General features: G+C 63.9%; 58 protein-coding genes, 1 tRNA gene and 1 pseudogene (1 of these 60 cut by a window edge). 30 read left to right on the plus strand and 30 right to left on the minus strand.

The annotated features are described in order from the left end of the window. A protein-coding gene (locus tag ACK2SD_RS08165) for an SDR family oxidoreductase (protein WP_412461852.1) crosses the window boundary here: on the plus strand, positions 1-247 show its 3' portion. 515 nt of this gene lie to the left of the window's left edge; the window shows 247 of its 762 coding nt (coding positions 516-762); the start codon falls outside the window, past its left edge; its stop codon occupies positions 245-247. On the opposite strand, the gene ACK2SD_RS08170 is transcribed toward ACK2SD_RS08165, so the two are convergent. Then, positions 234-1,370 (minus strand): MFS transporter, encoded by a 1,137-nt coding sequence (locus tag ACK2SD_RS08170; RefSeq protein ID WP_412461853.1) that lies wholly within the window; start codon positions 1,368-1,370, stop codon positions 234-236. The genes ACK2SD_RS08165 and ACK2SD_RS08170 overlap by 14 nt on opposite strands. A gap of 147 nt (positions 1,371-1,517) precedes the next feature. Between ACK2SD_RS08170 and ACK2SD_RS08175 the strand changes: the two genes are divergently transcribed. The 3 genes and pseudogenes from ACK2SD_RS08175 to ACK2SD_RS08185 all read left to right on the plus strand — a co-directional run bounded on the left by ACK2SD_RS08175 (position 1,518) and on the right by ACK2SD_RS08185 (position 4,974). Beyond that, positions 1,518-2,915: a PLP-dependent aminotransferase family protein gene (locus tag ACK2SD_RS08175; RefSeq protein ID WP_412461854.1), complete on the plus strand. Its 1,398-nt coding sequence runs from the start codon at positions 1,518-1,520 to the stop codon at positions 2,913-2,915. 970 nt (positions 2,916-3,885) lie between these two features. Further along, positions 3,886-4,062, plus strand: a pseudogene (locus ACK2SD_RS08180) (HAMP domain-containing protein); the annotation flags it as partial. A 204-nt stretch (positions 4,063-4,266) separates the two neighbouring features. After that, positions 4,267-4,974, plus strand: coding sequence for a methyl-accepting chemotaxis protein (locus ACK2SD_RS08185; RefSeq protein WP_412462287.1), 708 nt, complete (start codon positions 4,267-4,269; stop codon positions 4,972-4,974). 67 nt (positions 4,975-5,041) lie between these two features. Here the strand turns inward: ACK2SD_RS08185 and ACK2SD_RS08190 are convergent, their stop codons facing one another. Then, positions 5,042-6,235 (minus strand): benzoate/H(+) symporter BenE family transporter, encoded by a 1,194-nt coding sequence (locus ACK2SD_RS08190; RefSeq protein ID WP_412461855.1) that lies wholly within the window; start codon positions 6,233-6,235, stop codon positions 5,042-5,044. Between the two features lie 142 nt (positions 6,236-6,377). Here ACK2SD_RS08190 and ACK2SD_RS08195 point away from each other — a divergent pair, with 142 nt between their 5' ends. Then, positions 6,378-6,980 carry a glutathione S-transferase family protein gene (locus ACK2SD_RS08195; RefSeq protein ID WP_039579205.1) on the plus strand — a complete coding sequence of 201 codons (603 nt, stop codon included), beginning with the start codon at positions 6,378-6,380 and terminating at the stop codon, positions 6,978-6,980. Between the two features lies 1 nt (position 6,981). Here ACK2SD_RS08195 and ACK2SD_RS08200 read toward each other — a convergent pair whose 3' ends face one another. The 5 genes from ACK2SD_RS08200 to ACK2SD_RS08220 all read right to left on the minus strand — a co-directional run bounded on the left by ACK2SD_RS08200 (position 6,982) and on the right by ACK2SD_RS08220 (position 9,685). Beyond that, complete coding sequence (locus tag ACK2SD_RS08200; RefSeq protein WP_039579203.1) at positions 6,982-7,353, minus strand: glutaredoxin family protein; 372 nt, start codon at positions 7,351-7,353, stop codon at positions 6,982-6,984. A gap of 79 nt (positions 7,354-7,432) precedes the next feature. Continuing rightward, entirely contained in the window at positions 7,433-7,978 is a 546-nt protein-coding gene (gene folE, locus ACK2SD_RS08205) for a GTP cyclohydrolase I FolE (protein WP_039579200.1), read from the minus strand. Between the two features lie 67 nt (positions 7,979-8,045). Continuing rightward, positions 8,046-8,606 (minus strand): Smr/MutS family protein, encoded by a 561-nt coding sequence (locus ACK2SD_RS08210; RefSeq protein WP_039579196.1) that lies wholly within the window; start codon positions 8,604-8,606, stop codon positions 8,046-8,048. A gap of 88 nt (positions 8,607-8,694) precedes the next feature. Continuing rightward, positions 8,695-9,015 carry a hypothetical protein gene (locus ACK2SD_RS08215; protein ID WP_412461856.1) on the minus strand — a complete coding sequence of 107 codons (321 nt, stop codon included), beginning with the start codon at positions 9,013-9,015 and terminating at the stop codon, positions 8,695-8,697. A gap of 79 nt (positions 9,016-9,094) precedes the next feature. Beyond that, positions 9,095-9,685, minus strand: a complete 591-nt coding sequence (locus tag ACK2SD_RS08220; RefSeq protein ID WP_295482611.1) for a cysteine hydrolase family protein — start codon at positions 9,683-9,685, stop codon at positions 9,095-9,097. 177 nt (positions 9,686-9,862) lie between these two features. Between ACK2SD_RS08220 and prmB the strand changes: the two genes are divergently transcribed. Continuing rightward, positions 9,863-10,771: a 50S ribosomal protein L3 N(5)-glutamine methyltransferase gene (prmB, locus tag ACK2SD_RS08225; protein ID WP_317872280.1), complete on the plus strand. Its 909-nt coding sequence runs from the start codon at positions 9,863-9,865 to the stop codon at positions 10,769-10,771. Between the two features lie 37 nt (positions 10,772-10,808). Here prmB and ACK2SD_RS08230 read toward each other — a convergent pair whose 3' ends face one another. Then, a complete protein-coding gene (locus tag ACK2SD_RS08230) occupies positions 10,809-11,591 on the minus strand; it encodes a hypothetical protein (protein WP_039579187.1) in 783 nt (260 codons plus the stop codon). Between the two features lie 111 nt (positions 11,592-11,702). After that, positions 11,703-12,659, minus strand: coding sequence for an alpha/beta hydrolase (locus tag ACK2SD_RS08235; RefSeq protein WP_412461857.1), 957 nt, complete (start codon positions 12,657-12,659; stop codon positions 11,703-11,705). A 135-nt stretch (positions 12,660-12,794) separates the two neighbouring features. Between ACK2SD_RS08235 and aroC the strand changes: the two genes are divergently transcribed. From aroC to ACK2SD_RS08250, 3 genes are all read left to right on the plus strand, one after another. After that, positions 12,795-13,886: a chorismate synthase gene (gene aroC, locus ACK2SD_RS08240; RefSeq protein ID WP_029613746.1), complete on the plus strand. Its 1,092-nt coding sequence runs from the start codon at positions 12,795-12,797 to the stop codon at positions 13,884-13,886. 68 nt (positions 13,887-13,954) lie between these two features. Continuing rightward, positions 13,955-15,109 carry an MFS transporter gene (locus tag ACK2SD_RS08245; protein WP_412461858.1) on the plus strand — a complete coding sequence of 385 codons (1,155 nt, stop codon included), beginning with the start codon at positions 13,955-13,957 and terminating at the stop codon, positions 15,107-15,109. Continuing rightward, on the plus strand, positions 15,109-15,639 hold the full coding sequence (locus ACK2SD_RS08250; protein ID WP_412461859.1) for an oxidase: 531 nt from the start codon (positions 15,109-15,111) through the stop codon (positions 15,637-15,639). Before ACK2SD_RS08245 ends, ACK2SD_RS08250 begins: the two co-directional genes overlap by 1 nt. An 87-nt stretch (positions 15,640-15,726) precedes the next feature. Here the strand turns inward: ACK2SD_RS08250 and ACK2SD_RS08255 are convergent, their stop codons facing one another. Continuing rightward, entirely contained in the window at positions 15,727-15,999 is a 273-nt protein-coding gene (locus tag ACK2SD_RS08255) for a DUF3509 domain-containing protein (protein WP_029613749.1), read from the minus strand. 272 nt (positions 16,000-16,271) lie between these two features. On the opposite strand from ACK2SD_RS08255, the gene ACK2SD_RS08260 reads away from it, so the two are divergent. Together ACK2SD_RS08260 and ACK2SD_RS08265 are read left to right on the plus strand one after the other, a co-directional pair. Further along, positions 16,272-16,793 carry an ankyrin repeat domain-containing protein gene (locus ACK2SD_RS08260; RefSeq protein WP_412461860.1) on the plus strand — a complete coding sequence of 174 codons (522 nt, stop codon included), beginning with the start codon at positions 16,272-16,274 and terminating at the stop codon, positions 16,791-16,793. Between the two features lie 53 nt (positions 16,794-16,846). Beyond that, entirely contained in the window at positions 16,847-17,377 is a 531-nt protein-coding gene (locus tag ACK2SD_RS08265; protein ID WP_412461861.1) for a hypothetical protein, read from the plus strand. Positions 17,378-17,422: 45 nt separating this feature from the next. On the opposite strand, the gene ACK2SD_RS08270 is transcribed toward ACK2SD_RS08265, so the two are convergent. Next, on the minus strand, positions 17,423-18,361 hold the full coding sequence (locus ACK2SD_RS08270) for a ZIP family metal transporter (RefSeq protein WP_039579168.1): 939 nt from the start codon (positions 18,359-18,361) through the stop codon (positions 17,423-17,425). Positions 18,362-18,489: 128 nt separating this feature from the next. Between ACK2SD_RS08270 and ACK2SD_RS08275 the strand changes: the two genes are divergently transcribed. From ACK2SD_RS08275 to ACK2SD_RS08290, 4 genes are all read left to right on the plus strand, one after another. Continuing rightward, entirely contained in the window at positions 18,490-18,681 is a 192-nt protein-coding gene (locus ACK2SD_RS08275; RefSeq protein ID WP_039579165.1) for a PLDc N-terminal domain-containing protein, read from the plus strand. A 154-nt stretch (positions 18,682-18,835) separates the two neighbouring features. After that, the gene (locus tag ACK2SD_RS08280; protein WP_412461862.1) at positions 18,836-20,914 is read left to right on the plus strand and encodes an LTA synthase family protein; all 2,079 of its coding nucleotides are present in this window, start codon (positions 18,836-18,838) and stop codon (positions 20,912-20,914) included. 190 nt (positions 20,915-21,104) lie between these two features. Further along, positions 21,105-21,341 (plus strand): hypothetical protein, encoded by a 237-nt coding sequence (locus ACK2SD_RS08285; RefSeq protein WP_029613755.1) that lies wholly within the window; start codon positions 21,105-21,107, stop codon positions 21,339-21,341. A 186-nt stretch (positions 21,342-21,527) separates the two neighbouring features. After that, positions 21,528-21,860, plus strand: a complete 333-nt coding sequence (locus ACK2SD_RS08290; RefSeq protein WP_029613756.1) for a ribonuclease E inhibitor RraB — start codon at positions 21,528-21,530, stop codon at positions 21,858-21,860. A gap of 33 nt (positions 21,861-21,893) precedes the next feature. Here ACK2SD_RS08290 and ACK2SD_RS08295 read toward each other — a convergent pair whose 3' ends face one another. Then, positions 21,894-22,694: a c-type cytochrome gene (locus ACK2SD_RS08295; protein WP_412461863.1), complete on the minus strand. Its 801-nt coding sequence runs from the start codon at positions 22,692-22,694 to the stop codon at positions 21,894-21,896. Positions 22,695-23,228: 534 nt separating this feature from the next. Here ACK2SD_RS08295 and ACK2SD_RS08300 point away from each other — a divergent pair. Continuing rightward, on the plus strand, positions 23,229-23,957 hold the full coding sequence (locus tag ACK2SD_RS08300; RefSeq protein ID WP_412461864.1) for an amidotransferase: 729 nt from the start codon (positions 23,229-23,231) through the stop codon (positions 23,955-23,957). A 61-nt stretch (positions 23,958-24,018) separates the two neighbouring features. Here the strand turns inward: ACK2SD_RS08300 and ACK2SD_RS08305 are convergent, their stop codons facing one another. The 3 genes from ACK2SD_RS08305 to ACK2SD_RS08315 form a co-directional block, all read right to left on the minus strand. After that, entirely contained in the window at positions 24,019-24,990 is a 972-nt protein-coding gene (locus ACK2SD_RS08305; RefSeq protein ID WP_039579153.1) for a magnesium and cobalt transport protein CorA, read from the minus strand. A 70-nt stretch (positions 24,991-25,060) separates the two neighbouring features. Further along, positions 25,061-25,780 (minus strand): lysophospholipid acyltransferase family protein, encoded by a 720-nt coding sequence (locus ACK2SD_RS08310; protein ID WP_412461865.1) that lies wholly within the window; start codon positions 25,778-25,780, stop codon positions 25,061-25,063. A 102-nt stretch (positions 25,781-25,882) separates the two neighbouring features. Then, positions 25,883-26,572 carry a crotonase/enoyl-CoA hydratase family protein gene (locus ACK2SD_RS08315; protein ID WP_304483305.1) on the minus strand — a complete coding sequence of 230 codons (690 nt, stop codon included), beginning with the start codon at positions 26,570-26,572 and terminating at the stop codon, positions 25,883-25,885. A gap of 289 nt (positions 26,573-26,861) precedes the next feature. Here ACK2SD_RS08315 and ACK2SD_RS08320 point away from each other — a divergent pair. Next, a tRNA-Ser gene (locus ACK2SD_RS08320) sits at positions 26,862-26,951 on the plus strand. Between the two features lie 56 nt (positions 26,952-27,007). Here ACK2SD_RS08320 and ACK2SD_RS08325 read toward each other — a convergent pair. The 5 genes from ACK2SD_RS08325 to ACK2SD_RS08345 all read right to left on the minus strand — a co-directional run bounded on the left by ACK2SD_RS08325 (position 27,008) and on the right by ACK2SD_RS08345 (position 32,163). Continuing rightward, positions 27,008-27,973 carry a 2-hydroxyacid dehydrogenase gene (locus tag ACK2SD_RS08325; protein ID WP_412461866.1) on the minus strand — a complete coding sequence of 322 codons (966 nt, stop codon included), beginning with the start codon at positions 27,971-27,973 and terminating at the stop codon, positions 27,008-27,010. Positions 27,974-27,981: 8 nt separating this feature from the next. Further along, on the minus strand, positions 27,982-29,274 hold the full coding sequence (locus tag ACK2SD_RS08330) for an MFS transporter (RefSeq protein ID WP_412461867.1): 1,293 nt from the start codon (positions 29,272-29,274) through the stop codon (positions 27,982-27,984). A gap of 60 nt (positions 29,275-29,334) precedes the next feature. Then, positions 29,335-30,285, minus strand: coding sequence for a sugar kinase (locus tag ACK2SD_RS08335; protein WP_412461868.1), 951 nt, complete (start codon positions 30,283-30,285; stop codon positions 29,335-29,337). Further along, positions 30,278-31,057: a sugar phosphate isomerase/epimerase family protein gene (locus ACK2SD_RS08340; RefSeq protein WP_412461869.1), complete on the minus strand. Its 780-nt coding sequence runs from the start codon at positions 31,055-31,057 to the stop codon at positions 30,278-30,280. Before ACK2SD_RS08340 ends, ACK2SD_RS08335 begins: the two co-directional genes overlap by 8 nt. Positions 31,058-31,140: 83 nt before the next feature. Then, entirely contained in the window at positions 31,141-32,163 is a 1,023-nt protein-coding gene (locus ACK2SD_RS08345; RefSeq protein WP_412461870.1) for a LacI family DNA-binding transcriptional regulator, read from the minus strand. Between the two features lie 232 nt (positions 32,164-32,395). On the opposite strand from ACK2SD_RS08345, the gene ACK2SD_RS08350 reads away from it, so the two are divergent. Next, positions 32,396-33,835, plus strand: a complete 1,440-nt coding sequence (locus ACK2SD_RS08350; RefSeq protein ID WP_412461871.1) for a diguanylate cyclase domain-containing protein — start codon at positions 32,396-32,398, stop codon at positions 33,833-33,835. Here ACK2SD_RS08350 and ACK2SD_RS08355 read toward each other — a convergent pair. Continuing rightward, a complete protein-coding gene (locus ACK2SD_RS08355) occupies positions 33,832-35,964 on the minus strand; it encodes a TonB-dependent siderophore receptor (RefSeq protein WP_412461872.1) in 2,133 nt (710 codons plus the stop codon). The genes ACK2SD_RS08350 and ACK2SD_RS08355 overlap by 4 nt on opposite strands. 471 nt (positions 35,965-36,435) lie before the next feature. Here ACK2SD_RS08355 and ACK2SD_RS08360 point away from each other — a divergent pair, with 471 nt between their 5' ends. From ACK2SD_RS08360 to ACK2SD_RS08380, 5 genes are read left to right on the plus strand one after another with little or no spacing between them, the layout of a single operon-like run. Then, complete coding sequence (locus ACK2SD_RS08360) at positions 36,436-37,893, plus strand: serralysin family metalloprotease (protein ID WP_412461873.1); 1,458 nt, start codon at positions 36,436-36,438, stop codon at positions 37,891-37,893. A gap of 55 nt (positions 37,894-37,948) precedes the next feature. Continuing rightward, the gene (locus ACK2SD_RS08365; protein ID WP_052192099.1) at positions 37,949-38,329 is read left to right on the plus strand and encodes an AprI/Inh family metalloprotease inhibitor; all 381 of its coding nucleotides are present in this window, start codon (positions 37,949-37,951) and stop codon (positions 38,327-38,329) included. 34 nt (positions 38,330-38,363) lie between these two features. Beyond that, positions 38,364-40,085, plus strand: a complete 1,722-nt coding sequence (locus tag ACK2SD_RS08370) for a type I secretion system permease/ATPase (protein WP_412461874.1) — start codon at positions 38,364-38,366, stop codon at positions 40,083-40,085. Continuing rightward, positions 40,082-41,374: an HlyD family type I secretion periplasmic adaptor subunit gene (locus tag ACK2SD_RS08375; RefSeq protein WP_412461875.1), complete on the plus strand. Its 1,293-nt coding sequence runs from the start codon at positions 40,082-40,084 to the stop codon at positions 41,372-41,374. Before ACK2SD_RS08370 ends, ACK2SD_RS08375 begins: the two co-directional genes overlap by 4 nt. A 10-nt stretch (positions 41,375-41,384) precedes the next feature. After that, positions 41,385-42,731, plus strand: coding sequence for a TolC family outer membrane protein (locus ACK2SD_RS08380; RefSeq protein WP_317872295.1), 1,347 nt, complete (start codon positions 41,385-41,387; stop codon positions 42,729-42,731). Between the two features lie 6 nt (positions 42,732-42,737). Here ACK2SD_RS08380 and ACK2SD_RS08385 read toward each other — a convergent pair whose 3' ends face one another. Together ACK2SD_RS08385 and ACK2SD_RS08390 are read right to left on the minus strand one after the other, a co-directional pair. Beyond that, positions 42,738-43,220: a transcription elongation factor GreAB gene (locus ACK2SD_RS08385; RefSeq protein WP_412461876.1), complete on the minus strand. Its 483-nt coding sequence runs from the start codon at positions 43,218-43,220 to the stop codon at positions 42,738-42,740. 2 nt (positions 43,221-43,222) lie between these two features. Then, positions 43,223-43,612, minus strand: coding sequence for a hypothetical protein (locus tag ACK2SD_RS08390; RefSeq protein WP_412461877.1), 390 nt, complete (start codon positions 43,610-43,612; stop codon positions 43,223-43,225). A gap of 187 nt (positions 43,613-43,799) precedes the next feature. Here ACK2SD_RS08390 and earP point away from each other — a divergent pair, with 187 nt between their 5' ends. Then, on the plus strand, positions 43,800-44,930 hold the full coding sequence (gene earP, locus ACK2SD_RS08395; protein ID WP_412462288.1) for an elongation factor P maturation arginine rhamnosyltransferase EarP: 1,131 nt from the start codon (positions 43,800-43,802) through the stop codon (positions 44,928-44,930). A 48-nt stretch (positions 44,931-44,978) separates the two neighbouring features. Next, complete coding sequence (gene efp, locus ACK2SD_RS08400; protein ID WP_029613941.1) at positions 44,979-45,548, plus strand: elongation factor P; 570 nt, start codon at positions 44,979-44,981, stop codon at positions 45,546-45,548. Between the two features lie 70 nt (positions 45,549-45,618). Here efp and ACK2SD_RS08405 read toward each other — a convergent pair whose 3' ends face one another. From ACK2SD_RS08405 to ACK2SD_RS08415, 3 genes are all read right to left on the minus strand, one after another. Continuing rightward, positions 45,619-46,047 (minus strand): organic hydroperoxide resistance protein, encoded by a 429-nt coding sequence (locus ACK2SD_RS08405; RefSeq protein ID WP_295482534.1) that lies wholly within the window; start codon positions 46,045-46,047, stop codon positions 45,619-45,621. A 114-nt stretch (positions 46,048-46,161) separates the two neighbouring features. Then, a complete protein-coding gene (locus ACK2SD_RS08410) occupies positions 46,162-46,617 on the minus strand; it encodes a MarR family winged helix-turn-helix transcriptional regulator (RefSeq protein ID WP_029613943.1) in 456 nt (151 codons plus the stop codon). Between the two features lie 57 nt (positions 46,618-46,674). After that, entirely contained in the window at positions 46,675-47,628 is a 954-nt protein-coding gene (locus ACK2SD_RS08415; RefSeq protein WP_304483287.1) for a LysR family transcriptional regulator, read from the minus strand. Positions 47,629-47,742: 114 nt separating this feature from the next. Here ACK2SD_RS08415 and ACK2SD_RS08420 point away from each other — a divergent pair, with 114 nt between their 5' ends. Then, positions 47,743-48,492, plus strand: a complete 750-nt coding sequence (locus ACK2SD_RS08420) for a sulfite exporter TauE/SafE family protein (protein ID WP_317872298.1) — start codon at positions 47,743-47,745, stop codon at positions 48,490-48,492. Here ACK2SD_RS08420 and ACK2SD_RS08425 read toward each other — a convergent pair. From ACK2SD_RS08425 to ACK2SD_RS08440, 4 genes are all read right to left on the minus strand, one after another. After that, a complete protein-coding gene (locus ACK2SD_RS08425; protein ID WP_039579112.1) occupies positions 48,489-49,166 on the minus strand; it encodes a response regulator transcription factor in 678 nt (225 codons plus the stop codon). The genes ACK2SD_RS08420 and ACK2SD_RS08425 overlap by 4 nt on opposite strands. A 7-nt stretch (positions 49,167-49,173) precedes the next feature. Beyond that, positions 49,174-49,551, minus strand: a complete 378-nt coding sequence (locus ACK2SD_RS08430) for a translation initiation factor 2 (protein ID WP_304483284.1) — start codon at positions 49,549-49,551, stop codon at positions 49,174-49,176. 115 nt (positions 49,552-49,666) lie between these two features. Then, positions 49,667-49,966, minus strand: a complete 300-nt coding sequence (locus ACK2SD_RS08435) for a YciI family protein (RefSeq protein WP_116888692.1) — start codon at positions 49,964-49,966, stop codon at positions 49,667-49,669. A 1-nt stretch (position 49,967) separates the two neighbouring features. Then, positions 49,968-50,564, minus strand: a complete 597-nt coding sequence (locus ACK2SD_RS08440; protein ID WP_039579108.1) for a septation protein A — start codon at positions 50,562-50,564, stop codon at positions 49,968-49,970. Positions 50,565-50,631: 67 nt separating this feature from the next. On the opposite strand from ACK2SD_RS08440, the gene ACK2SD_RS08445 reads away from it, so the two are divergent. From ACK2SD_RS08445 to scpB, 4 genes are all read left to right on the plus strand, one after another. Continuing rightward, on the plus strand, positions 50,632-51,492 hold the full coding sequence (locus ACK2SD_RS08445; RefSeq protein WP_295482511.1) for a PHP domain-containing protein: 861 nt from the start codon (positions 50,632-50,634) through the stop codon (positions 51,490-51,492). A gap of 13 nt (positions 51,493-51,505) precedes the next feature. After that, on the plus strand, positions 51,506-52,135 hold the full coding sequence (locus ACK2SD_RS08450) for an L-threonylcarbamoyladenylate synthase (RefSeq protein WP_037028294.1): 630 nt from the start codon (positions 51,506-51,508) through the stop codon (positions 52,133-52,135). Between the two features lie 125 nt (positions 52,136-52,260). Then, positions 52,261-52,959, plus strand: a complete 699-nt coding sequence (locus tag ACK2SD_RS08455) for a segregation and condensation protein A (protein WP_162889593.1) — start codon at positions 52,261-52,263, stop codon at positions 52,957-52,959. A gap of 16 nt (positions 52,960-52,975) precedes the next feature. After that, positions 52,976-53,740, plus strand: coding sequence for an SMC-Scp complex subunit ScpB (scpB, locus tag ACK2SD_RS08460; protein WP_412461878.1), 765 nt, complete (start codon positions 52,976-52,978; stop codon positions 53,738-53,740). Positions 53,741-53,906: the final 166 nt, after the last annotated feature.

Consider the following 53,906-nt stretch of genomic DNA (forward strand, 5'->3'; position numbering starts at 1 on the left):
CATCGAATACGCGAAAAAGGGTATTCGGGTCAATGCGGTGTGTCCGGCGGTGATCGATACCGATATGTTCCGCCGTGCTTACGAGGCCGACCCGCGCAAGGCAGAGTTCGCCGCAGCGATGCATCCGGTCGGGCGCATCGGCAAGGTCGAAGAGATCGCCAGCGCGGTGCTGTACCTGTGCAGTGATGGCGCGAAGTTCACCACTGGCCATAGCCTGACCGTGGATGGCGGCGCTACCGCCATCTGAGCCTTGGCCCGGCGCCGATCAGTGCAAGGGCCACCAGCGCGCATCCCAGCAACAGGGCGGCACCGAACAACTGCAGAGCGATGTGGGCACCCAGTCGATCGCTGAGCAACCCGGTGAAGACGACTGGCAGGCTGAATCCCAGATAGGCGAGAAGAAAGAACCCGGCGCTGGCGCGCGGCTTCTCCGTGGCACCCAGGGCATTGACCGCCGCCAGACCGCCCAGGTAGATGAAGCCGTAGCAGGCGCTGCTGGCGGCCACTGCCCCGATCAACACGGCCATCAGTCTGCCGCTATCGGCCCCCCAGGCCAACAACAGGAAGCTGGGCGGCAGAATGACCAGCCCCAGCAGAGTCGCCAGCCTGCTGTTCAGGCGTCGGGCCAGCGGCTGGAACAGCACGCCGCAACTGATCACGCAGAAGGTAGAGAACCCTGACCATTGATCCAGGCCGTGTTGTCGCAGCACGCCCGGCACCAGCGCGATCACCAGCCCGGTGCAGGCCCAGGCCAGCAGAATGGCCAGCCCATAGGGCAAGCTGCCGGCTGGATAGCAGGGCAGGCGCAGCATCGGCGTGCGATGTGCATTGCGCTGGTCGGGCAGGCGCCAGACCAGGAACAACGCAGTGGCTGCCAGCGCCAGGTGTAGAGGGAAACTGAGTGGAGTCAGGCTTGGACCACACAGTAGGAACAGGCTGGTCAAAGCCGCCCCCAGGCCGAAGCCCAGCGACGTGCTGGCAGTGACCCAATTCGCCGCCCGTGTGGTGTCGCCATCGCCTTGCAGTTCGCCCATGTAGGCCGTGGCGAGGGTGGTCGAAAGCGCGGTGCCCACGCCCATCAGCAGCCGCGCCAGGGCCAGCGTCTGTAGTCCAGGCGCGAACATGACGAGCGTGGTGGCGATCATCGACAAGATCAGTGCGACCCTGATCAGCAGTCGGCGGCCCACCCGGTCGGCCAGCCCGCCAAACGCCAGGAGTACGGGCAGCACCCCCAGCACGTAGCTGGAGAAGGCCAGGGCGGTGGCGGCGGCACCGTATCCCGAGAGGGTGGCGTAGGTGGTGTAGAGCGGGGCTTGCAGGTTCACCGCCAGGGTGATCAGGCAAAGGGCAAAAGCCAGGCGTGCGGGCATGGGAGGTCCGTCTGGAAGTGGTGGATCAGGTGGTAAACACGGGGGAGCCCCGTGCAATCAGCTTCGGTTCATGGCCTTGCACAGGCAAGGCACACCTCACGGGGATTTGTGATTAACTGTTCGCTAAAAATCATCGAACACTTTGCCATGCACCTGACTCTGGATCGTCTCGCCGCCACACCCTTGGCCCAGCAACTCACTGAACAGCTGCAAGCCTGGATCGAGCAGCAGCGCCTGCGTCCTGGCACGCGCCTACCCTCCATTCGCAGCCTGGCCCGCACCCTGGCGATCAGCCATGGCTGTGTGATCGATGCCTATGATCGACTGGTCGCCAGCGGTTGGCTCGAAGCGCGCCATGGGGCCGGGTTTTTCGTCGCCGAGCGGATGTCTACCTACGCTCGAGACGATGCGCTGGCCTGGGGCGATGCCATCGATGGCAGTTGGCGGCAGTTCAGTGACGCCCATCCAGCACTGCTCAAGCTCGGTTGCGGCTGGTTGCCCGACGCCTGGCAGGCGCAGGAGGCGCTGGCCCAGGCGATACGTCAGGTGAGTCGCGGCGACCCGCAAGACTTGCTCCGCTACTGCCCGCCATTGGGAATGGCCGGGCTGCGGCAGCAGTTGCTCAAGCGTCTGGCGCAGTTGCAGATTCCCAGCGAGCCGGAGGGCGTGCTCACCACACAGGGCGCCAGCCACGGGCTGGACCTGCTGGTGCGCACGCTGCTCGTACCAGGAGATGCTGTGATCGTCGAAAGTCCCGGCTACTACAACTTGTTCAGCCTGTTGCGCCAGCACCAGGTGCGCATGCTGCCCTTGCCCCGCACCGCGACCGGGCCCGATCTGCAGGCGCTCGAGCAGCTTCTGGCTGAGCACCGGCCGCGCTGCCTGTTCATCAACAGCCTGTACCAGAATCCCACGGGTACCAGCCTCAGCCCCAAGACGGCCTATCGCGTGCTGGAACTGGCACGCGAGCATCATCTGCGGATCATCGAGGACGATATCTACGCCGACTTCCAGGATGGCCCCGCCACTCGCCTGGCGACGCTGGACAGCGAGCGGCAGGTGATCTACTTGTCCAGCTTCTCCAAGACATTGAGCAGTGCGCTGCGCGTGGGCTTTATCAGTGCAGATCCCGAACTCATTGCGCGCCTGGCGCAATTGAAGATGGTGACCGGCATTGGCACTTCCAGGTTCGTCGAGCAGGTGGTCGGACACCTGCTCGGCAATGGCAGCTATCGCAAGCATGTGCAGCGGGTGCGCGGGCGTCTGGCCGAGCACATGGCGAAGGCGTTGGGACAACTGGAAACCCATGGCTGGGAGGTACTCTGCGAACCCTACGGCGGCCTGTTCGTCTGGGCGCGCATGCCGGGTCGGGATTTCGCCTGGCTCGACCGCCTGGCCCTGGAGCATTCGGTACTGCTCACGCCCGGCAGCGCCTTCGACCCCGTGGGCGGGCAAAGCGAGTGGCTGCGCATCAACGTCGCCTATGCACAGAACAGACGCGCCCAGGCGTTTCTCGCCGCTGCTGGACGACTTACAGTTAGCTGAAAACGACAGGTTCATAGCTATTTGACACCATTCTGACCGCAGGGCCTTGTGACCCGAGCCATGCGGTTGTCACTCTTGTGCCTTCGGCAACACCTAAGGGCGAGGGGGAGTGGCGATGACGTCGACCAAGCGCGGTAGTCTGGCCAACCTGGGCATGGCCCGCAAACTCGGCCTGGGCTTTGCTCTGGTACTGCTGCTGACGTTGGCCGTGGCGGCCATCGGCATCCAGGCCTTGAGCAAGGTCGGCCAGCGTTTCGACGCGTTGCACCAGATGGGCGAGGTCAAGGCCGATCTGCTCAGCCTGCGCGAGCACGAACAGGCCTTCGCCTTACGCTCGGACATCAAGCAAGCCGAGGCGCTGCGCGCCGGCTTACAGGCGTTGATCGAGCGCGTCCGGGGTATTCCCGTATTGGCGGCGGGCGAAGCCGACCTGCATGCCTACGGCCAGGCGTTCGATGCCTTTGTCGAGGCGGTGCAGGGCAAGGAGCTGGCGCTGGACACCGCTGCGTGGTCGGTCTCCAGTGTGGCCGGTAACCTCGATGTGCTGCAGTCGGGCTTGGCCGACGATGGCGCCGATGCCCTCAAGCAATCCCAAGGCCAGCAGGGCAGCGCGATGCTTGAACAATCCACCCAAGTGGCACAGGTCTCGCGCTTGATGCTGCAGGCCATGGATGCTGCGCGGGTGCGCCTGGAGCAGGCACGCAAAGGCGATGAGTCGATTGACCAAGGGCGCATCGCGCAGACCGTCGAGGCCGCGAATCTGGTCGATGAACTCAAGACATCGGTTGCCGACACCAGTTACCAGAGCCTGCTCGGTGAGGTGGCCGGCCATATCGCCTCGTTCTCCGAAAAGCTCGATGAGTACACGGCCGAACTGGGCAAGGAGCAGGACATCAAGGCGCAGTTGCAGGCCAGCGCCGCACAGGTCACGGCACGCATCGACCAGGCTTACGATGCGCAGCAGGCGGCGATGCGCCAGGAACTCACCCACAACACGCTGGCCATCGCGCTGGCCACGGCGTTGGCCTTGCTGGTCGGGATTGTCGCTGCCTGGCTGATCACCCGCGCCGTGGTGGCGCCGCTCAAACGTGTGATCGCCAGTGCGCAGCGCATTGCCGCAGGGGATCTGTTGGTCGATGCGCAGGTTGCCGGGCGCGACGAGGTGGGCCAGTTGACCCTGGCCATGCAGCAGATGGCCGCTGGGCTGTCGGGCATCGTCAGTGGTTTGCAGCAGGGCATCGAACAATTGGCTGGTAATGCTCAGGCATTGTCGGCGGTGACCGAGCAGACCAATCGCGAGGTCGGCAGTCAGAAAGAGGAAACCGAGCAGGTCGCCACCGCCATGCAGCAGATGACGGCTACGGTGCACGATGTGGCGCGCAACGCCGAGGAAGCGGCCCAGGCGGCCCAGCAGGCCGACGACAAGGTCGAGTCCGGTCAGCAGGTGGTGCGCCAGAGCATGCAGCGTATCGAGCAACTGGCGCAGGCGGCGGAAACCGCCAGTGCCGGCATCGACAGCCTGAGTGCCGAGATTCACACCATTGGCGATGTGCTGGAAGTGATCAAGAGCGTGGCCGAGCAGACCAACCTGCTGGCGCTCAATGCGGCTATCGAAGCAGCGCGTGCTGGTGAGCAGGGTCGCGGTTTCGCGGTGGTCGCCGACGAAGTGCGCGCGTTGGCGCGCCGCACCCGTCAATCGACCGAGGAAATCGAGCGTTTGGTGGCGAGCCTGCGCGGCAACGCGCAGCAGTCGGTGACGCAGATCCGTGGCAGTACCGAGTTGGTGCGTCTGGCGGTGGCCGATGCGCTGCACACCGAAAGTGCCCTGGGCAGCATCGCGGCTGCCGTGTCATTGATTCAGCAAATGAACCAGCAGATCGCCGCAGCGGCCGAGCAACAGAGCTCAGTGGCCGAAGAGATCAGCCGCAGCGTCACGCAGATTCGTGGCAGCGCCGATCAGGCGGCGCTGGCCATGCAGGACACGGCGCGTTCGAGCGTCGAGTTGGCGCAATTGGGCGATGAACTCAAGGGGATGGTGGGGCACTTCAGGCTGCATTGAAAGACTGTAGTGGTCTGTTCGTGTCCCGCCCCACGATCCCAGGGAGGGTTCATCGCCGCCGTGACGTTCATCCGGCCTTGCGCGGACTCAGAATCATCAAGGTGATCACTCCCGCCACGATGCCCCAGAACGCCGACCCGATGGAAAACAGCGTCAGCCCCGAGGCCGTCACCATGAAGGTGATCAGTGCCGCTTCGCGCTCGCGGGCCTCGCTCATGGCCACGCTCAGGCCGTTCATGATCGATCCGAACAGCGCCAGGGCCGCGATCGACAGCACCAATTCCTTGGGCAGCGCGGCGAACAATGCCGCCAGTGTGGCGCCGAAGACTCCGGCGATACCGTAGAAAATCCCGCACCAGACGGCAGCGGTGTAGCGCTTGGCCGGATCCTCGTGGGCGTGTGGGCCGGTGCACATTGCGGCGCTGATCGCTGCCAGGTTGACGCCGTGGGCGCCGAAGGGGGCCAGCACCAGCGAGGCCAGGCCGGTGGCCGAGATCAGCGGCGAGGCGGGCACCTGGTAGCCGTCGGCGCGCAGCACGGCGACGCCGGGCATGTTTTGCGAAGTCATCGCCACCACGAACAGCGGGATGGCGATGCTGATGGTCGCCGCCAGCGAGAAACTCGGTGTGGTCCACACCGGCCGTGCCACTTGCAAGTCGAAGTGGCTGAAGTCCAGCAAGCCCAAGGCGCCGGACAATGCGCTGCCGACCAGCAGGGCGGCGAGCACGCAGTAGCGCGGTGACAGGCGCTTGACCAACAGGTAGCTGAAGAACATGCCCAGCACCAGCAGGGTGCGATGTTGCGCAGCGACGAAGATTTCGCTGCCGATCTTGAACAGGATGCCGGCCAGCAGGGCCGAGGCCAGCGACGCGGGAATGCGGCGAACCAGGCGCTCGAAGCTGCCGGTCATTCCGCAGATCACCACCAGCGCGGCGCAGGTGACGTAGGCACCGATGGCCTCGGCGTAATTGACCCCACCCAGGCTGGTGATCAGCAGCGCCGCGCCCGGTGTCGACCAGGCCACGGTGATCGGCGTGCGATAGCGCAGCGACAGGCCGATGCTGCACACCGCCATGCCGATCGACAGCGCCCAGATCCAGGAGGAGATCTGCGCATTGCTCAGGCCGGCGGCCTGGCCGGCCTGGAACATCAGCACCAGCGAACTGGTGTAGCCGGTGAGCATGGCGATGAAGCCGGCCACCACGGCCGACGGCGAGCTGTCGGCCAGTGGACGCAGGGGCGTGGAAGTGGCGTCGGTCACGGTGCATTCCTTGTGCAATGGGGCATTTCGCGCAGACTAACGCGCAGCGACCTGCCGCGCGCCATACAGCGACCATTGCATTTAGCCGTACAGTCCTCAACTATGGAGCGCTGACTTGCAGCTGCGCAGGAGGGGAGGGGCGATGTACAAGGTGTATGGGGACTATCAGTCAGGCAACTGCTACAAGGTCAAGTTGATGCTCAGTCTGCTGGGACGGCCGTGTGAGTGGCACCCGGTGGACATCCTCAAGGGCGAAACCGAAACACCGGAATTTCTCGCGCGCAATCCCAACGGCAAGGTTCCCGTGCTGGAGCTCGAAGACGGTACCTGCCTGTGGGAATCCAACGCCATTCTCAATTTTCTCGCCGATGGCAGCGAGTTTCTGCCCACCGAGCCGCGTTTGCGTACCCAGGTGCTGCAATGGCAGTTTTTCGAGCAGTACAGCCATGAGCCCTACATCGCGGTAGCGCGCTTCATCCAGTTCTACCTGGGGCTGCCGCAGGAGCGCCTGGAGGAATACCGCAAGCTGCACAAGGGCGGCTACAAGGCCCTGAGGGTCATGGAACGGCAGTTGCACATGACGCCGTACCTGGTGGGCGAGCAGTACTCGATCGCCGATGTCGCGCTCTATGCCTATACCCATGTGGCCCACCAGGGTGGCTTCGATCTGGCCGAGTATCCCGCCGTGCGCGCCTGGCTGGAGCGGGTCGCCAGTCATCCCCGGCACGTGCCGATGGTGGGCTGACTCAGATCGAGCCGAAGCGCTTGTCCAAGTAGGCGATGATGTCGTTGGACTCGTACATCCAGGTGGTCTTGCCGTCTTCCTCGATACGCAGGCACGGCACTTTCACCCGCCCGCCGCCGTCTTGCAGTGCTTGACGGTGCTGCGGGTCGTTCTTCGCATCGCGCAGTGCCACCGGCACGTTGAGCCGGTGCAGGGCGCGGCGGGTCTTGACGCAGAACGGGCAGGCATGGAACTGGTACAGCGCCAGCCCTTTGGCCTGCTGCTCGACCTGGGCCTGGGCGGCAGCGTCACGCTTGCGCTTGGCCGGGCGGCTGATCCAGTCGCCGAACACGATGAGCTGGCCGAGGCCGACCCGCAGGGCTTTGACGATCATGGGCTACTCCTGAGCTTGGGGGGGCACGAAGGCCAAATAAAAAGCCGACCCCGAGGGGCCGGCTGCAGGGCGACGCCGATCACTTGATCAGGCTGAGGAACTCACTGCGAGTAGCGGCATTGGCACGGAATTCGCCAAGCATCACCGAGGTGATCATGCTGGAGTTCTGCTTTTCCACACCGCGCATCATCATGCACATGTGCTTGGCCTCGATGACCACGGCCACACCGGCTGCGCCAGTGACCTGCGAGATGGCCTCGGCGATCTGACGGCTGAGGTTCTCCTGGATCTGCAGGCGACGTGCGTACATGTCGACGATCCGTGCCACCTTGGACAGTCCCAGCACCTTGCCCTTGGGCAGATAGGCCACGTGGGCCTTGCCGATGAACGGCAGCATGTGGTGCTCGCACATCGAATACAGCTCGATATCGCGGACCAGCACCATTTCGCTGTTGTCGGAAGTGAACAACGCGCCGTTGGTGACTTCTTCCAAGGTTTGCTCATAACCGCGGCAAAGGTACTTCATGGCCTTCGCGGCCCGCTTGGGCGTGTCGAGCAGGCCCTCGCGGGAGACGTCCTCGCCAATCTGGCTGAGGATCTCGGTGTAGTTCTGTTCCAGGGACATGGATCTACCTGTGGGAAAAAACGCAAAAACGAAGGGTACGGCGGCGCACGCGGCGCTGCAAGCGCGATTACTCGTCGCGGCCTTCGAGCATGGTCCGCTTGAGCATCACGTAGAGCGCACCCGTGCCACCATGGCGGGCCTGGCACGACGCGAATCCAAGCACCTGCGGGTGCTGGCGCAACCAGGTGTTGACGTGGCTCTTGATCATCGGCCGCTTGCCATCCAGGCGGGCCGCCTTGCCGTGGGTGACCCGCACACAGCGTACTTCCAGGCGGGTGGCTTCGGCGATGAAGGCCCACAGCGTCTCGCGGGCGCGCTCGACGGTCATGCCATGCAGGTCGAGGCTGCCTTCGAAGGCGATCTGGCCAAGCTTGAGCTTGCGGATCTGGCTTTCCTGAACGCCGTCACGGCGCCACATGAGCTCGTCTTCAGCACCCACGTCGATGACGAACTGGTCCGACAGACCGTCGACCACCAGCGCTTGGCCGGTGCGCACGCTGGCGGCCTGACGCAGGCCGGCCAATTGCGTGCGGTCAGCCTTGGGCTTGCCCACTTCGGCACGGTCATGAGCGATGGGCTTGACGCCGCGCACTTCGCTGCGGAAGAGGGAAAAGTCGTCGTCTTGCATGGGAGCCTCCACGTGGGCGGCGTAGTCTACGCGATCGGCGCTGGGTCGTCAGCAGACGCGCCAGCGCACGCCTCGGCGTGTGGGGACTTCAGTCGTGTTTCTTCATCAGGTGCGGCGACAGGTTGAGGTCGCGACTGCGGCGCAGGCGAATGCGGCTCAGGCGCCAGAAGCGCACGCCCAGGTAGAGCAGCAGCAGGCCGAGCGCGACGAGAATCGCCGCCAGGCTGTGATTGGCGTTCAACTCGGCCAGGGCTTCGTAGTTGCCCAGCAGGCCCGCAATGCCCGCCATGGCCAGAAGAATGCCCACTGTGGCCAGCAGCGCCGACAGTGCAGCCGCCAGGCGCACGCCCCAGTTGCCCGCTGGGTGTGGGCGCAGGCGTTTGGCATCGAAACTGCCTTTGAGCTTCATTCCGTATTCCTCTCTCGGTATCGGAATTCGACCTGCGCCGACCCGTGCGGTTCCGCCCGGCGGCCGGGCGCTGGGGCGATCAGATCAGGCTGTCGGTGGGCGCTACGCAGGCGAAGTTGTCGGCCATGACCGCCATCTCGCTGCGGTGAATCTGCGCGGCCGGGATGACCGTGTCCTTGAACGCCAGGTCGCGGGTGGCGGAGGCGTCCTCGACCAGCGTGCAGCGGTAGCCGTAGTCCTTGGCGCGGCGCACGGTGGTGCTGACGCTGGAGTGGCTCATGAAGCCGCAGACGATCAGGTCCAGGTGGCCGAGCCGCTGCAAGGTTTCGTGCAGGCTGGTGTTCTTGAAGGCATTGGGCATGCGCTTTTCGATGACCACTTCGTCACCCTGTGGCTCCAGGCCCGGGATGAACTCCCCGGCAGGGCCCTGTGGGTCGAAGCGTCCGCCCACCGTACCGAGGTGGCGGACATGAATGATCGGGCGACCGGCCTTGCGGGCCGCGTCGAGCAACCGGGCAATGTTCGCCACGGCCTCGTCCATGCCCGAGAGTGCCAGCGGACCGCTGAGGTACTCCTTCTGCGCGTCGATGACGATCAGGCTGGCTTGGCTCAACCGGGCCGGCGGGTAGTCGCGACCGGTGAGGCGGAACATCGTGGTTGGAACGGACATCGAGGGCTCCTCGGGAAGGGCTTACATCGCGCTATTGTCACTTGCCCAGGCGCCAATGTGAATGGTTGACAACGCAGACGGCGCCGTTACTGGCCTGTGGCTACCTGAGCGGCGGGCGATGGAACATTTCAGCCAGTGGACTGGTAGACTTTTGCACAGTCTGAAAAGGAGTACTTTGTGATCACTTCCCGCCTGCGCACCCTGCGCGACCATATTCGCTGGGCTGTCAGCCGTTTCCATGAGCATGAGCTGTTCTTCGGCCATGGTGCCGACAACGCCTGGGACGAGGCCCGCCTGCTGGTGCTGGGGGCCGTGCATCTGCCCTGGCAGATGGCTGACAGCTACCTGGACTGCCAGTTGGAAGATGACGAGCGCGTGCGTCTGCAGCACCTGCTCAAGCGCCGCATCGAAGAACGTGTGCCCACCGCTTACCTGCTGGGCGAAGCCTGGTTCTGCGGCATGTCGTTCATCGTCGACGAACGCGTACTGGTGCCGCGCTCACCGATTGGCGAACTGATCGAGAAGCGCTTCGAGCCCTGGCTGGCCAGTGAGCCGGCGCGCATTCTCGACCTGTGCACGGGGTCCGGCTGCATCGGCATCGTCGCGGCTGACGTCTTCCAGGACGCCGAGGTGGTACTGGCCGACCTGTCGTTCGACGCCCTGGAAGTGGCCAACCGTAACATCGAGCGTCATGGCCTGGAGCAGCGTGTCTTCACGGTACAGGGCGATGGCTTCGCCGGCCTGCCGGGGCAGCGCTTCGACCTGATCCTGTCCAATCCGCCGTATGTGGATGCCGAGGATTTCGCCGACATGCCCGCCGAATACCAGCACGAACCGGAGTTGGGCCTGGCGTGCGGCAACGATGGGCTGGACCTGGTACGGCGCATGCTCGCCGAGGCGGCCGATCACCTGACGGAAAAGGGCTTGCTGATCGTCGAAGTGGGCAACAGCCAGGTGCATGTCGAAACCCTGTACCCGGAAGTGGATTTCACCTGGCTGGACTTCGAGCGTGGTGGCCATGGCGTGTTCATGCTCACGGCGCAGCAGTGCCGCAACCATCAGGAACTGTTCGTCTCGCGGGTCTAGGACCAGGCCTGGCGGGCGTGTGGCCCGCCAGGCACATTCAGCGTGTGGCGATCCAGATCAGCAGGCCTGCCTGAAAGACTGCAAAGGCCACCAGGCAGGTAATGGTGAAGCGCAGCCCGCTGTCCTCGCGGCGATACTTGGCCACACGCTCGTCACGTTCGCGCAGTTGCACGTCTTTCTCATGCAGTTTCTGATCGGCCTGCTGCAGCAAGGTTGCAGCCTCGAGCATGTCGACGCGCTGCAGCTTGTCGTTGCTCCAGCCGCCCTTGAGCTGGCCCACGGACGTTTCCACGGTACGCGCCTTGAGCGTCTGGCCATCGGCGTATTCCACCTCGATGCCAACGCTGCGCAACACATGGTCGCGACGCAAGCGGGTGTCCTCGTTGAGGGCATCTTTGTTCGGCAACGCCATGCCTTCGACGCGATAGTGCGACCACTTGCGTTGCAGCCACTGCACGGCCTGGGTCAGCAAGTACCGGCCCAGACCACGATTGAGCGGCTCGAGTTGCAGGCCGGCCGGATCGCCGATGCGCACCAGGTGCTGCTCATGGTCGACGCGCACATCCAGTCGATTCTGTTCCTTGCGCACCTTCTGTGCGGGCAGAAGAATTTCCAGGCGCAACAGGCTGTTGGCCTTGTCATGCCGTTCGGCATAGCCCAGTTGGACGAAGCGCAGCGGTCGCGCGCCGGTGCTGCGGTCGGTGGGCAGCGGCGCCAGGCGCAGCAACTGGAAGTGCTCGGCGGTCAGGTCCGCCCAGGGCAGCGGGGGGCTTTCGGGCGGTTGTTGTTCGGTCGCCTCGGTGGCGGGAGTATCGGTCATCAGGCCATCCTCGATTGCGTGGGTCGGTGACAGCCAAGCGCCTGGCCCGGTTTCACCGCCTGTTGCCCTGCGTTATCGGCAGGGCGGGGCAAGACCTGAGGAGGGTGTCGATCAGGCCGACTGCAATTGCTTGATGAACGCGACGATGCGTTCGCCCAGCTCGCGGGCCAGGGGCAGGTCAGGGTTGCTGTAGCTGTCGCGCTGCGCGCTCATGGCCTTGGGACTGATGCGCAGCATGTGGTTCATGCCGTCGATCAATACCAGTTGCGCATCGGGTTTCGCCGCCTTGAGGCGTTCGGCGTCTTCGACCTCGACCTGCACGTCGTTACGCCCCTGCACGATCAGCGCCGGCACCTGCAACTGAGCGAACGCTTGGGCGGGATCCTGGCGGAACAACGAGATCAAGTAGGGTTGCACCGTCGGGCGGAACACTTCGCGCAAAGGCGCCGGCACGTCCAGGCTGGTCTGCCCGGCCTGCAGGCGATCGAGCAGGCGATTGCCGCGGGCCAGCTGCGCCGGTGACAGGCGCTGGGCGAGTTGCTCGCGCAACACGTCGGCGATGGGGCGTCCGCTGCCGGCCAGGGTGATCACGGCGCGGGCATCGGCTTGTGGCGCGGCGAGGCTGGCGATCAGCGCGCCTTCGCTGTGGCCAATCAGAATGAGCGGCCCGAAGCGCGGGTCGGACTGCAGCAGATGTGCCCAGGCCACCACGTCGGCGACATAGCCCTCCACGCTCAGATCGCGCTCGTCCGGCGCGGCAGGGCGGCTGGTCGCGACGCCGCGCTTGTCGTAGCGCACGCTGGCGATGCCTTGGCTGGCGAGCAGTTGCGCCAAGCGCTTGAGGTTGTCGATGCGTCCCGAGGCGGGGTTGTTGCCGTCGCGGTCGGTGGGACCGGATCCGGAAATGATCAAGGCCACCGGCACGGGCGTGTCTTGCTGGGGCAGCAGCAGGCTGCCATGCAGCACGCCAGTGCCGGTGTCCAGGTCGATGGGGCGTTTGATGACGGTGGCGGGGCTGGCCTGGGCCAGGCCGGTGCAGAACAGCAGGAACAGGGCGACGAAGCGCATCGGCGAATACTGCGTGGGGAGATGCTCGTTTTGACCGGGGGGCCAAGCGAAGGTTCTCGGGTTTTTTGTCGCAGGGGCGCGGCTTTCCGTATACTGGCGACCTTCTCAAGTTCAGGCTGATTTCGCGGAGCGTCCATGTCCGGCAATACCTACGGCAAGCTGTTCACCGTCACCACCGCAGGCGAAAGCCATGGTCCCGCGCTGGTCGCCATCGTCGACGGCTGCCCGCCCGGTCTGGACATCACCCTGGCCGACCTGCAACGTGACCTGGATCGGCGCAAGCCCGGCACCAGCCGCCACACCACCCAGCGTCAGGAGGCCGACGAAGTCGAGATTCTTTCCGGGGTATTCGAGGGGCGCACCACCGGTTGCTCGATTGGTCTGCTGATCCGCAATACTGATCAGAAATCCAAGGACTACTCGGCGATCAAGGATCTGTTCCGCCCGGCCCACGCCGACTACACCTATCACCACAAGTACGGTGAGCGCGACTACCGCGGTGGTGGCCGCAGCTCGGCGCGCGAAACCGCCATGCGCGTGGCGGCCGGTGCCATCGCCAAGAAATTCCTGGCGACCCAGGGTATTCGCGTGCGCGGCTACATGAGCCAGTTGGGTCCGATCGCGATTCCGTTCAAGACCTGGGACAGTGTCGAGCAGAACGCGTTCTTTTGCCCGGACCCGGACAAGGTGCCGGAACTGGAGGCCTACATGGACCAGTTGCGCCGCGACCAGGACTCGGTCGGTGCCAAGATCACCGTGGTCGCCGAAGGGGTGATGCCTGGCCTTGGCGAGCCGATATTCGACCGTCTGGATGCCGAGTTGGCCCACGCCCTGATGAGCATCAATGCGGTGAAAGGCGTCGAGATCGGCGCCGGTTTCGCCAGCATTGCCCAGCGGGGCAGCGAGCACCGCGACGAGATGACGCCCGAGGGCTTCCTCAGCAACAACGCGGGCGGCATTCTTGGCGGCATTTCTTCGGGTCAGCCGATCGTGGCCCATCTTGCGCTCAAGCCGACCTCCAGCATCACCATTCCCGGACGCTCCATCGATGTCGATGGCAATGCGGTGGAGGTGGTGACCAAGGGCCGTCATGATCCCTGCGTGGGCATTCGGGCCACGCCCATCGCCGAGGCCATGATGGCGATCGCCTTGATGGATCACCTGCTGCGCCACCGCGCGCAGAACGCCGATGTGAAGGTGACCACGCCGGTACTCGGTCTGCGCTGATCCACCTGCTGCGGCTCTGTCGCACCCCGGTGTGACGGAGTCGGAGCAGGTTATTCCCTGGTCCACCCATGTCTTCCATCCCCTACTGGCGCCTGTCCAGCTTTTACCTCAGCTACTTCGCCCTGTTGGGCGCCACTGCACCGTTCCTGGCCCTGTACTTCGATCATCTGGGGTTTGCTCCGGCACGCATCGGCGAGCTGGTGGCCATTCCCATGCTCATGCGCTGCGTGGCCCCGAACTTATGGGGGTGGCTGGGTGATCGCAGCGGTCGCCGGCTGTTGATCGTGCGCCTGGGCGCACTGTGCACGCTGGGTGCGTTTTCGCTGATCTTCTTCGCCAAGAGCTACGCCTGGCTGGCGCTGGTCATGGCCTTGCATGCGTTTTTCTGGCATGCCGTGTTGCCGCAGTTCGAGGTGATCACCCTGGCTCACCTGCATGGCCAGACCTCGCGCTACAGCCAGGTCAGGCTGTGGGGTTCGATCGGCTTCATTCTCGCTGTCGTGGGCCTGGGACGATTGTTCGAGTGGTTGAGCCTGGATATCTATCCGCTGGCGGTGGTGGGCATCATGGCCGGCATCCTCGTCGCCAGCCTTTGGGTTCCCAATGCGCAGCCGGCGGAGCATGCAGTGAGACCTGCTGGCGAAGGCTTTCTGGCGCAACTGCGGGCTCCGGGCGTGTTGGCGTTCTATGGGTGCGTGGCACTGATGCAATTCAGTCATGGGCCTTACTACACGTTCCTCACCCTGCATCTGGAGCACTTGGGCTACAGCCGTGGCGCCATCGGCCTGCTGTGGGCGCTGGGGGTGGTGGCCGAGGTGCTGATGTTCCTGTTGATGAGCCGGGTGTTCGCGCGCTCGAGCATACGCGCTGTGCTGCTGGTGAGCTTCCTGCTTGCCACACTGCGCTGGCTGCTATTGGGCAGCCTGGCCGAAGTGCCGGCCGTGCTGATTTTCGCGCAATTGCTGCACGCGGCGACCTTTGGTTGCTTTCATGCCGCGGCCATCGCCTTCGTCCAGTCCAGCTTCGGGGCGCGGCAACAGGGGCAAGGGCAGGCGTTGTACGCTGCGCTTTCCGGAACCGGCGGCGCGTTGGGTGCACTGTTCTCCGGTTATGCCTGGAGCGGCCTGGGCCCGTCATTCACCTTTGGTATGGCCAGCCTCGCGGCGCTGGCCGCAGCCGTTATCATTGCCCGCCATTGTCCACCGAGCAGGAGCACCCCCTGATGAGCATTCTCAGCGTTTTCCAGTGCAGCAGCCCACAGCTGCCGTACAAGGTGCTGACCCACCACGACGACATCGTTGCAACGTTGGCCGAACATGGCGTGCGGTTCGCCCACCAGAGTCTTCCGTGGTCTATCCGGCCAGGTAATGCCCAGCAACAGGTTCGCGACGAGGCGGGTGAGTGGATCGATGGGCTAATGGCTGAGCATGGCGCCACATCATGGACGTTGCTCGATTGTGAGGAAGAATTGCCTGACGCTGGCGGCTGGTGCGAGGAGCACGTTCACAACGCGCTTGAGGTGTTTGCCGTGATGGCGGGGCGTGCTCAGGTCAGCCTGCGGGTAGGCGATCAGGTGTTCGCAGTAGTGTGCGAGAGGGGCGATATTCTGCACGTGCCAGCCGAAATACGGCGCTGGATCAACCTGGGTGACAGGCCGTTCTGCCTGGCGCTGCGCCTCACCGGGAACGGTCAGCCCGCGAAATTCACAGGGGATGACTTGTGCCGCGAACTTCCTGGGATGGCTGAGCTCTAACGCTCCACGCAACGATCGCGGGGTACTCCTGCTCCAGCGCAGTCCCTTCGTGGGAGCAGGAGTGCCTCGCGAACCCGGTGGCCACGCTCAACGGTAGGTTGGCAGGGCGAAGCGCTGTTGGCTTTGCAGCATGGAAATGACGGGCAATTCGCTTGCCTGCTCGGCCAGATCGCGGCGGATGGCGCTGATGGCCCAGGACAGTTGCTCGGCGCTGTGCAGTTGTGCGTAGGAGAGCACGCGGCGGGTCACGGTACCGTCAGCAGCGCGCAGCGTCAGCAGGATGCCACCGTCCGGGCGAGACTTGGTGTCGACCTGGTAAGCGGAAAAGACCGAGACGAATTTTTCCTGGATAAGGTCCATTAGCAACTCCTGATGTGTAAGCGTTGGCAATCGTGGAGTAATGATTGCAGTCACCGTGCCAGGATTCGGACTTTGTTATTTTCCTTTAAAATCAATGACTTATTAATGATTTGCATAAAGCCTTCCATGCATTGTGCATGGTCGTGCAATTTGCACAGTGCATTTTGCAAGGTCATAGCCGCTGTCTTTGACGTCGATAGAATCTGAACCTTTGTCCTGCGCCTGAGGCCTGAAGCAGAATCAGGCCATCATTTTTTGCCAGGAGGTTGCAGATGTCCGATTCACAGCCCGTCACCATGACTGAAGATGAAACCGCTGCGTTCGCTGCAGAGGTATTCGAGCGCGCCCGTCAGGGCGATGCGGTGATGATCGAGCGGCTGCTCGAAGGTGGATTGCCTGCCAACTTGCGCAACCACAAGGGTGACACCTTGCTGATGCTGGCCAGCTATCACGGCCACCACGCCACGGTGCAGGTGCTGTTGAACCATGGTGCAGATCCCCTGATCGCCAATGACAATGGTCAGTTGCCTATCGCCGGGGCGGCCTTCAAAGGCGACCTGCCGATGATTCGCCTGTTGGTCGAGCATGGCGTGCCAGTCGATGCCGCCGCCCAGGATGGCCGCACCGCGCTGATGCTAGCGGCCATGTTCAACCGCAGCGAGATTCTCGACTACCTGCTCGCCCAGGGTGCCGATCCGGCTCATCGGGACGCGCGGGGCGCCACGGCCTTGGTGGCCGCGCAAACCATGGGCGCCAGCGACGCTGCCGCTCGGCTCCAGGCCCTGGTCGGCTGAGGGCGCGGCGGGTATCCTTGGCGCCTTTTTGCCCTTCGCCAAGCAGGCCCTCCATGAAAACCCAGTTGCTCGAATTCATCAGCCTCATCGGCGCCGGCTGCATCCCGGAGGCTGACATCGAGCGCATCGCTGACGAAGCCGCCCAGGCCTACGCCGATCCGGCGGCTTTTCTTGCAGCCAATCCCGACATCAATTACGACGACAGCTTCCCGATCCCGCTCGGCGAATGGGTGGTGCTCGGCAGTCTCCCGGATACCGTAGTGTTTCAAGCCGATACCTACCAAGGGCTGTTTCAGGCCATCAGTGATTCCTTCGACAAGAGCGTGCCATTGACCCTCAAGCCCAAGCAGTTGGCGCGCACCGAACCGCTGACAGCGCTCAACCGCATTCAGGTTCAGATGAGTGCGCTGAACAAGGAGGCGGGCGGCTATGTGCTGCTCGACTTCAGCCACCTGCTCGATGACGAATTGCAGATGGTGATGGTCGGTCAACATGACCTGCCGCGGGTGCTGGAGTTGGGTCAGGCACTGGGTATCAAGGTGGAGCCAGCGCTGGAGGCGCTCAAGGTCGCTGTTCACGTCTGAGGCGCGAGTCAGTGCCTTGAGCGGGTGAGAGGACGTGCCGACGCGTCAGCCCAGGGCCGTGTCGAGAAACATCATCACTGCGAAACCGCCCATCAGACCCAGGGTTGCGGAGGTCTGGTGACCGTTGCGATGGGTTTCGGGGATGACTTCATGGGACACCACGAAGATCATCGCGCCAGCCGCCAGGCCCATGCTGATGGGGTAGGCGAGGGCAAAGCCGGTGGAGATGCCCAGGCCAATCACCGCGCCCAGCGGCTCCATGAGTCCCGAGCCGATGGCCACAAGCGCAGCCTTGAAATTCGACAGCCCCGTGGCGCGCAGTGCCATGGCCACCGCCAGACCCTCCGGGATGTCCTGAATGGCGATGGCGCTGGTCAGTGGCAAGCCGATGCTCATGTCGCCATTGGTGAAGCTCACACCGATGGCCATGCCTTCGGGCAAGTTATGCAGCGTGATCGCCAGTACGAACAGCCATACCCGGCTCACCCGCTCGGCGTCCGGGCCGCAAGGGCCAGTGCTTTCGTGCTCATGGGGGGTAAAGCGGTCCAGGCCGAGCATCAGCAGGACCCCCAGGCCCATGCCTAGCACCACCACAGCGGCAGCGGCCGGGCCGTTGCCGGTGATCGCCCGAGCAGCATCCAGCCCGGGCAGAATCAGGGAAAACGAACTGGCGGCGAGCATCATGCCGGCGGCAAAGCCCAGCATCACGTCCTGGCTGCGGGCGCTGACGTCGCGCAGCACCACGGCCAGGATCGCGCCCAGCGCCGTCGCGGCAAAGCCCGATAGACCGCCCAGCGCCGCCAGGTGCAGGTTCTGCGAGTGATCGCCATTGACCGCATTCCACAGGCTGGCCAGCAGCAGCAGGATGATCGCCAACAGGCTCAGCCCCAGGCCGGCGCTCAGCCAGGGCGTGTTCAGCGCCTGCTGGCGCCAGGCATCCAGAAACGAGGAGGGTGAGGAGCCGTGGGTGTGAACTGGGGGCATGCAGACCTCTGCGTCGATGAATGGCGGCAGTCTATCCAGTGACCTGTGGCGCGGGCCAAGGATTCCCTTCTATGGGGGTAATAGCCGACTATGCTCAGCCCTATCGACGTCACACTGGGAGTTGCCACATGGGTTCAACCTTCAATGGCCTCGTTGGCCTCATCATTCTGGCCCTGGATATCTGGGCGATCGTCAACGTGCTGAAAAGCTCGAGCGAGGTCGGGATCAAGATCCTGTGGATTCTGCTGATTGTGTTGTTGCCGGTCTTAGGACTGATCATCTGGGCGATTGCCGGACCGCGCGGTAACGTGCGGCTGTGACCGTTCGTCGTGACAAAATTTTCACACGGGATTCACCAAACTCCGCGCCGCACGTTTACTGTATGCGTCCCTGCCGGCAATCGACCGGCACGGGCCTGAAAAAGGCGCGCCAGTGCCTTCTCCCACTCCCTGAAACCCTAGGATCCTCCCATTCATGGCCAATTCGGATGCCTTGAAGCCACGGGCCACGTCGGCACCGTTCGCACCGACCGTCAAATCGCACCTTGCCTACACCTTGCTCAGTGGTCTGCTGATCATGCTGATGCTCAGCCTGGTGCGCCTGGCGCTGCTGATCTACAACAGCGACCTGATCGGCGATACCCCGGCGGCTACGGTTGCCGAAGGCTTCGTCAACGGCTTGCGCTTCGACCTGCGGGTCGTGGTGTACCTGAGCATTCCGCTGCTGCTGGCGACCCTCAGCCCATGGGCCATGGCACGCCGCGGGCTGTTCCGTTTCTGGCTGACGGTCAGTTCCAGTGTGGTGATGTTCCTCGGGCTGATGGAGCTGGACTTCTACCGTGAGTTCCACCAGCGCCTGAACGGTCTGGTCTTCCAGTACATCCAGGAAGACCCCAAGACCGTCATGAGCATGCTCTGGTACGGCTTCCCGGTGGTGCGCTACCTGTTGGCCTGGCTGTTCGGCACCTGGCTGCTGAGCTTGCTGTTCAAAGGTATCGACCGCCTCACCCGGGGCAGCGGCAGCACGGCGCAGGTGGCCGGAGCGCGTCGCGTGGCACCCTGGTACGGGCGTCTGGCCGTGTTCATGGTACTGCTGCTGGTGGCGGTGGTCGCGGCACGCGGCACGCTGCGTCAAGGTCCGCCGATGCGCTGGGGCGATGCGTTCACCACCGACTCGAACTTCGTCAACCAGTTGGGCCTCAATGGCACCCTGACATTGATCGATGCGGCGAAGAGCCGTTACGGGGAGGACCGCGCCAATATCTGGAAGCCGGTCCTGGATACCCAGGTGGCCCAGCAGACCGTGCGCAACATGCTGCTGACGCCCAACGACACGCTGGTCGATGCCGACCAGGCGGCCGTGCGCCGGGACTTCCGGCCGCCGGCCGAGAACACCTTGCCGATCAAGAACGTGGTCGTGATCCTGATGGAGAGCTTCGCCGGCCACTCCGTCGGCGCGCTGGGCAGTCCGAACAACATCACACCGTATTTCGACAAGCTGGCCAAGGAGGGGTTGTTGTTCGACCGCTTCTTCTCCAATGGCACCCACACCCATCAAGGCATGTTCGCCACCATGGCGTGCTTCCCCAACCTGCCGGGCTTCGAGTACCTGATGCAGACGCCTGAAGGCGGGCACAAGCTGTCCGGTCTGCCGGCGCTGCTCAGTGCCCGCGACTATGACGATGTCTACGTCTACAACGGCGATTTCGCCTGGGACAACCAGTCCGGTTTCTTCGGCAACCAGGGCATGACTACCTTCATCGGCCGCAACGACTTCGTCAATCCGGTGTTCTCCGATCCGACGTGGGGTGTGTCCGACCAGGACATGTTCGATCGCGCCAATCAGGAGCTGTCGCACAATTACGGCAAGAAGCCGTTCTACGCCCTGCTACAGACGCTTTCCAACCACACGCCGTATGCCTTGCCGGCAAACCTGCCGGTGGAAAAGGTCACTGGTCAGGGGCGTCTGGATGAGCACCTGACTGCCATGCGCTACTCCGACTGGGCACTTGGCCAGTTCTTCGAGAAGGCGCGCAAGGAGCCGTACTTCAAGGACACTCTGTTCGTGATCGTCGGCGATCACGGTTTCGGCAACAACCAGCAGATCACCGAGTTCGACCTGGGTCGTTTCAACGTGCCGTTGCTGTTGATCGCGCCGGGTATCCAGGAGAAGTTCGGTGCGGTCAGTCACACGGTCGGCACTCAGGTCGACATCGTACCGACCATCATGGGCCGCCTGGGTGGCGAAACCCGCCATCAGTGCTGGGGCCGTGACCTGCTGAACCTGCCCGCTGGCGATCAAGGCGTGGGCATGATCAAACCCTCGGGCAGCGAGCAGATAGTGGGGCTGGTGCAGGGCGATCGTTTGCTCATCGAGTCCAAGGACATGTCCCCGCGCATGTATCGCTATCAGCTGGGTCGCGAATTCAAGGCCGAGCTGATCGAAAGCCCGGACCAGCCGGAGATGCTCCAGAAGCTCGAAGCCTTCATCCAGACGGCCACCAAGAGCCTGCTGGACAACACGGCTGGCGTGGTTCACGGCAAGCCGCAGTAATTGCCAGCGGTATCATCGAGCCCGCCGTTTATCGGCGGGCTTTTCATTTGGCACCCAGGCTCATAGGGGGCGTATTGGATCCTGAAAAAATCTTCATGCCACAGCGCCAGCCTTTCTGAACAACGCCCTAGCCCCATGGTCAGCTATTAACAGATGTCACCCACGTTGTGCTTCGAGCGAGGATCTATCAATGAAAGAATGGGAAGTCATCTTTCTCGACCAGAAAGGTGTGAAGCAGAGTTTGCGTTTTGCCAGCGAGCGCGAGCCTAGCTTCGAGGCTGCGGCGCACGAGATTCTTTCAAAATGGTTCCCTGTGACGAAGCGGCTCGACCTCAATGATTTCGAGGACCGTAATCCCACCCCAACGCTCGAGCTGCTCAAGGAACAGCATGGGGTGACCATTCACACGATTCTCGAAGCGTCCTGATCACAACGCCCTGGCTGGGCACCGCACGACGTACTACTCTGCACACAGGCGCCGGTTCACTTCGAGTCGGTGCCTATCACCTCCACCGCTGCATCAGCTCGAACTGCCAGTCACCTAACCTGCGCGCCCGCGCGGGCGCGTCAATGCACGGAAAGTCTATCCCTTGGTTTTTCAGGAGGACGATTCATGAGCAGCCAGAACGATGACATCAGCAGCAGCGTACTCCGCCAGATGAAGGCGGGCGGGTTCGACTTCACCCAGATTCATCCCATCGAGTTCTATGCCACGTTCCCGGACGAGGACGGTGCGCGTCAGGCTGCCGGACAGTTTCGCGGGGAGTCGATCAATGCCCAGGTGCATGAGCGTGACGATGGAGCCTGGCACCTGGAACTGAGCAAAGTAATGTTCGCCACCCATCGTGGTATCGGGGCGTTCGAGCAAGCCTTCGAGGCGGTGATTTCGCCCTTGGGCGGCGAAGTCGAGGGCTGGGGCGTTCGGCAGGAACGCTGTGTAGCCTGAACCGGCGGGGCCATGGATTGGCCCCCTCATCGCTCAGCGTCGACGTCCGGCCATATGCGCCAGATAGCCGATCAGCGCGTCCAGTTCCTGATCACTCAATACCGTCTCCGGGAATCCAGGCATGCGCGCCTGCGGCCAGTGCCTGAGGCTCTGTGGGTCACGCAAGTATTGGCGCAAATAGCCGGGCTGGAAATATTCAGTGGGGTTGTGTGGCACATTGAGGTCAGGTCCGAACTGCGCGTCGCCTGCGCCGTTGAGGCGGTGGCAGGCCAGGCAGTTTTGCTGAAACAGCGCAAAACCCCGCCGCACAGGGTCTTCGGCCGACAGTTCAGCCGCAGGAAGCAGGGCAGGGAAGCGCTCGGAGACGGGCGCCAGCCGACGGATGCTGGCTATCTGATAGGGCCATTGTTCAGGGCGAATGGCGCTGGCAGCTGGATCAGTCCACACCAGATAGAAGGGACCTGCACTTGGCTTGCCTGGTTTCAGGCCCGGCCATGGTTGATGCGGGTCTTCCACTGCCACCCAGGCCCGCGCCGGGCCGGGTTGCAGTAAAGGGCCAGCCGGCATTTCCGCGGCGAATCCATCCAGCGCTACGGCCTGCAGATGATCGTCTTCGTCGACGCCCTCGAGCAGGCTTGCCAAGGGCACGGCACGGTAGCGCATCCCTCGCTTGTAGGCCACGTCCTCTGGAATGTCGATCGCTCGAGCTTGCGGGTGCTTCAACAATTGCTCGGTCTGCCACTGACGCTGACCATTCCCCAGGTCCAGTGTCAGTTGCGCGGCCGCCAACGGCGCGCTGATCAGCAAAATGAACAAGCCCAGACAGTGGCGCACGACGTTTCTCCAACCCATGAGGGTCGGCAGGTTACCGTTGCCCGGCCTGATGGCGCCAGCCTTGCATCAACCGAACAGACGCGTCAGGTTGGGAAGGATCAGCAGCAAGGTGGTGGCGAAAAGTATGAGTCCCGCTTGGCGTACTTTCGAGTGTCTGAACATGGCGGACCGCCTTCTTGTTGTTATTCCTGAATAACCCTTGGCTTCCTTGTCGCGTCGGGTCGATCACGATGGCGTGCACAACGCCATTTGCTGCTTGCCTGTTGCTGCCCTGTTACACGTGTCTACACCCAAAAGTAGGGCGATTGTCACCCGTGTTTCAGAACCCTTTGTTCTAACGTAAGACGCCTGCATTCCCTGACATTATGAGGCCATTGGCCAGATCGCTGTCATGCTTGGACTAGACGCCTTCAAGTGAGCCCTCGAGAGAACGTTGCTTCCCTACCGTTCGTCAGTGCACACCTCTTGCTTGTACGTGGCTTTCGCGGCAGTCTCTAGCGTTGATTTCTACCCTTGTCGTTCAGGACTATCCCTATGTCGTTACGCATCTGCATCCTTGAAACCGATGTCCTGCGACCGGAGTTGACGGCGCAGTACCAGGGCTATGGAAGGATGTTCGAGCAGCTGTTCTCGCGTCAGCCGATCGCAGCGCAATTCTGCGTCTACAACGTGATGAACGGTGAATACCCTCCGGAAGGCGAAACCTTCGACGCCTATCTTGTGACCGGCAGCAAGGCCGACTCGTTCGGTTCCGATCCCTGGATTCAAACGCTCAAGGCCTACTTGCTGAAACTCTACGAGCGCGGCGAAAAGTTGCTGGGCGTCTGTTTCGGCCATCAGCTGCTGGCGCTGGTGCTCGGAGGGAAGGCCGAGCGTGCCGATCGCGGCTGGGGGCTGGGTATCCACCGCTACCGTCTGGCCGCCCAAGCGCCGTGGATGGATCCGCAGGTCAGTGAACTCACCCTGTTGATCAGCCACCAGGACCAGGTGACGCAACTGCCCGAAGGCGCAACGCTGATCGCCTCCAGCGATTTCTGCCCCAATGCCGCTTACCACGTGGGTGACCAAGTCCTGTGCTTCCAGGGCCATCCGGAATTCGTCCACGACTACTCGCGTGCATTGCTCGATGCGCGTCAGGATCGCTTGGGCGATGAAGTCTACAACCAGGCCGTAGCGAGCCTGAGCACCGACCATCAAGGTGACCTGGTGGGCGAGTGGATGCTGCGCTTCATCCAGCATCCCCGCAAACAAAGCGCGGCCTGACTTCAGACGAAAAAGCTCACCGAAGCCAGCGCCCGAATTGGGCGCTGTGCTTCGCGGACCGTCACAACCAGCCTGAGCGCTTGAAGCTGGCGAACAGCCCGGTGCAGCCGGCAGCGATCACGCCCAGCACCAGGAAATAACCGTAGTGCCAACCCAACTCCGGCATGTTCTGGAAGTTCATCCCATAGATACCGGCAATGGCCGTAGGGAAGGCGAGAATCGCCGCCCAGGCAGCGAACTTGCGCTGCACGATGCTCTGCCGTGAGGACTCAAGCAGCATGCCGATCTCGATGGTCTGGCTGGCGATGTCGCGGATGCCGACCAGGTCTTCCATCTGTCGGGTGACGTGAATCTGTACGTCCCGAAAGTACGGGCGCATGTTCTTGTCGATGAAGGGAAAGCTCAGGCGCTGCAGCTCTTCGCCAATTTCCACCATCGGCGCCACGTAACGTCGCATGCGCAGGATGTCACGACGCAGGCTGTGCAGGCGGCGGATGTCCTGTTCCTGCAGCGAGCCACTGAGCACGCTCTGCTCCAGTGCTTCGATCTCGCTGTGGATCGCCTCGCTGACCGGCTGGTAGTTCTCGGTGACGAAGTCGAGCAGGGCGTACAGCACGAAGTCCTCGCCGTGTTCGAGCAGCAAGGGTCGCGCTTCGCAGCGCTGGCGCACCAAGGCATAGGATTTGGAGTGACCATTGCGGCAGGTGATGACATAACCCTTGCCGGCGAAGATGTGGGTCTCGATGAATTCCAGGCGACCTTCATGGCGCACCGGCGAATAGGTGACGATGAACAACGCGTCGCCGAAGGTCTCCAGCTTCGGGCGGCTGTGCTTTTCCAGCGCGTCCTCGATGGCCAGTTCATGCAGGCCGAACTGGCGCTGCAGGTTGGCCAGTTCCTGGGCACTGGGTTCCTCCAGGCCAATCCAGACGAAATGACCGGGTTTGTTCGCCCATTCGCTGCCTTCGTCGAGGCTGATGTTGGTGACCTTTCTGCCGGCGCTGTACACCGCCGCTGCAACGACTCGACCCATGGCTGCCTGCTTGTTCGGTTGACTGTTGCGACAGCTTGGGCTGAGTCGCGGCGAACGGCAAGCAGCGCGCTCAGCGCGTGGGCAGTTCCTGCTCCATGTGATCGATGCACTGCTGCATCTGCGTGCGGCACTGTTCCATCAAGGCGGGCAAGTCCTGTTGGCTGAGCCCTCGCGTGGCAATTGGCGGCAGCGAGCGGACGATCACCGTCCGTCGTCGCCAACTGTTCAGGTTCAGGCGCTGCGTGTAGCGGCTGACGCACACGGGCACGATGGGCACGCCGGCTTCCAAGGCCATGTGAAAGGCGCCTTTCTTGAACGCCAGCAGCTGTTCGGACGGGTTGCGCGTGCCTTCGGGGAAAATCCAGATCGAGGTGCCGTCGCGCAGGATACGCGTCGTGGTCTGCAGCGCCTTGCGCGCCTGGTAGGCATTCTTTCGATCCACCAGCACGTTGCCGCCGAGCCAGAACAACTGGCCGAACAGGGGAATCCAACCCAGGGTCTTCTTGCCGATGGCCACGGTGCGTCGCGGCACCACTTGCCCGAGGATGAACAGGTCGTAGTTGGATTGATGGTTGGCGACGATGACGCAGCCGGGCGGCTGATCCCACAACGGCCCGACTTCGGCCTTGACCTGGAGACGCATGAACCAAGCGGCCGGCACACTGTAGAAGCGGGCAAAGAGGCGGCTGTTATCCGGGTTGAAGGGGCGGCACAGGCCGATGAGCAGACCCACGGCGCCGACCAGCAGGAAGTGCAGGCCCAGCACAAGCATGCGAAGCAGATAGAGCATGATACGACTCACACCAGACAGTCGCGGTGCAGTGTACGACCGTGCACTGGCTGGGGCAAACACCGGCAGCGCTGACCACCGGTGAGCCCGGGCCCAGGCGTGTCAGCCCATGTGATGCTGGTCGGCTTGGATCGCCTCGTCCAATTTCGCCAGCAACGCCTTGCGCACCTTCAGCTTGGTGTTCTTGTGGGCCAGCATATTGAGCTTCTTCAGTTCGTGCGCTGCCGCGAGCGCTGCCTGCTGGAGCTGTTCGGCCGGCACCACCTTGTCGAGGAAGCCGGCGACCACGGCGGCGTGCGGATCGAACACTTCGGCGTTGTTCACCGAGCGCTGGAAGCTCGAGCGGGTCAGGCGGTCGCGCGCCAGCTCGATGCCCGCGTGGTGCATGGTCATGCCGATCTGCACTTCGTTCAGGCAAATCTTGAACGGGCCTTCGACGCCAATCCGGTAGTCGGCCGAGAGCAGCAGGAACGCGCCTTTGGCCACGGCATTGCCGGGGCAGGCGACGATCACCGGGAAGGGGTGCGAGAGCAGGCGGCGGGAAAGAGTGGAGCCAGCGGTGACCAGGCCGATGGCCTCCTTGGGACCCGCCGTCATGACCTTCAGGTCGTATCCACCCGAGAGAATGCCGGGTTGGCCGGTGACGATCACCACCGCGCGCTCCTCGGCAGCGCGGTCCAGGGCCGCATTGAAGGCCGTGATCAGGTCCGGCGAGATCGCATTGACCTTGCCATTGTTCAGCGTCAAGGTGGCGATGCCGTCTTCGGCATGGTAGGTAATCAGCTCGCTCATGACAGAGTCCTTTGGGTGGCGTGGCCACGACGTTACCCAGCGCTGCCGGCCAGGTAAAGCGCCTTGGCTGACTGTCTGGTCAGCCGACGCGGCGCAGGCCGCGTGTCGTCGGGTCCGATTGAAAGGCAGCGAAAAAAGCACGGGTCAGATTGGCCGTATTGCCCTGGCCCCGAGCGCTTGCCGGACGAAAGCCTTAAGCGCATGAAAATTCTGAAAAAAATGCTTGCCAAAGAAAAGCGCTTCTACTAAATTAGCGCGCCTCGACAGGCTGAATGGCTTGAAGAGATCCGGTGAAGTGTCCGAGTGGTCGAAGGAGCACGCCTGGAAAGTGTGTATACGAGAAATCGTATCAAGGGTTCAAATCCCTTCTTCACCGCCACTTTCATGCAACCCCAGCACATCGACGATGTGCTGGGGTTTTGCATTTCTGGACCCTCAGAACGGGTTCACCCAATGCCTCGGCCGCTCTCCGGCCAATCCCTCCAGCAGATTCTCCACCGCGCAGCGGGCCATTGCTTCACGAGTCTCGTGGGTCGCCGAGCCGATGTGCGGAGTCGCCACCACGTTGGTCAACTGCAGCAGCGGCGAGTCGGCCGGCAGCGGTTCCTGCTCGAAGACATCCAATCCCGCGCCACGCAGGCGTCCGCTGCGCAGGGCCTCGATCAGCGCCGCTTCATCGACCACGCGACCGCGGGCGATGTTCACCAGGATCGCCTCCGGCTTCATCAGCGCCAGTTCCCGGGCGCCGATGAGGCCTTCGGTGCTGGCGCTCAACGGTACGGTCAGGCAGACGAAATCCGCTTCGCCCAGCAAGGCCTCGAGGCTGCGATAGCGGGCGCCGTGGCGGGCCTCGGCGTCGGGCTTGCGTTGGTTGCTGTGGTACAGCACGCGCATGCCGAAGCCGGCAGCCGCCCGTCGCGCCAGGGCGTCGCCGATGCGGCCCATGCCGATGATGCCGAGGGTCTTGCCTTGCACATCGGTGCCAAAATGCGCAGGTCCCAGGCTCTTGTGCCAGTGGCCATCGCGCACCCAGTTGGCCAGCTCCACCACCCGCCGCGCACTGGCGAGAATCAGCGCGAAACCCGTGTCGGCGGTGGTTTCGGTGAGCACGTCCGGGGTGTGGGTGAGCATTACCCGGCGTCGAGTCAGGTCTGCGACATCGTAGTTGTCCACGCCCACCGAGATGCTCGATACCACTTGCAGATTCGGCGCCAGGTCCAGCAGCGCGCTGCCCAACGGTAGGCTGGCACCGAGCAGACCGTGGGCGTCGGGCAGGGCATCGCGCAGACGTGCCAGCCCGTCGGAGGCGTTGAGGTCCACTTGAGTGACGTCCACCTGCTGCTGCAGACGCTCGAGCAGCGGCTGGGACAGCGTCTTGTACACAACGACACGTTTGTTCATGTCAGCTCCTAATGATTGGCCGCCAGTTGCGCTGGACCTTGAGCGTTGCAGTCGGCGCGGTGCGGGGGTTTGAGAAAGGCGGTCAGCGCTACGGCGAGCAGTAGCGCTGCCGCCATGAACAAGTACGAACTGCCTGGTCCGCCGGTGATGCCGTTGAGGTAGCCCACCAACCACGAGCCACCGAACGAGCCCAGCGCGCCCATGCTGTTGATCAGGGCCATGGCGCCACCGGCGACATTGCTCGGCAGGATCTCCGGCACGATGGCGAAAAACGGCCCATAGGGCGCATACATGCACGCGCCCGCAACGACCAGCAGCGTGTACGACAGCCAGAAGTGTTCGCTGCCCAGCGCATAGGAGCCGTAGAACGCCACAGCCGCGATCAGCAGCGGCGGCCAGACGAAGCGCTTGCGCACTTGCAGGCGATCCGAGGCCCAGGACACGCCGACCATCGCCAGCACGGCCGCCAGGTAGGGCACCGAGGCGAGCCAGCCGGCTTCGACGATGTCCACCTGGGCGGCCTGCTTGAGGATCGACGGCAGCCACAGCACGAAGCCGTACACCCCGATGCTCCAGCAGAAATACTGCAGCGACAGGATCATCACCTGCGGCGAACGGAAGGCCTCACGGTAGTTCTTCACCGGTTTCAGCCCCTGCTGTTCATTGGCCAACGCCTGCGCCAGTCGGGCTTTATCCGCCTCGCTCAGCCAGCTCGCCTGCGCCGGCCGGTCATCCACCAGGCGCCACCAGATGAATGCCCAGATCACCGCCGGCAAGCCTTCGATGATGAACATCCAGCGCCAGTCCAGGTGCTTGATCAGGTAACCGGACACCACCGACATCCAGAGGATGGTCACCGGATTGCCGAGCATCAGGAAGGTATTGGCCCGTGAGCGCTCGGCGCGCGTGAACCAGTGGCACAGGTACACCAGCATCGCTGGCATCACCACGGCCTCTACCACGCCGAGCAGGAAGCGGATGGCGATCAGCAGGTAGACGTTGCTGACCATCCCGGTCAGGGTCGCCAGGCCGCCCCAGAGGATCAGGCTGACGAAGATCAGCTTCTTGACGCTGCCTTTCTGGGCGTAGAGCGCACCGGGCACCTGGAAGAAGAAGTAGCCCAGGAAGAACAGCGCTCCCAGCAGCGAGGACAGGGCCGGGGTGATGTGCAGGTCGTCGGCCATGCCCGAGGCGGCGGCGAAGCCGTAGTTGGCGCGGTCCAGGTAGGCCAGGCTGTAAGTGATGAAGACGATGGGAATCAGGTACCACCAGCGCCGAGGCGCGAGACTGTTCGAGTGCATGAAAAAACTCCTGAGCGAATTGTTGTTGTCTCAGCAGGGCCGGCGCACCGGCGATGTTCATCAGGCGCTGGCGCGCAACTCATAGGCGGCCAGTTCTTCGCGCCGCGGCAGGCCCTCCATGTCGCCCAGGCTTTGTACGGCGCGGCTGCCACACCAGTTGCCACGGGCCACCGCCAGTGCCAATGGCAGGCCTTCCAGCAGGGCACTGATCACGCCGACGGCGAAGGCATCGCCGGCACCGACGGTGTCGATCACCTTGGCTACCGGCACCGGGGCGACCAGGCCCTGGCTGGCGGCGTCGCGGTAATAGGCCCCGTCGGCACCGAGCTTGATCGCGACGCGCTGGACACCTTGGTCGAGGTAGAACGCGGCAATATCGGCCGGCGTGCTCCAGCCGGTCAGTACGCGACCTTCCTCCAGGCCCGGCAGCACCCAATGCGCTTTGATCGCCAGGGCGTTGATCTCGCGCACCATGGTCTGGCGGTCCGGCCACAGGGACGGGCGCAGGTTGGGATCGAAGGAAATGCTCGCGCCCGCCGCCCGCATGCACTCGATCAAGCGATGTGACAGCTGCCGACAAGGGGCGGACAGGGCCGGAACGATGCCGGTGGCGTGCAGATGGCGCGCCTGCGTCGAGGCGACGTCCAGATCGTCGACCGATAACCTGCTCGCCGCCGAACCCGCGCGGAAGTACTCGACCGCCGGGTCGCTGCCGTCATCACAACGGGCCTTGAGCTGAAAACCGGTGGGATGACGCGGATCGACCGCCACTTGGCTGCAATCCAGGCCCTCGCGGCGCAGACTGGCGAGGACGAAGCGGCCCAACGCATCGTCGCCCACGCGGCTCAGCCAGCGCACCCGCAGACCCAGCCGTGCCAGACCGATCGCGACATTGCTGTCGGCGCCGGCAATACGCCGGCTGAAGGTCTCCACCTGGTCAAGATCGCCCGGTTGCTGGGCCACGAACATGGCCATGGTTTCGCCGAAACACAGCACGTCATGCTCAGGCATGGCTCACCTCCGGGTGAGTGCCGAGCCGGGCCAGTGCGCAGGCGTGCAGATGGGTCACGTCGGTGAGGTCGGCACCGACCAAGGGATACTCCACGGCCCGGGGCACCCCTGGCGGGAAACAGGTGAACAAGCGCTGCCAGTTTGCCAGCTCGCTCGGCTCCGGCGGTACGGCGACCAGGCGGCCATCGGGGTTGCGCGCCACCGCCTTGCAGTGCACATAGCGCACCCAGCCCCCCAGATGACGCGCCGCGTGTGTAGGTGATTCGCCCTGCCAGTGCCAGTTGCCGATGTCGAACGTCATGCCCACCGGCAGTGCGGCCTGCTGTGCGCGTTGGAAGAAGCTCAGCAGCGCCTCGAGCCGACCGCCGTACGCGGTCTGGTCGTTCTCGACCAGCAACAGCGGATCGCCGGGCTTGAGCCAGGGCCCGAGGTCGGCCAGGTCGCATTCGGCGCGGAAATGACCGAGCGACACCTTCAGCGCGACCGCGCCCAGCGCCCGCGCTGTGGCCAGTGCCTGCGGCAACTGCGGGTCCGGCCGGCCTTGCCGCGTCCACAGCTCCAGGGGCGCTGAATACAGGCATTCCAGGCCGCGGCTGGCGACCGCTGCCTTGAGCCGGGCGGTATCAGGCGGCTCGGTGAACAACTCTTCGCGCAGTTCGACGCGGTCGACCCCGGCGTTGGCCAGCACGTCGAGAAAAGCGACCTGGCCACGCTCGCGGACCTGGTCGGCGCCGTAGCTGGAGAGGCTGATGGAAACAGGATTGGGCTGCATTGTTATTGTCCTCGTCTGCTTCGAATGAAACCGGTTTCATTTTGAGTCGCAGCGGTGTGCTGCGTGCTGTCGTCGCAACCTCGTTACGTGGGGAGGGATGTGGAGCCGCGCACGATCAACTGCGCTTTGAAATCCACACGCCGAGGCTGGGCTTCACTGCCGCGCAGGCGTTCGAGCAGGCACTCGAACGCGGCAGCGCCGATGCGTTCGGTGGGCTGGGCCAAGGCAGTGATGCCGGGACCGACCAGCGAGCACCAGTCCAGTTCGTCGATGGCGATCAGGCCCAAGTCGTCGCCCAGCGCCCGCCCCGCAACCTGCAGGGCGCGGGTCACGGCCAGCGTAGCGACACCATTGAAGGTGAGCAGGGCCTGGGGACCGTGATCGTCGTTGGCCAGACACTGCTCGAGTGTCTGCGGCAGATGGGCATCGAGACTCAGCACCCGCCCGCGCACGCTGGCACGTCGTTGCACGGAGGCGGTAAAGGCCTGCACGCGCTCATGACGCGAACTGGTGCCGTCCAGCGGCTCGCCAATGGCAATGATGTCGCGGTAGCCCTGGGCCTGGAGGTGATCCAAGGCCTGCTCGACGGCATCGGTGTTGTCCAGCCCGACCAGGTCGACCTGCAGATCCGCCAGTTGGCGATCCACCAGCACCATGGGCAGGCGACGGTGCAGGTCGAGCAATTCGCCGGGTTGATGACCGAGGGTATTCACGATCAGGCCTTCGACGTTGTACGACTGCAGCGCTTGCAGGTGGTGACGTTCCTGCTCATCGTCACGGTTGGTGTTGCACAACACCAGGCTGTAGCCGTGCTGGCGGCAGGCCGTTTCCACGCCATGGATCACCGCGACGGAATAGGGGTTGAGAATATCCGCGACCAGCATGCCGATCAGCCGCGTCTGTCCGCGCTTCAGGCCACGGGCCATCTGGTTGGGGCGGTAGCCCAAATGCTGGATCACGGCTTCCAGGCGTTGGGCAGTGGCTTCGGCCAGCAACTGGCGGTCGCCGCCGATGTAGCGCGACACGGTGGCTTTGGACACACCGGCGGCTTTCGCCACTTCGCTGATGGTGACCCGGGGGCGGGTCAATGAAGATTGTGTGGTCATTGCGAGCCTTGTTGGCGTTGTAATGGGCGAATGAAACCGGTTTCAATACAGCAAATGTTCAGACATCCGTCAATCTACCGTTGGTCAGGCAGCCATGCCGGCGCATGGTTACCTGCCGCTGCGACAGGTGATCGACCCGCCGAACATGCATCAATCTGCCAGACTGTCTTTTGAAATAGCGTTGTTTTCCGACAGAATCGGTCGCAGCCCTGGGTCGCGAGTGGATTGCCTCATGATGAGCTTCGTTCGAGCCGGACGCTGGTTGCGCTGGAGTCTGCCGCTCCTGGCCTTCACCGGCTTCTTCCTGCTCGGCTGGATTCTGTTGCAGCGTTTTGACGAGGACGCTCGACGCCTCGAACAGGTGCGCACCGGCGAGGTGGCGACTACCTTTGCGGTGGCGGTGGAAAAAGTGCTCGAGCGGGCGCTGACCGCCAATCGCACGCTGGCGGTGATGGTCTATCAGGGTCACGGCCAGGTGCCGGATTTCCCCGCCCTCGCGCATTTTCTGCTGCCGCTGTACAAGGGCGCCTACGCGTTCTCACTGGCCCCCGAGGGCATCATCCGCCAGATCGAGCCGCTGGATCGCAACCTGATCGTGCGCGATCACGATCTGCTGGAGTTCTATGACCGCAAGCAGGTACTGGCTGCGCTGGACCCTGCGGCGCCGCGTCTTCAGTTCACCGGTCCCTTCACCCTGATCCAGGGACCTTTGGGCGCCATTGGCATGCTCCCGGTGTTTCTGCCGGATTCAAACGGAACACCACGCTTTTGGGGGTACACGGTGGTCACCCTGGTGCTGCCCGAAGCCCTGGAAGATGCCAACCTGCCAGCCATCGAGGCTCAAGGCTACGCCTACGCGCTGTCGGGTTTGGATGCCGAGACCGGCGAGCGTCGCGTTCTGCTGCGCTCGCCAGGCGATCTGGTCGACGGGCTGTGTCGCGATGTCAGGATCGGTACCACGGTATGGAATCTGTGTGTGGCGCCGCTGCACGCCACGGCCGCAGATGCCCGGCACTACTTCGAGTTCGGACTGATCCTGCTGGGCAGCGGCTCGGTCGCCTGGCTGATGCATGCCTTGCTGAGTCTGCGCCAGCGCCGCGCCGAACTGCTGCGCCAGGCGCTGATTGATCCACTCACCGGGCTGGCCAACCGAAGGCTGATGCTACGGCGCCTGGAGCAGGCCGAGCAGCGCAGCCATCGGCAAGGCAAGCGCTTCGCCCTGGCGCTGCTGGACCTGGACGGTTTCAAGGGCGTCAATGACCGTTTCGGCCACGCTCAGGGTGATCGGGTCCTGATCACGGTTGCCCAGCGTTTGCTGGGCAAGGTGCGCGGTTCCGACACGCTGGCGCGGCTGGGGGGCGATGAGTTCGTGCTGATCATGGAGGACCTGTCCGGGCGCCCTGAATGCCGCATGATTCTCGATCGGGTGATCGCTGCCGTGCGCGAGCCGATTGCCTTGGAAGGTGGCAGCGCTCAGGTGCGCGCCAGCGTCGGCGTGATCCTCTGCGAAGACGCCAGTGACACCGATAGCGACAGCCTGCTCAGGGCGGCGGATGCCGCGATGTACCACGCCAAGCACCTGGGCAAGGACCGCTATGTGTTCGCCGACGAGTTCGAAGCGCCCGTGCAGGACAGTGCTTGGGAAAGCTGTCCGCGTCCGCAAGCGCCCTAGAAGCTGACCGACGCCGACAGCCTGGCGGTACGCGGCGCGCCCTGGAACAGGTAGTCATCGCCCAGGTAATCGCCGACGTCGCGCCAGTAGCGTTTGTCGAACAGGTTATCGACGCTCAAACGCACGACCGTGTCGTAGTCGCCGATACGGGTGCGATAACGGCTACCCACATCGAATACGGTGTAGCCGCCCACGGCCACGTTACCCGCCTGACTGGCGTACTTGCTGGCGCTGTAGCGAGCGCCGCCGAGCAGCGCCAGGCCGGGCAGCGGCAAGCTGTATTCGGCCTGCAACGCAGCGCGAAGGCGTGGCACGTTGATCGCCTGGTGACCCTCGTAGGCGTCGGTGCCTGTGTCGTTCACCCGCGCCCGGATGGCCGCCGCACTGGCATGCAGTTGCAGGTTGGCGGTGGCCCAACCGCTGGCCCCCAGCTCCAGGCCGGTGTTCTTTTGCTGCCCCTGCTGCACGTAGAGCGGCGCGGCGCCGTCTCCGGGCTTGGCGTACTGGTAGGCCTGACGGATCTGGAACAGCGCTGCGCTCAGGCTTACGCCCTGCCAGTCACGCTTGATACCCACCTCCAACTGGCGTGACAGGGTCGGCGCGAGGATCTCGGCGGCGTTGCTGGCGAACCAAGGCGCGGTGCCGCCGGCTGACAGGCCCTTGGACCAACTGGCGTAGAGGGTGGTGTCGGCCTGCGGTTTGTAGGTCAGCGCGACGTTGGGCAACAACTGGTACTGCCGTGTGTGTCGGCCAGGCGTGCCGGTCTCGTCCCAGGTCTTCTCGTCCAGGCGCACTTCGCGCGCGCCGAGCACGGTCTGCCATTGTTCATCGAAGCGGATGCGGTCGCTGAAGAACAGGCCGTACTGGCGACTGTCCAGGCGGCGTTCGCTGTGCCCCACCGGCTTGTCCGAAGGGGCGAGGGCGGGTGCGCCGGTGTCGATGTTGCCGGTGCCCAGCCACTCGTTGTAGTAAGGGCGCTGATCCACGGTGCGCCGCTGGGCGCTGCTGCCCAGGGTCAGCTCGTGGTCGAGGCCCAGGACCTGGAAGCGTCCATCGAGGGTGGCCTGCAGGGCGTCCACACGCCGGGTGTCGTCGGGGCTGCGGTAGTCGTAGATACCGTAATCACCGTTGCGGGCGAACACGGCGCCAGCGTCCGAGCCCCAGGCGAAGGCGCTGTAGTCGTCGATCACCACCTGGCTGCGCGACGCGCTCAACGCACCGCTCCAGGTGTCGCTGAAGCGGTATTCGAAGCGACCGCCCAGGTTCAGCGAATCGTTCTGCACCGGCTTTGCCCACGACTGATAGGCCAGGCGATCCCGCGGGTTGACGCCGTGCGGCACCTCGCTACCCCCCAGCAACTGGTAACCCGGTACCGAGCGCTGTTCACGGTGCTGGTATTCAGCATCCAGTTGCAGCGTGGCATTGGCGTTGATCTGCCAGTCGAAGGCCAACGAGGCGAAGTCGCGCCTGCCGTCGGCGTGGTCGACGTAGCTGCGCAGGTCTTCATGGGCCAGGTTGGCGCGCAGACCGAACTGCTTCTGCTCACCGAACCAGCCGCCCAGGTCGGTGGCCAGGTAGCGCTCGCCATGGTCGTTGGTCGAGACGGTGACGCTGCGTACGTCCTCGGCGCGCTTGGTGACGTAGTTGATCAGCCCGCCGGGTTCGGAGACGCCGCTCTGCAGCCCTGACAGACCCTTGAGCAGTTCGACCTGCTGCTTGTTCTCCAGCGCCACGTTCTGCTCGCCGGCGATGGTCTGGCCGTTGATTCGGTAGCTGTTGGCCGCGTCGAGGCTGAAGCCGCGCACGTTGAAGTTCTCGTAGTAGCCGATGGGCGCATAGCTCTCGCCGACCGAGGCATCGCTTTGCAGCACTTGGCTGAGCAGACGCACTTGGCGATCGTCGAGCAGTTGGCGGCTGAACACGCTGACCGAGGCGGGGGTGTCGAGCAGTGGGGCCGCTTGCCAGCCGCCAACCTGCGCTTGATCGGCCTGGTAGCCGGCGTCCGTCGCCCGTTCGCTGATCTGCACCGGTGCCAGGTTGACCGGTTCTGCGCCATGGCCAGGGCAGGCGTGCAGCGCAACCCCCAGGCCCAGCAGGCCGAAAGGCAGACGAGAACGAAGCGGGGTCATGCGAGGCTCCTTGGAAGCGGGCAGGGCGGGGAGGGCAAAAAGGGCGACATGGTAGCAGGGCGGCTCGATGTCGGGTGGCCGAGCCTGAACCGGTCGGAGCCCACGACGGACAGCGCGCCTTTGAATTCAAACGAATAGCGATAGCGCTGTTTTACCGATGCGCCACACGCGTTGTAATTCATGTCGCTTTTTCATAATAAAACTTCCCCGACGCGCATAATGAACGGCCAGTCATTATTTGAATAAGCCGTTCTGCGCTGCCCTAATAATTCGCGACTGTTTGCGCAAATAACCCAGAACTTCGACGTGGTTGGCAATTCGTATAACGCGCGCCCAAAAAAGACTGGACAGTAAGTTTCAGGGTGTGTCAGTTTTTTTACGCCTCATAAGGGCGAGTGACAGGATGCTCTCGCCAATGCTTGAGCGTTCCTGTCGAACTTCAATCATTTCCGCAAACAAGGAAGTGTCTGCATGTCGAATGTCAATGCTAAGGCCCTGTACGCTGCCGCCTCGGCGCTGCAGCCCAACGGTCCCAGTTCCGCTTTCGGGCTGATCAACGGCTTCGCCCACCAGTACGATCGCGGTGGTGCGAAGATCAATGGCAAACCGTCGTTCACCGTCGACCAGGCAGCGACCCAGCTGCTGCGTGACGGCGCGTCCTGGAAGGACCTGAACAAGGACGGCACCATCAGCCTCACCTACACCTTCCTGAGCAAAGCGCCGTCTGACTTCGTCAGCCGCGGCCTGGGCACCTTCAGTCAGTTCAACACCCAGCAGAAGGCTCAGGCCAAGCTCGCCATGCAGTCCTGGGCGGACGTGGCCAAGGTCACCTTCACCGAGTCGGCCTCAGGTGGCGACGGTCACATGACCTTCGGCAACTACAGCGCCAACGACGGCGGCGCGGCCTTCGCCTACCTGCCGTTCGATGGTGCCGAGTCGCACAAGGGTGAGTCGTGGTACCTGGTCAACAACGGCTACCAGGTCAACATCAGCCCGGACACGGGCAACTACGGTCGCCAGACCTTAACCCACGAGATCGGCCACACCCTGGGCCTGTCCCATCCCGGCGACTACAACGCCGGCCAGGGCAACCCGAGCTACCGTGACGCTTCGTACGCCCAGGACACCCGCGGCTACAGCGTGATGAGCTACTGGAGCGAGAGCAACACCGCGCAGAACTTCGTCAAAGGCGGTGGCCAGTACTATGCCTCGGCGCCTTTGATCGACGATATCGCGGCGATCCAGAAGCTCTACGGCGCCAACTACGCCACCCGCTCGGGCGACACCGTGTACGGGTTCAACTCCACGGCCGATCGCGATTTCTACTCGGCCACCTCGGCTTCGTCCAAGCTGGTGTTCACTGTGTGGGACGGTGGCGGCAACGATACCCTGGACTTCTCCGGGTTCACCCAGAACCAGAAGATCAACCTCAACGAAGCCTCGTTCTCCGACGTGGGGGGGATGGTCGGCAACGTCTCGATCGCCAAGGGCGTGACCGTGGAAAACGCCATTGGCGGTTCGGGCAACGACCTGCTGATCGGCAACGCGGTGGCCAACGTGCTCAAGGGCGGTGCCGGCAACGACATCATCTACGGCGGCGGCGGGGCGGACGTGCTCTGGGGCGGTAGCGGCGCAGACACCTTCGTCTATGGCGCAGTCAGCGATTCCACGGCCAAGGCGCCGGACCGGATCATGGATTTCGCCAGCGGTCAGGACAAGATCGACTTGTCGGCCATCCCGGCCTTCGCCCAGAGCAAGTTGCCACTGGCCTTCGTCAACAGCTTCAGCGGCCATGCCGGCGAAGCGGTGCTCAGCTATGACCAGGCCACCAACCTGGGCAGCCTGGCCATCGACTTCACCGGCAACAGCCAGGTTGATTTCCTGGTGACTACCGTGGGTCAGGCGGTCGCCACGGACATCGTGGTCTGACCTGACGGGGCGGCCCGTGCAGGCTGCGGGTCGCCCTCGCCACGGAGGTGGACGAATGCGAGCAGTCAACCCCATGATCGCGCTAGGCGCGATCGCCCTGATATCGATGACCGAGGTAGGTATGGCGAGCAGCCTGCTACTCCCCAGCGCGGCGCAACTGGCCGGGCGCTGGCAGCTTTATCCGCAACCACGTCCGGCCGAGGGCTGCGCCCTGCGCCTGGAGGCCGAGCAAGGCACCCTGGACGGCGACCTGGCCTGCGCCCAGGCCCTGCTGGGTCTGCGCCCCGGCAGTTGGTTGGTGACGCCCGACACGCTGGCCCTGGTGGGGGCCGATGGCAGCACCGTAGTGCATTTCAGCCGCCAACAGGTAGACCGCTATACCGGCACTGTGCCGGGCGGTGAGGTGTTGGTACTGGAGCGTCTGGATAATAACTAACCAGGCCAAGTTGCAACGGTAATAAGGGCGAAACATGAAACTTCCGAGCCATCAGCCCGGTGCACTTCTGTGGGCGGCACTTGCCGAATTCAAATCGACCTTGATCAGTGTTGGCTGTTTTACCGCCTTGATCAACGTTCTCATGCTGGTGCCGTCGATCTATATGTTGCAAGTGTACGACCGTGTACTGACTTCGCAGAATCCCACGACGTTATGGATGTTGACCCTGATGGTCGTGGGCTTCTTCTTTTATATGGGCGTGCTGGAGGCAGTGCGCAGTTTCATCGTGATTCGAGTGGGTTATCGGTTGGAACAGCGGTTCAACTTGACCCTCTATCGCGCCGCCTTCGAGCGTAACTTGCGCCAGGGTGACGGGGCGGCGGGGCAAGCCCTGACCGACATGACCCAGGTGCGCCAGTTCGTCACCGGTCCGGCGTTGTTCGCCTTCTTCGATGCGCCCTGGTTTCCGGTGTACCTGGCCGTGATCTTCCTGTTCAACGTCTGGCTGGGCGTGCTCGCCAGTGCCGGCGCCTTGTTGCTGGTGCTGCTGGCGGTGCTCAACGAGCGCTTGACTCAACGCCCCTTGGCCGAGGCCAGCGGCTTGCAGCAGCAGTCCAGCAGCCTGGCCGCCAGCCAGTTGCTCAACGCCGAGAGCATCCAGGCCATGGGCATGCTCGGCGTCCTGCGCCAACGCTGGTTCGCCCTGCACAGCCGTTTTCTCACGCTGCAGAACCAGGCCAGCGACACCTCTGCGGTGATCACTGCGACCAGCAAGGCCCTACGCCTGTGCTTGCAGTCGTTGGTGCTGGGACTCGGTGCCCTGCTGGTGATCGAAGGGCAGATGACGCCCGGCATGATGATCGCCGGCTCGATCCTGATGGGACGGGTGCTGGCGCCGATCGACCAGCTCATCGCTGTGTGGAAGCAATGGAGCGGTGCGCAGTTGGCCTACCGGCGTCTGGATGCGCTGCTGCGCGAGCACCCCGAACCGCCGGCACCGATGCCACTGCCCGCGCCGCTTGGGCAATTGACGGTGGAGCAGGTCAGCGCTGGACCGCCCGGTCGCCAGCAGGCCACGCTGCAGCAGGTCAGCTTTGCGCTGGCGCCGGGTGAGGTGTTGGGTGTGCTGGGCGCCTCGGGCTCGGGCAAGTCGACGTTGGCGCGTTTGCTGGTCGGTGTCTGGCAGCCATTGGCCGGTCATGTTCGCCTGGACGGCGCCGAGCTGCGCCAGTGGGATCGGGAGGCGCTCGGCCCGCACATTGGCTATTTGCCCCAGAGTATCGAACTGCTGCGCGGCAGCATCGCCGAGAACATTGCCCGCTTCGGCGAGCTCGACGGCCTCAAGGTGGTGGAGGCCGCGCGCCTGGCGGGGGTCCACGAATTGATCCTGCGCCTGCCGCACGGCTACGACACCCGCTTGGGCGAAGGCGGCGCCGACCTCTCCGGTGGCCAGAAGCAGCGCATCGCGCTGGCGCGGGCGCTGTACGGCCATCCGTGCCTGGTGGTGCTCGACGAGCCCAACTCCAACCTGGACAGCCTCGGCGAGGCGGCATTGGCCAATGCCTTGGTCCAGCTCAAGGCGCTGGGGCGCAGCGTGGTACTGGTGACCCATCGCAGCGCGGCGCTGGGCCAGGCCGACAAGCTGCTGGTGATGAACGAGGGGCGGATGCAGGTGTTTGGCCCAGCACGTGAGGTGCTCCAGGCCTTGGGCCAGGGCGCGGTGCATCGTCCGCTGCAGGCCGGAGGTGGCGCATGAGCCGTTCGATGCGCGATTCAGGTTTCTATGTACGCCTGGGCTGGCTGCTGACCCTGCTCGGCTTTGGCGGGTTCATGCTCTGGGCCAGCCTGGCGCCGCTCGATCAGGGCGTGACGGTGCCTGGCACCGTGGTGGTGTCCGGCAAGCGCAAGGCGGTGCAGTCGATGGCGGCGGGCGTGGTCAGTCGCATCCTGGTCAGCGAAGGGCAGGCGGTGCGCCTAGGCGAGCCGCTGCTGCGTCTGGACCGGACCCAGGTGCAGGCCGATGTCGAGGCCTTGCAGGCCCAGTACCGCATGGCCCAGGCCAGCCTGGCGCGGTGGCGCGGCGAGCGTGACAATGCGCAGCAGGTGCACTTTCCGGCCGAACTGAACGAGGCGTCCGACCCGCAGTTGGGGTTGGTGCTCGAAGGGCAGCGTCAACTGTTCGAGAGCCGTCGCCAGGCTCTGGCCCGCGAGCAAGGCGCATTGTCGGCGAGCGTCGAGGGCTCTCGGGCGCAGTTGGCCGGTATGCGCCGGGCGCGCGGCGACTTGCAGGCTCAGGCCGACTCCTTGCGCGAGCAGCTCGACAACCTGAGGCCATTGGCTGGCGAGGGCTATATCCCGCGCAATCGGGTGCTGGAGTACCAGCGCCAGTTGTCCCAGGTCCAGCGCGACCTGGCGCAGAATGCCGGCGACAGCGCCCGTCTCGAACAAGGCATCGTCGAAGCCCAGCTCAACCTGCAACAGCGCCGCGAGGAGTACCAGAAGGAGGTGCGCAGCCAGTTGGCCGATGCGCAGGTACGCGCTGCGACGCTGGAGCAGCAACTGAATTCGGCACGTTTCGAACTGCGCCACAGCGAGATCCTGGCGCCGGCCGACGGCATCGCCATCAACCTGGGCGTGCACACCGAAGGCGCGGTAGTGCGGGCGGGCGAGACCCTGCTGGAAATCGTGCCCCAGGGCACGGCCTTGGAAGTGGAGGGGCGTCTGCCGGTGAACCTGGTGGACAAAGTGGCGCCGCAGTTGCCGGTGGACATTCTGTTCACCGCCTTCAACCAGAACCGCACGCCGCGGGTCACCGGCGAAGTGGCGCTGATCTCGGCCGACCAGTTGCTGGACGAGCGCAGCGGCCAACCCTACTACGTGCTGCGCAGCACCGTGAGCGAAGAGGCGTTGACGCGTCTGCAGGGGCTGTCGATCCGCCCCGGCATGCCGGCGGAGCTGTTCGTGCGCACCGGCGAGCGCTCGCTGCTCAACTACCTGTTCAAGCCCCTGCTCGATCGAGCGGGCAGCGCCTTGAGCGAACCTTGAGGACGCTGTGATGAAGTCTTTTGCCACCGGCCTGCTGGCGGCCTGCACACTGTTGCCGGCCTTGGTCCAGGCCGCCATGGGGCCGTTCCAGGTCTACGAGCAGGCGCTGCGCCGAGACCCGACCTACCTGGCGGCCTTCAAGGCCCGCGAGGCGGGCCAGGAGTACCGTGCGATCGGTCGCGCGGGTCTGCTGCCGAACCTGTCCTACAGCTACAACAAAGGCCGCAACGATTCGAAGGCCAGCTACCTGGGTGACGCGCGGCGCACCAGCGAAGATCGGCGCTACGACAGCTACGGCTCGACCTTCATTCTGCAGCAGCCGCTGTTCGACTACGAAGCCTACGCCGCCTATCGCAAAGGCGTGGCCCAGGCCTTGTTCGCCGACGAGAGTTTCCGTGACCAGAGCCAGCAGTTGCTGGTGCGGGTCATGACCAGCTATACCCAGGCGCTGTATGCCCGTGATCAGATCGCCATCAGCGTGGCCAGCAAGCAGGCCTACCGCCAGCAGTTCCAGCAGAACCAGCGGTTGTACCAGGCAGGCGAGGGCACGCGCACCGACATCCTCGAGGCCCAGGCACGTTTCGAGCTGGCCGATGCCGAGGAAATCCAGGCCCGCAACGACGAAGACGCCGCCCTGCGCGAACTCGGTGCGTTGATCGGCGAACCGGCGGTGCACATCGACGATCTGGCGCCGCTGCGCAGCGGCTTCGCCTTGCCGGTGATGGCGCCCACAGGCTTCGAGGCCTGGCAGTCGCTGGCGCTGGAGGGCAACCCCGTGCTCGGCTCGCAGCGCCATGCGCTGGACGTGGCCCGCTACGAAGTCGAGCGCAACCGGGCCGGGCACCTGCCCAAGGTCAACGCCTTCGCCACCTCGCGGCGCCAGGAGTCGGACAGCGGCAACACCTACAACCAGCGTTATGACACCAACACGGTGGGTATCGAAATCAGCCTGCCGCTGTTCGCTGGCGGTGCCGTGAGTGCGTCCACCCGCCAAGCCAGCCGACACCTGGAGCAGGCCGAGTACGAACTCGATGGCAATACCCGCAGCACCCTGATCGAACTGCGTCGGCAGTACAACGCCTGCGCCTCTGGCGCCAGCCGCTTGCGCGCCTACGAACGGGCCCTGCAGGCCGCCGAGGCGTTGGTGGCCTCGACGCGCAAGAGCGTGCAGGGCGGGGAGCGGGTCAACCTGGATGTGCTCAATGCCGAGCAGCAGTTGTCCACCACTCGACGCGATCTGGCCCGGGCGCGTTACGACTACCTGCTGGCGTGGATCAAGCTGCACTATCAGGCCGGCACGCTGAGCGAGGCGCAGTTGGCTCGGGTGGACGAGGCCTTCGTGGCCAGCGGCGGGTAGGGCGGCTCAGTCGACCTCGACCACGCACTGCACCTGCGCGGTGCCGGCGAGCATCAGGGTGACTTCGTCGTCGAGTCGCTTGCCGAGCAGTTGCAGGCCCAACGGCGAGCGCGGGGTGATCACGGTGACCTGTGCATCGCCTTCGCCGATTTTCAGGCCTGCACCCTCAGGTCCGAGGAACAGGCACTGGCGAGTGCCCTGCTCATCTTCGAGGGTGACCCTATTGCTCACCTGGATACCTCGCGTGGGGTCGTAGTCGCGCAGCAGCAATTGCTGATAGCTCACCAGCGCCTGGCGAATCTCGGCCGTGCGCCGCGCTTGTCCGGTGGCGAGGTAGGAGGCTTCGAGGCCGAGCGTGTCGTACTTGTTCTCGGCGATGTTTTCTTCGGCCGTCGCGGTTTCGTAGGCCGTCTGGGCGGCGCGACGCAGCACCTCGCTGTCGTGCTCGAGGCGTTCGATGATGTGGGCGAGCAGGCAGGCCTTGTCCATGATCAGTTGCAGAACTCCATCACTTTGGCCTGGCTGTTGGCGGTGGGGGCGTTGCGGTTCTGCTGCAACCAGAACTGGCATTTGGGGTTGGCCAGATGGCGCGGATCGGCCTCGATGGCCTGGCGTGCCTGCTGCTCCTGCAGCACCTGCTGGTAACGCTCGAACATCGCCTGCTGAGCGTCTTGTTGCGCGGGCGCTGGTGGGGTTGGCCCTGGCGCAACGCGCGCTGGCGCCACGGCGCGTGCCAACGGCTCGACCTGCGCCGGCCAGAGATGCCAGACCAGCCCTACGCTCAAGCCAATGGCCACCACCCCAAGCCATAGGCCCAAGGCGATGCTCAGGACCAACTGCACAGGGCTAAGCGAGATCTTCACTGCGCGACGACGATTCATCGTGGCTTCCTGGAAAAGAGAATGACCCCTCGATTGTCGCACGACCCCGCATCGGCACCCACACTCGACACCAGAAAACCTGGTGAGGACTGCGCCTACAAGCAACGCTTTCCCCCTCGGCCCTTTGCCGCCAGAATACCCGGCCCCCAATCCGCCGCTATCGAGAATGACCATGCAGCACGCGCCCTTGCCGCCCACCTGGGACATCTTCTGCACGGTCATCGACAACTACGGTGATATCGGCGTGACTTGGCGCCTGGCCCGGCAACTGGCCAATGAGCACTCACTGCACGTGCGCCTGTGGGTCGACGATCTCACCGCCTTCACCCGCCTGTGCCCAAGCGCCGACCCGCAAGCCTCGCAGCAGTGGCAACAGGGTGTCGACGTACGTCATTGGGCAAGCGACTGGCCCGCGTGCGCCACTGCCGAGGTGGTCATCGGCGCCTTCGGCTGCCGCCTCCCTGGCCCCTACCTCGACGCGCTGGCGGCACGTCCAACGCCCGCGTTATGGCTGAACCTGGAATACCTCAGCGCCGAAGACTGGGTCGAAGGCTGCCATGGCTTGCCTTCGCCACAGCCCAATGGTCTGCGCACCGTGTTTTTCTTCCCCGGCTTCACGGCCAAGACCGGTGGCTTGCTGCGAGAACGCGATCTCGTCCAGCGCTGCCTGGCCGGGCAGACCGACGACACCGCGCGGCAGGCATTCCTGGCCCGGTTGAACGTGCATCCAGCGCCCACGGCACGGCTGATCTCGCTGTTCGCCTACGAGAACCCGCAGTTGGCCAACTGGCTGGACGCGTTGATCGAAGATGTCCAGCCCACGCACTTGCTGGTGCCAGAGGGACGAATTCTCGCCGACCTCAATGCCTGGTTCGGCGAAGCCTTGGCCGTGGGGGATGTACGCCGTCGCGGTGGCTTGACGCTTCAGGTACTGCCGTTCGTCAGCCAGCAAGACTACGACCAGTTGCTCTGGTGCTGCGATTTCAACGCCGTGCGCGGTGAGGATTCCTTCGTGCGCGCCCAGTGGGCCGGCCAGCCGTGGCTGTGGCACATCTATATCCAGGAGGAGAACGCCCACTGGGAAAAGCTCGAAGCCTTCTTGAAGATCTACCGCCAGGGCCTGTCGGACGAAGCGGCGCAGGCGCTGCTGGCGGTGTGGCGGGCGTGGAACATGGACCGCGACATGGCCCAGGCCTGGCGCGCGTTGCAGCCCCACTGGCCGACACTCCAGGCGCACGCCCGGCAGTGGCGCAGCGCACAGGCCGCTCGACCGGACCTTGCTACAGCGCTGGTACAGTTTTATCGAAATTGGCTATGATACGCGGCCTCGATTTTTATAAATCCATCCAGATTCGGATACTGCGTAATGAAAACTGGTAAAGAACTGAAACCCGGCACCGTCCTGCGGATCGACAACGACCCGTGGCTGGTCCAGAAAGCGGAATTCACCAAGTCGGGCCGTAACAGCGCGATCATGAAGACCAAGCTGAAGAACCTGCTGACCGGCTACAAGACCGAGACCGTCTACTTCGCCGACGACAAGCTGGACGACGTGATCCTGGATCGCAAAGAAGCGACCCTGTCGTTCATCAATGGTGACGAATACACCTTCATGGACACCACCGACTACACCATGTACGAGCTGAACGCCGAAGACATCGACGCCGTTCTGCCGTACATCGAAGAAGGCATGGAAGACATCTGCGAAGCCGTCTTCTTCGAAGGCCGTCTGGTGTCGGTCGAACTGCCGACCACCATCAGCCGTAAGGTCGTCTACACCGAGAACGCTGCCCGTGGCGACACCTCCGGCAAGGTCATGAAGCCTGCCAAGCTGGCCAACGGCACCGAGATCCAAGTCGCCGACTTCATCGAAATCGACGAGTGGATCGATATCGATACCCGCGACAACAGCTTCAAAGGCCGCACCAAGAAGTAAGACTTCTGGTGAGCCAATAAAAAACCCGGCGTTTGCCGGGTTTTTTGTGTCCGTCAGCAAGGCGGCTGATTCAGACCGTCACGTGCAGGCGCACATCCACGTTGCCACGGGTGGCGTTGGAATAAGGACAGACCTGATGGGCCTTCTCGACCAGCGCCTCGGCGTCCGCCTGGGTCAGGCCGGGGAGGGCGATGTGCAGGTCGATGTCCAGCCCGAAACCACCGGGGATCTGGCCGATACCGACCTTGGCGGTGATCGCCGTGTCAGCGGGCAATGCTTGCTTGGCCTGGCCGGCGACGAACTTAAGCGCACCGATGAAACAGGCCGAGTAACCCGCAGCGAACAACTGCTCGGGATTGCTGCCTTCCCCGCCTGCGCCGCCCAGCTCCTTGGGGGTGCTGAGCTTGACCTCAAGCTTGCCATCGCTGGAGCGGGATTGGCCGTCACGGCCGCCGGTGGAAGTCGCTTGTGCAATGTACAGTGCAGTGACCTTGTGCATCTTGAGCCTCGCTTGCGTGATGAGCGCCGGAGCGCGATGGGGTGTGGCGATAAATTTAGTACGCAATTATTTTGCGCGCAATATGATTTTCACGCCATTCGTCCGGTTGCTCGCTCACAGGCTCTTTTGCAGGCTCTCGCGCAATTCCAGTAATTCAGCCTGCAATTTCTGCAGGCGCTGCACTGTGCGCCCGGAGGCTTCCAGGATGCACTGCGGCACCTTGCGCGCTTCCTCGCGCAGGTTCCGTCCCTTGTCGGTCAGTTCCACCAGCACCACACGCTCATCTTCACGGCTGCGGGTGCGGTTGAGCAGCCCTTCGCTCTCCAGGCGCTTGAGCAAAGGGGTCAACGAACCGGGATCGGTCAGCAGGCGATGGCTGATTTCACCTACGGTGAGCCCGTCCTGCTCCCACAACACGAGCATAGCCAGGTACTGCGGGTAAGTCAGACCCAAGGCTTGCAGCAGAGGCTTGTAGACCTTGGTCATCAGCAACGAGGTGGAATGCAGGGCGAAACACACCTGATTGTTCAGCAGCAGCTCGTCGCACGGGGCGTTGGTGTCGGCGTTCATGCAAGTCCTTGAATGAGTTCGGTTAAGAATCTAGCACGCTGATCGTTAGTGCGCTCACTAACTGCGCAGTCCACTGCGCAGTGCCAGGTCCCAAGGCGGTACCGGGCTGAAGCGGCTCTTGAGGAATTCGAGCAACAAGCGGCTGCGAGAGTTCGTTTCATGTTCGAGTCGCAATGCATAGATGCCGGTGGTTTCCGGTTCTGGCAGGCCGTTTTCGCAAAACAGCGGCTGCAATTCGCCGCGCAGCAGGTACTCGCTGACCAGCCAAGTGGGTAGATGCGCGATGCCAAGGCCGGCCAGGGCGCCGAACAGCAGGGTCTCGGCATTGTTCGCGGTCATGCGCAGGCGGGCAGGGCGATACAGCCGCTGTTGGCCATTCACGGTGAAGCGCCAGGCAAAAGGGGGGGCCAGGCCGTCCCAGTCCAGGCCATCGTGCTGCGGCAGTTCACTGGGGCAGCCGGGTACGCCGCGGCTGGCCAAATAGGCAGGACTGGCGCAGGCGATGCGCACCATCTTGGCCAGAGGGGTCGCCACCAAACGGGTGTCGGCCAGCGTGCCGGCGCGCAGGACCAGGTCGACTTCGCCCAGGTGCCCACCGTGCATGTCGACGAAGCTGTCGATCAAGCGCAGTTGCACGTCCAGGCCGGGATAGGCCACCAGAAAGTCGGCGATGGCCGGCGCCAAGTGACGACGGCCGAAGGCGGCGGGCGCGTCCATGCGGATCAGCCCTTCGGGCGCGCTGCTCAACGACACCGCCTCGGCCCGCGCCAGGCGCAGTTCCTCGATGATGCGTCGGGCACGTTCGGCGAACGCGTTGCCCGCCGGGGTCGGGCGCACGGCGTGGGTACTGCGCACGAACAGGCGGCTGCCCAGGGCGTTCTCCAGCGCGTCGATGCGCCGGGCAACGGCCGAGGGGGTCAGCGGATGGCGTCGCGCGGCGGCGGAGAAACTGCCGGTGTGCAACACGTCGAGGAACAGGCTCAGCTGTTCGGTGAGGATATCGGGGCTCATGAAAGGACCTTGCTTGTGCGTGATGCGCATAGCCATTGTGCGCTGCTGTGCGTTTCCCTGCCAGGCACGACTGCGTAGCATGCGGGCATCCAGAACGTGGCGCATGAGGGACTGATGATCGAGTGGTTGATGTATGTGCTGTTGGGGACGGTGCTGGGCACCGTTGGCGGGTTGTTCGGGATCGGTGGCGGCCTGATCGCCATTCCCGCCCTGGGTGTGCTGTTCGGCCTCGATCAACAATTGGCTCAAGGGACCGCGTTGGTCATGGTGGTGCCGAACGTGCTGCTGGCGCTGTGGCGCTACCATCAGCGTAACCGTATCGAGCTGCGACACGCCGTGCCCTTGGCGCTGTGCAGCTTTGTGTTCGCCTGGCTGGGCTCGATCTGGGCGGTGGGGCTCGATGCGCACGCGATGCGTCTGGGCTTCGTGGCGTTTCTGGTGGCCTTGGCCGTGTGGAACGTGGCGCGCATGTTCATGAAGGTGGCGCCACCGAGCAGCCAGTTACGTTATCCCTGGCCATGGCTCGGTGTGCTGGGCTGTTTTGCCGGCAGCATGGGCGGGCTGTTCGGGGTCGGCGGGGCCGTGGTGGCCACGCCCGTGCTGACCAGTGTGTTCGGCGCCTCGCAGGTGGTGGCCCAGGGCTTGTCGCTGGCACTGGCGGCGCCCAGTACCCTGGTGACCTTGGTCACCTACGGTGTGCATGGCAGCGTTGACTGGCGCATGGGCGCTGGCTTGGCCATCGGCGGGCTGCTGAGCATCAGCTGGGGCGTGCGGCTGGCCCATGCGCTGCCTGAGAAGGTGCTGCGCACGCTGTTCTGCGTGTTCTTGATCCTGTGCGCGGTGATGCTGGGGCTGGAGCTCTAGAGGCTGTAGTAATAACCCCGGCTGCGCAGGGCGACGATGCGCGGCCGGCCATCGGCATGGGGGCCGATTTTCTTGCGCAGGTTGCTGACGTGCATGTCCAGGCTGCGGTCGTAAAGCGTGAGTTTGCGGCCCAGGGCGAGCTGCGCCAGGGCCTGCTTGTCCAGCGGCTCGCCGGGCTGGCGCAGCAGGGCTTCGAGGATACGGCTCTCCGACAGGGTCAGGCTCATCTCGCGCTGATCGATGCTGACCACGCCGCGCACCGGGCTGAAGATCAGGTCACCGATCTCGACCTGGGTACTGGGCGCAGCCGGATGACTGCGGCGCAGTACGGCACGCAGGCGGGCGGTGAGCTCGCGTGGATCACACGGCTTGGCCAGGTAATCGTCGGCGCCCAGCTCCAGGCCGAGAATGCGATCCAGCGGTTCGCCACGGGCCGAGAGCATCAACACGGGCAGTTCGGCGTGCTCGCTGCGCAGTTGCTTGAGCAACTCCAAGCCGCTGCCGTCGGGCAGCATCACATCCAGCACCACGGCCGCCGGCGCCTGGGCGGCCAAGGCCTGGCGCGCACTTTCGCCATCGTGGCAGGCGCGGACCGCAAAACCTTCCTGAGTCAGCCAACTGCCGAGCAGCTCGCACAACTCCTGGTCATCATCAATCAGTAACAGCTCGCTCATGACTCACTCAATTCAACCATTGCCGACGTCTTCTGTGTCCGCCGCTGGCTAAGATACCGCACACAGCCGATAACAGTGCAACGCCCGAGCCGATCACGAACCACTGTTGCTGTTCGGTGAGCAGGTGCAGCGGGCCGCTGGCCTGCTGTTTCTGCACGGCTGCCTGCAAACGCTGGTTCTCCTCACGCAGGCGTTCGAGCTGGGTGCTGTCGATTCCCTGGAGTTGTCGGCTCAGCACCGCGCGCTGCTGCTCGCTGGCTTGCAGGCGCTGCTGCAGTTCGCTGACACGTGCATCGGTATCCGTCGAGTGCGGTTGCTCGGCGAGCGCGAGGGGGGAGGACGACAGCAGGCAGCACAGCAGCAGGAACAACGGACCTTGGCGCATCGGAACTCCTGATTCTCTGATTCGATTCAGGAGGTTGTCGGCAGGTGGCCGCGATAGATGAATGTTCAGCAAAAGGCCTGTGCGCCGCTGAACGTGCGTACAGGCCTGGGGCCGGTCAGGGCAGGACTTGCTTGAACGGCTTGACCACCACCTGCGCGTAGACGCCGGCCGCCACGTAAGGGTCGGCATTCGCCCAGGCCTGGGCTGCGGTCAGCGAGTCGAACTCGGCGACGATCAGGCTGCCGCTGAAGCCTGCCGCCCCGGGATCGTTGCTGTCGACGGCCGGATGCGGGCCGGCCAGCACCACGCGGCCTTCGGCCTTGAGCTGCTGCAGCCGCTCGATGTGCGCGGGGCGTGCGGCCAGGCGCCGTTCCAGGGAATTTTCGACGTCGCTGGCGATGATGGCGTAGAGCATGTCAGTCCTTGGGTTTGGAAGGGGAGGTGTCGGCGTCGTGCAAATGGCGCGACAGGTAAACACCCTGGGCGATGAGGAAGACCACGGTCATGCCGAGGCTGCCGAAGACTTTGAAGTCGACCCAGAAGTCCTGGAAGGTGAAGGCGACGAACAGGTTGGCCGCACCGCAGACCAGGAAGAATGCGATCCAGGCCAGGTTCAGGCGGGTCCAGATTACGTCCGGCAGGGTCACGGCGTGGCCCATGATGCGCTTGATCAGGACCCGATCGCCGATGAAATGGCTGCCGGCGAAGGCCAGGGCGAACAGCCAGTTGACCACCGGTGCCTTCCATTTGAGGAAGGTTTCGCTGTGGAAGGCCAGGGTCAGGCCGCCGAACACCAGGCAGGCGACCAGGGTCAGCAATTGGCTCTTTTCCAGCCGGCGCTGGCGCAGGAAGACGGCGCCATAGACCACCACAGAGCTGACGATGAGCATCGCCGTGGCGCTGTAGATACCGCCGAACTCGAAGGTGTGGCCGGCGAATTCCAGCGGTCGCGGGTCCATCTTGTAGACGATGAAGAACAGCAGCAGCGGGATGAAATCGATGAATTGTTTCACAGTGGCAGCCAGAAGCGGGATGTGACGGCATAATAACAAACATCGATTCCGGCGAAAGCGCTCCTCCATGAATGTTGATCTGCACTGTCACAGCACGGCCTCCGACGGCGCCTTGTCGCCCACGGCACTGGTCGCGCGCGCCCATGAACACGGGGTGCGCACGCTGGCGTTGACCGATCACGATACCCTCGAAGGCTTGTCGGAGGCGCGTGCCGCCTGCCTGGAGCGGGGCCTGCAGTGGGTCAGCGGTGTCGAATTGTCATGCACCTGGGGCGGGGCCACCATTCATGTGTTGGGTTACGATTTTGCGCTCGATGCGCCGCCTCTGCTCGAGGCCATCGAACAACTGCATCGCGGTCGCTGGATGCGCGCCGAGGACATCGCCCGACGCCTGGCGGCCAAGGGTATGCCCGATGCCCTCGACGGGGCCCGGGCGGTGCAACAGGCGTTGGGCGACAGCCAGAATGCGCCGGCGCGCCCGCATTTTGCCGAATTCCTGGTCCGTGCCGGCTACGTCAAGGACCGCGGCGAGGCTTTTCGCAAGTGGCTGGGCGCCGGCAAACTGGGCGACGTCAAGTTGCACTGGCCGACGCTTGAGGAAACTGTCGCGACCCTTCGTCAGTCAAACGCTTGGGTCAGCCTGGCCCACCCGATGCACTACGAGCTCACCCGCAGCAAGCGCAGGCGCCTGATCGCCGACTATATTCAAGCGGGAGGGCAGGCACTGGAAGTGGTCAATGGGATGATGCCGCCCGAACAGGTGGGCACGATGTCCATTCTGACCCGTGAGTTCGGCCTGCTGGCAAGCGCCGGCAGTGATTTCCACGGCCCCGGCACCTGGGGCGAGATCGGTGCCTACCGGCCCCTGCCCGAGGACCTGCCACCTCTGTGGCGCCGATTCCATCATGAACAGCCTATGGCGGTATGAACAGGACGACGAAGTGAGCCAATTCTTCCAGATTCACCCGGAGAATCCGCAGTCGCGGCTGATTCGTCAGGCCGTGGAGATCATTCGCAAAGGCGGAGTGGTGGTCTATCCGACCGACTCGGCTTATGCCCTGGGTTGTCAGATTGGCGACAAGGCGGCGATCGAGCGCGTCCGGCGTCTGCGAGGCCTGGACAAGACCCACAACTTCACGCTGATGTGCTGCGACATGTCGCAGTTGGGGCTGTATGCCAAGGTCGACACCGGCACCTTCCGCCTGCTCAAGGCCCATGTGCCCGGCCCCTACACGTTCATTCTCAACGGCACCCGCGAGGTGCCGCGTTTGCTGCTGCATGAAAAACGCCGCACCATCGGTCTGCGTGTGCCGAACCATGCGATTACCCTGGCGCTGTTGGCCGAGCTTGGCGAGCCCCTGATGAGCGTCAGCCTGATCCTGCCGGGCGACGACGAACCGATGACCGATCCCTACGAAATCCGTGAGCGCCTGGAGCACCACGTCGACCTGGTGATCGACGGTGGATTCGGCGATCTCAAGGCGTCCACCATCATCGATCTGTCCGGCGACGCGCCGCAGCTGATCCGCGAAGGGTGTGGCGACCCGTCGCCGTTCCTGGTCGACGCGTGAGCCAGGCCGACGCCCCCGAGGCCCTGACGCACGAACCTGAAACGCCGCAGCAATTGCAGTTGGCGCTGGTCTATGGCGAAGCCCTGACCGAGCTGCCCATCGACCTGTATATTCCGCCGGATGCGCTGGAGGTGTTTCTCGAAGCCTTCGAAGGCCCGCTGGACCTGCTGCTGTACCTGATCCGCAAGCAGAACATCGACATCCTCGACATCCCGGTGGCCGAGATCACCCGGCAGTACATGGGCTACGTCGAGTTGATGAAGTCCGTGCGCCTGGAGCTGGCTGCCGAGTACCTGGTGATGGCCGCCATGCTCGCTGAGATCAAGTCGCGCATGCTGCTGCCGCGCTCCAGCGAAGTCGAGGAAGAAGAGGGCGATCCGCGCGCCGAGCTGATCCGTCGCCTGCAGGAGTACGAGCGCTTCAAGGCTGCCGCCGAGGACATCGACGGCTTGCCGCGCATTGGCCGCGAGGTGCTGGTGCCGCAACTGGAGGCGCCCCAGGCCAAGGTGCGCAAGCTGCTGCCGGAGGTGGCGCTGGAGGAGATCCTGCTGTCCATGGCCGAGGTCATGCGCCGCAACGACCTGTTCGAAAGCCACCAGATCACCCGTGAGACGCTCTCTACCCGCGAGCGCATGAGTCAGGTGCTGGAGCGCTTGAAGGGCGGCGGCTTCGTACCCTTCGTCGAGCTGTTCGAGGCCGAGGAAGGCAAGCTTGGGGTGGTGGTCACCTTCATGGCGATTCTCGAGCTGGTGAAGGAATCGCTGATCGAACTGGTGCAGAATGAGCCGTTCACCCCGATCCATGTCCGAGTCCGCGCCGAGTAACGGTCAAACTACCCCGATGAACCTCAATGAACCCCGCGACCTGGCGTCGCTGATCGAAGCTTTTCTGTTGGCCAGCGGCAAGCCGCAGTCGCTTGAGCGTCTCTACGAGCTGTTCGAGGAGGCCGAGCGGCCGGCGCCGGCCGTGTTCAAGAAAGCGCTGGCAGCCTTGGAGAAATCTTGCGCCGGGCGCGCCTTCGAGCTCAAGGAAGTGGCCAGCGGCTATCGTCTGCAGATCCGCGAAACCTACGCGCCGTGGGTCGGCCGGCTGTGGGAAGAGCGCCCGCAGCGTTACTCCCGTGCGCTGCTGGAGACCCTGGCGCTGATCGCCTACCGTCAACCCATCACCCGCGGGGAGATCGAGGACGTGCGCGGCGTGGCGGTCAACAGCAATATCGTCAAGACGCTGATGGAGCGCGAGTGGATCCGCATCGTCGGCTATCGCGAAGTGCCGGGCCGTCCAGCGATGTTCGCCACTACCAAGACGTTCCTCGATCACTTCAATCTGCGTAGCCTGGACGAACTGCCGCCGCTGGCCGAACTGCGGGAAATGGAGCCGCAGGTGCTGGCTGACGACCCGGACGAGGCCCCGGTGCCTGCGCATCTGCAGGCGCTGGCCGACGCCAGCCTCGCCGATGAGGCCCAGGAGGGTGAGCCGAAGGAGCAGACCAGCTTCCGCAGCTTGTTGGTGGAGCTCGACGCGATGGAGGAGGGGCTCAAGACCGATTTCGATGATTTGCGCCAGGCCGATGATGCGGTCGAGGCGCCGGAGGACAAGGTCTGAGGGCCTGGCACGGGCTGCGCCCATGATCACGTCGACGCGTTGCCTACCGTTGGGAAAAAAACACCTGCGCCCCGATGCATCGCTTGCGTCAACCACGTACAATGCGCGCCCCCTTGGCGCATCCGTCGCCGAATCGCTTTCATACACCGTACACCGGGAGGTGCCC

Origin of the sequence: Pseudomonas sp. SC11, from assembly GCF_047039205.1 — a bacterium.
Lineage (GTDB): Bacteria > Pseudomonadota > Gammaproteobacteria > Pseudomonadales > Pseudomonadaceae > Aquipseudomonas > Aquipseudomonas boreofloridensis.

Coding starts and splice junctions, on each gene's coding strand:
- ACK2SD_RS08210 (WP_039579196.1), bottom strand. CDS start 8,606: ATGCAAGACGACGACTTTTCCCTCTTCCGCAGCGAAGTGCGCGGCGTC.
- ACK2SD_RS08435 (WP_116888692.1), bottom strand. CDS start 49,966: ATGCTCTACGCCATCATCGCCAGCGACGTCGAAAATTCCCTGGAACGG.
- ACK2SD_RS08355 (WP_412461872.1), bottom strand. CDS start 35,964: ATGACCCCGCTTCGTTCTCGTCTGCCTTTCGGCCTGCTGGGCCTGGGG.
- ACK2SD_RS08170 (WP_412461853.1), bottom strand. CDS start 1,370: ATGCCCGCACGCCTGGCTTTTGCCCTTTGCCTGATCACCCTGGCGGTG.
- ACK2SD_RS08175 (WP_412461854.1), top strand. CDS start 1,518: ATGCACCTGACTCTGGATCGTCTCGCCGCCACACCCTTGGCCCAGCAA.
- ACK2SD_RS08385 (WP_412461876.1), bottom strand. CDS start 43,220: ATGGACAAGGCCTGCCTGCTCGCCCACATCATCGAACGCCTCGAGCAC.
- ACK2SD_RS08270 (WP_039579168.1), bottom strand. CDS start 18,361: ATGCCCCCAGTTCACACCCACGGCTCCTCACCCTCCTCGTTTCTGGAT.
- ACK2SD_RS08300 (WP_412461864.1), top strand. CDS start 23,229: ATGTCGTTACGCATCTGCATCCTTGAAACCGATGTCCTGCGACCGGAG.
- ACK2SD_RS08290 (WP_029613756.1), top strand. CDS start 21,528: ATGAGCAGCCAGAACGATGACATCAGCAGCAGCGTACTCCGCCAGATG.
- ACK2SD_RS08265 (WP_412461861.1), top strand. CDS start 16,847: ATGAAAACCCAGTTGCTCGAATTCATCAGCCTCATCGGCGCCGGCTGC.
- ACK2SD_RS08410 (WP_029613943.1), bottom strand. CDS start 46,617: ATGAACGCCGACACCAACGCCCCGTGCGACGAGCTGCTGCTGAACAAT.
- ACK2SD_RS08280 (WP_412461862.1), top strand. CDS start 18,836: ATGGCCAATTCGGATGCCTTGAAGCCACGGGCCACGTCGGCACCGTTC.
- ACK2SD_RS08345 (WP_412461870.1), bottom strand. CDS start 32,163: ATGACCACACAATCTTCATTGACCCGCCCCCGGGTCACCATCAGCGAA.
- folE (WP_039579200.1), bottom strand. CDS start 7,978: ATGTCCCTGGAACAGAACTACACCGAGATCCTCAGCCAGATTGGCGAG.
- ACK2SD_RS08350 (WP_412461871.1), top strand. CDS start 32,396: ATGATGAGCTTCGTTCGAGCCGGACGCTGGTTGCGCTGGAGTCTGCCG.
- ACK2SD_RS08195 (WP_039579205.1), top strand. CDS start 6,378: ATGTACAAGGTGTATGGGGACTATCAGTCAGGCAACTGCTACAAGGTC.
- ACK2SD_RS08380 (WP_317872295.1), top strand. CDS start 41,385: ATGAAGTCTTTTGCCACCGGCCTGCTGGCGGCCTGCACACTGTTGCCG.
- ACK2SD_RS08260 (WP_412461860.1), top strand. CDS start 16,272: ATGTCCGATTCACAGCCCGTCACCATGACTGAAGATGAAACCGCTGCG.
- ACK2SD_RS08245 (WP_412461858.1), top strand. CDS start 13,955: ATGTCTTCCATCCCCTACTGGCGCCTGTCCAGCTTTTACCTCAGCTAC.
- ACK2SD_RS08365 (WP_052192099.1), top strand. CDS start 37,949: ATGCGAGCAGTCAACCCCATGATCGCGCTAGGCGCGATCGCCCTGATA.
- ACK2SD_RS08325 (WP_412461866.1), bottom strand. CDS start 27,973: ATGAACAAACGTGTCGTTGTGTACAAGACGCTGTCCCAGCCGCTGCTC.
- ACK2SD_RS08415 (WP_304483287.1), bottom strand. CDS start 47,628: ATGAGCCCCGATATCCTCACCGAACAGCTGAGCCTGTTCCTCGACGTG.
- efp (WP_029613941.1), top strand. CDS start 44,979: ATGAAAACTGGTAAAGAACTGAAACCCGGCACCGTCCTGCGGATCGAC.
- ACK2SD_RS08360 (WP_412461873.1), top strand. CDS start 36,436: ATGTCGAATGTCAATGCTAAGGCCCTGTACGCTGCCGCCTCGGCGCTG.
- ACK2SD_RS08405 (WP_295482534.1), bottom strand. CDS start 46,047: ATGCACAAGGTCACTGCACTGTACATTGCACAAGCGACTTCCACCGGC.
- ACK2SD_RS08285 (WP_029613755.1), top strand. CDS start 21,105: ATGAAAGAATGGGAAGTCATCTTTCTCGACCAGAAAGGTGTGAAGCAG.
- ACK2SD_RS08250 (WP_412461859.1), top strand. CDS start 15,109: ATGAGCATTCTCAGCGTTTTCCAGTGCAGCAGCCCACAGCTGCCGTAC.
- ACK2SD_RS08390 (WP_412461877.1), bottom strand. CDS start 43,612: ATGAATCGTCGTCGCGCAGTGAAGATCTCGCTTAGCCCTGTGCAGTTG.
- ACK2SD_RS08430 (WP_304483284.1), bottom strand. CDS start 49,551: ATGCGCCAAGGTCCGTTGTTCCTGCTGCTGTGCTGCCTGCTGTCGTCC.
- ACK2SD_RS08315 (WP_304483305.1), bottom strand. CDS start 26,572: ATGAGCGAGCTGATTACCTACCATGCCGAAGACGGCATCGCCACCTTG.
- aroC (WP_029613746.1), top strand. CDS start 12,795: ATGTCCGGCAATACCTACGGCAAGCTGTTCACCGTCACCACCGCAGGC.
- ACK2SD_RS08445 (WP_295482511.1), top strand. CDS start 50,632: ATGAATGTTGATCTGCACTGTCACAGCACGGCCTCCGACGGCGCCTTG.
- ACK2SD_RS08185 (WP_412462287.1), top strand. CDS start 4,267: ATGACGGCTACGGTGCACGATGTGGCGCGCAACGCCGAGGAAGCGGCC.
- scpB (WP_412461878.1), top strand. CDS start 52,976: ATGAACCTCAATGAACCCCGCGACCTGGCGTCGCTGATCGAAGCTTTT.
- ACK2SD_RS08340 (WP_412461869.1), bottom strand. CDS start 31,057: ATGCAGCCCAATCCTGTTTCCATCAGCCTCTCCAGCTACGGCGCCGAC.
- ACK2SD_RS08370 (WP_412461874.1), top strand. CDS start 38,364: ATGAAACTTCCGAGCCATCAGCCCGGTGCACTTCTGTGGGCGGCACTT.
- ACK2SD_RS08275 (WP_039579165.1), top strand. CDS start 18,490: ATGGGTTCAACCTTCAATGGCCTCGTTGGCCTCATCATTCTGGCCCTG.
- ACK2SD_RS08425 (WP_039579112.1), bottom strand. CDS start 49,166: ATGAGCGAGCTGTTACTGATTGATGATGACCAGGAGTTGTGCGAGCTG.
- ACK2SD_RS08335 (WP_412461868.1), bottom strand. CDS start 30,285: ATGCCTGAGCATGACGTGCTGTGTTTCGGCGAAACCATGGCCATGTTC.
- ACK2SD_RS08330 (WP_412461867.1), bottom strand. CDS start 29,274: ATGCACTCGAACAGTCTCGCGCCTCGGCGCTGGTGGTACCTGATTCCC.
- ACK2SD_RS08310 (WP_412461865.1), bottom strand. CDS start 25,780: ATGCTCTATCTGCTTCGCATGCTTGTGCTGGGCCTGCACTTCCTGCTG.
- ACK2SD_RS08305 (WP_039579153.1), bottom strand. CDS start 24,990: ATGGGTCGAGTCGTTGCAGCGGCGGTGTACAGCGCCGGCAGAAAGGTC.
- ACK2SD_RS08230 (WP_039579187.1), bottom strand. CDS start 11,591: ATGACCGATACTCCCGCCACCGAGGCGACCGAACAACAACCGCCCGAA.
- ACK2SD_RS08420 (WP_317872298.1), top strand. CDS start 47,743: ATGATCGAGTGGTTGATGTATGTGCTGTTGGGGACGGTGCTGGGCACC.
- ACK2SD_RS08200 (WP_039579203.1), bottom strand. CDS start 7,353: ATGATCGTCAAAGCCCTGCGGGTCGGCCTCGGCCAGCTCATCGTGTTC.
- ACK2SD_RS08235 (WP_412461857.1), bottom strand. CDS start 12,659: ATGCGCTTCGTCGCCCTGTTCCTGCTGTTCTGCACCGGCCTGGCCCAG.
- ACK2SD_RS08215 (WP_412461856.1), bottom strand. CDS start 9,015: ATGAAGCTCAAAGGCAGTTTCGATGCCAAACGCCTGCGCCCACACCCA.
- ACK2SD_RS08255 (WP_029613749.1), bottom strand. CDS start 15,999: ATGGACCTTATCCAGGAAAAATTCGTCTCGGTCTTTTCCGCTTACCAG.
- ACK2SD_RS08375 (WP_412461875.1), top strand. CDS start 40,082: ATGAGCCGTTCGATGCGCGATTCAGGTTTCTATGTACGCCTGGGCTGG.
- ACK2SD_RS08220 (WP_295482611.1), bottom strand. CDS start 9,685: ATGTCCGTTCCAACCACGATGTTCCGCCTCACCGGTCGCGACTACCCG.